Raw genomic sequence first — 57,671 nt, forward strand, 5'->3', positions numbered from 1 at the left:
TCAGAATATAGGCGAATGGCGCGTAGTGAAGGCCCAGGACGACCGCACTGGGAAAGAGTCCCTGGCATACCCATTTGGGCGCCAGAATCCCGAACAGCGAAGCCAGAAGTCCATTGGAGGTTCCCACGACTGCATTGCTGTTAAATAAGTTCTGCCATACGACCGCCAGTGTCCACTGAGGCATGATGTATGGGAAAATGAAGATGGAGCTTAAATACTTCTTGAATTTTAAATTGGTCCTCGTGACAAGGAATGCGAACACGCCGCCATAGAGAATCGAGATAAGACAGGTCAATACCGCTAAAAGCAGCGTATTCCATAACGGTTTCCACAGATTCGTTCTGGCCAGCCGGCTGGTAAATAAGTCAACATAGTTGACAATTGTATAGCCAGATGCCTTTCCCGTTAAATGGGCATCGATGGTTCCCGGATGGATCATGAGCGTATCCTTCACAATTGCCACGATTGGTGCAACCGTTGTAAAAGTCAGCACAATGCCGAACAACAGAAGGATGACATTCTGCGGTTTGGAAAAGTATGTCTTGATCTTATTAAGCACGATGACCTTATTGTTTGACTTACGATTAACTGTCTGGTCCATAACTAACTCCTTATAAAATGGGCTGCCGCATTAAGAACAGCCTTAATGCGGCACACCCGTTATCTCATTGCTGCGGTGACCCGCTTAAGCTTCTGCGAGTGATCGTTTACTGAGCAGAATCGCTGTATTTTGTCAGCAGCTCAATCCAGCTTCCTACTGTAAAGGATACGTCCGCACAGTATTCCGGATCTTCCAGAACCAGTTCGCCGTCAGTGGTCCACCACTCATATCCTCTGTCGTTCTTGCTGTCGAATTCATTCTCGCCCTTGTCATTGTAGCCGCCCTTGCTGTGGCCGTAGATCTTTTCTGTCTCTTCCATAACCTTCGGGTTAGAGGAGTAACCTCCCATATCTTTGCCCCATGCGGAGAATCCGTCTGCCGTGTTGGTCATATAGGCGATGAATGCACAGGAGGTCCACGGAAGCGGGCTGTTATTGGTCAGGAATAAGTAATGGCAGTAGCCGTAGCCGCCGATGCCCTTGTAGCCATCCTGGTAGGCTGCAACTTTAATATTGTTGACGGATACTTCCGAAGATTCCTCAACGGAACGAAGCTTTGAATATACGAGAAGTCCGCACTGGTCTGTAGCAGTCTTGGATACCAGGGTGTTGCAGATCGGGCCGTCATCGGTCTGCTCATTGTAATTTTCTACCCAGAGCTTGATCCATGCCAGGGCGTAGGCGCCATTTTCACCGAGTCCCAAATCTTCGGCATCGGTTGCCATCTCATCGACCACTGGCTTGAAATACGCCTGTTTGCTGCTGTCTAATGCATCATATGCCTCTTTTAACCATCCGGCGTACTTATCTTCTGTCAGCATGTATAAGAAGTTCTTTCCTACAACCTCTGAATCAATGTCCATGTATAACGGGTGAACGCCTTCTGCCACGAAATCCCAGCAGTTATTGAATTCCGCATTTCCGGTGGAATTGTACATGAATACCTTGTTCAGTGTCTGTAATGGAAGGAATCCTGTGTAAGCGTCTGCTGTAGTGCCGTTGGCATCTGCCCATTCCTTCGGAATAAAGGTCTTTAAAATACCGGTCTGAACCATCTTGGATTCGATCTGGTTGCCATCCTGGATCAGAGTCATGGCGAATGTTCCGGAAGACTTCAAAGAGTCAGCCGACAGCTGTTCGAAGATTTTATTATTCTTCGGCTGCTGCCACTCATATTCCATGGTATAGGAAGGATCGATGGACTGTAAGTATTCGATGAACAGCGGTAAAGCGGTCTTTCCACGGCTGGAGTTGCCAACTCCGTAGAAGGTCTTTCCGTTGGACTCTTCGATTGCCTTCTTTGCCAGCTCTTCCATGCTCATGGACTCGGCTTCTTTAATGATCTTTTCCACTTCCGAAAGATTTGCGTCGTCCACTTTCGGTTCCTCTGCCTTTGCGTCGGTCTCGGGGGCCTTTGTCTCCTCCCCCTTCGCGGCCTCTGTCTGAGCCGCTGGTGCTGCGGTCGTTGGATCCGCCGCCTTAGAACCGCATCCGGCAAGTGTTGCCGCCAACATGGTACTGATTAGAACTGCTGATAAAATTTGTTTTTTCACTTCTTACTCCTCCTTCTTATTTCCTGCCTTTTCGATGCTGCAGCATCATCTGATGTAATTATTATATCTGGTCTCTTCGTCATTTTGAACTGGACAATACTGTTATTCCTTTGTGTATTCTGATATTTTTGTATGTCTTTCCTGCTATCCCATCAAAATTATTATATATATTGTACACTACATAGACATAACAGCTTAATACGGCTGTGTATAGTGGCGGTTTTTACCGGTTTTAACTGTTTTTGTACTGCACTTTTATTTATACCGTTTATTATTTATGCCGTTTGAGAAAAGGACATACCTGTAAACATCGTTGGGTTTAAAGGTTATTATGCGCTAATGCGGTTACGCTTAAATACTGCCATACTTTTCGAAATCCCCCGCTTATGCTATACTTGATACAATACAGAAACAATCTCCCCAACATTTATTTCCAATCATTATATCCACATGAAAAGGAGCCGTCATCCCATGAAACATTATATCATTGTAAAATTTTCTGAAACCGTCAAAGAGAAAGAAGCCCTGTATCCCGAAATAGAAGTCCTGTTTAAAAAGGCAGAAAAAATAGAAGGTATACACCAGGTATCCTTCTATCCAGACTGTAGACAACTAGCCTCCTAATAGGAGGCGGTTGTCTTTTTTCTTTCACTCAGGATTTCGATGTAGTATAATAGTACTATACGAAAGTGAGGTTTTTTCTTATGATGGGGAAAAAAGATTATTCAGAACGTTCTCAGGTACAGATTGCAAGCCTGGATGACCTCGTCCCTTCCGGTCATCTGGTTCGAAAGCTGGAGGAAGCCATTGATTTAAGCTTTATTTATGACGAGGTTAAAGATCTCTACAAACCTTATGGCAGGGAAAGCATTGATCCCGTTGTATTAATGAAAATCGTGATCCTCCAATACGTGTTTGGCATCCCTTCCATGCGCAAAACAATCAAAGAGATTGAAGTGAATCTTGCTTACCGCTGGTATCTGGGATACGGCCTGTATGAGGATATCCCTCATTTCTCTACCTTTGGGAAGAACTATACCAGACGCTTTAAGGATACGGATCTTTTTCAAAAGATATTCTCCCGGATTCTAATGGAGGTGGATGCCTGTGGTTTCCTGGATACGGAAAGTCTTTTTATTGATGGTACCCACATCAAAGCCAGTGCAAACCCTCATAAATATCAGAATGAAACCATGGAAAAAGAAGCCCGATGTTACGAAAAGGAGCTGCAGGAGGAAATAGAGAAGGACAGGCTGGAACACGGGAAAAAGCCATTGAAAGAAAAAGAGTCCACGCCAGAGACCATAAACAAAAAGGTCAGCACTACCGATCCCGACAGTGGCTGGTTCCACAAAGGGGAACACAAGCAGGTGTTTGCTTATGCAGCCAATACCTGCTGTGATAAAAATAATTATGTCATAGATTTTGAAGTGACAGCAGGGAATGTCCACGACAGCGTATCCTTTTGGGAACTGTACCGGAAAGTAAGCGAACGGGTAAAATATCCTAAATACTATGTAATGGATGCAGGCTATAAGATACCAGCAATCGCAAGAACGCTAATCGAGGAAGGAAAGGTTCCGGTTATGCCCTATAAACGTCCAATGACAAAGAAAGGGTATTTTCGAAAAAGCGATTATGTATATGATGAATACTTTGACTGTTATTTATGCCCGAATAATCAGATCCTAAAATACAGCACAACAAACCGTGATGGATACCGAGAATACAAAAGCGATGGAAAAAAGTGTAAGGATTGTCCGTACCAAAACCAATGTACAGGAAGCAAAGACCATGTAAAGGTGGTAAGCCGCCATGTATGGGAGGGGTACATGGAAAAGGTGGAGGAAATCCGTCATCAGACAGGGATGAAAGAAATCTATCAGAAACGGAAAGAAACCATCGAACGAGTCTTTGCAGACGGAAAAGAAAAACATGGAATGAGATATACACAGTACAGAGGATTGGCAAAAGTGACAATGGAGCTGACCCTTTTATTTGCATGTATGAATCTAAAGAAACTGGCAATCTGGAAATGGAGAAAGGGCGGGCTAAGGAAACCCTGTTCTTTTGTCTGTATATTCGAACCAATATATCTCTATATAAAATTCAAAATGGTTCCGGGTGCATCGCACCAGGAACCATTTTGTCTACAGTCTGAATAGAAGGTATACACCAGGTATCCTTCTATCCTTCCGTGATTGATCTGCCTAACCGATACGATTTCATGATTTTAATAGAGCTGGAGCGCGAGGCGCTTGCTGTTTTCGACGCTTCCGATATTCACCGTGACTGGAAAGCAAAGTACGGCAGCTTACTCACTGCCAAGACGATCTTTGACTGCTGCTAAAGCTCCGAATGGCCTTAAGAATAGCCTTAAGAATTCGCAGCCTGGTATTCGGAGGGGGTGACGCCCGCTATTTTCTTAAACGTGCTGGAGAAATAAGTGATATCGCGGTAGCCGACCATCTCTCCCACCTCATACACCTTATAGCGGCAGTTGGTCAGAAGCTTCATCGCCTCCCTGATTCTGCACCGGGTTATATAGGCCATAACCGTGTAATCCGTCTCTTTCTTGAACAGATGGCTTAAGTGTCCTTCGCTGATTCCAAGAGATTCGGCGATCGTTCCCACACTTAAGTCACTGTCATTGTAATGCTCGGTTATGTAGGCGATTGCCTCTTTGATATACCGGCTCTTATCACCCGTCTTGATTCCGGGAGAAAGAATCTTTGACTCCTCCTGACGTTCCTTTTCTTCCCGTTCTTTTACCAGCTTATCGCGCACCCTGCTGACTGCGTACTCCAGTTCGCCATCCTCAAACGGTTTCAGTAAATAATCGAAAGCCAGCAGCTTTAACGCGTTTCTGGCGTATTCGAATTCGCTGTAGGCGGTCAGAAAGATGACAGAGACATGGTTTCCCTCCTCCCGAAGGACTCTTAGCATCTCGATCCCATCCATCTTCGGCATCCGGATATCGGAGATGATCAGATCCGGGTTGTATTTGCGGCACGCCTCCAGGCCCTCGAGGCCATTGGCCGCCTCTCCGGCCACCATGCAGTCTAAGGACGCCCAGTCCGTCTCCATGACAATTCCTTTTCTCACAAATACCTCATCATCAATTACCAATACCTTAAGCATCTCATAACTCCTCTCCCTGTCTGACCGGAATCATGATGGTCACCTTCGTGCCTCCTTCTTCCGGCCTGCAGACCGACAGCCCATACTCTGCACCGTAGTGCAGCCGGATAATCGTATCCACATTGTAAAAACCGATATGTCCCAGCCGGAGCAGATCTTCCTCTCCGCCCTCTGACGGTACGCCCGCTCCTGCTGTCCGATTATTTAAATGGTTCAGTACCTCGTCGCTGATTCCGCAGCCATCATCCATCACCTCTATAAAGAGCCGCTCCTCCTTCGAAAACGCCCTGACGAGGATATGGCCTTCCTCACAGTCTCTCAGCCCGTGTATCATGGCGTTTTCCACAATTGGCTGAACGACCAGTTTCGGAACCACACAGTCCGCAAGCTCCTGCGGAAGCTCGTAATCGAAACAGAATTTCCCCTGAAAACGGATCTTTTGTATCTCCGCGTAGCAGTCAACAAGCTCCAGTTCCTCCTTAAGAGTGATAAACTGGGCGTTGGATATGCTGGTCCGCAGAATCTTCGCCAGCTTTGCCGCCAGGGTGGCGATCTCCGGGATGTGGTTCGCCTTGGCGACCCATTTCATCGTATCCAGTGTATTGTACAGGAAATGGGGATTCAGCTGGGCCTGCATCATTGCGATCTGTACTTCGTTCAGCTTCTTCTGCTGGCTGACCTGCATTTCCATATAGGTCTTCAACTCCGACGCCATGGTGTTGAAGCTGCCGGACAGCTGGCCAAACTCATCATTCCTCGTGGAAATGACCCTCGCGTCGAGATTTCCGTTCTGCACCTCGTGCATGGCCTCATTCAGGCTCTGGATCGGACGCGACAGATGGTTGCTCATTTTAGCAGCCACCGCCACACAAAGCATCAGACTGGCGGCCGTCATGACGATCAGTACGCTGTACATGGATTTCGTCGTGTCAGCCGTAAATACCTTCGGCCGCAGAAAGACGCTGTAGAGTCCCGTCCCGCCGATCTCAGAAATATAGATGCTGTTATTATGAAATGGCTCATCAACTGCCGCGCCCGCCATCAGGCGGTGCCTCAGAACCGTCCCGATCTCCTCACGGACCGCGGTTCCCGTACTGTAGACCGTTTCCCAGAAGCTGTTTAAGATACAGACGCCATCCTGGCTGCCGTAAGTTCCGCCCAGGATCTTTTCAAAATTGGAGCCATTGATACTCACAAGAACATACCCCACGCTGCTGTCTTCGGAATCCAGGATGGGACGGGCGGCCCGCAGAAGAATATTGGACGATCCTGAATATTCCTTCTCACGCCGTACGGTCATCTCGTCCGGGTGGGCCTCCGCCACCTTTAAGATTCCCCAGTAAACCGGAAGCTGGGTGTGAAACATGCCTGCGCCGGTAGAGTAGAGGCAGACGCCTTCTTCTGAGTAGAGATCAAACTGAGCCATCTCCCGCAGGCTGGCAGTCTCCTCGTACAGCTTCGCATAGACCGCGCTTCTGCCCCGGTTGCCGGATTCCCTGATGGAAGCTGCAATCTCCGGCTCTTCACTCAGATGCAGCGTAACCTCGTCGATGGTCTGAAACAGGGTGGTCAGCTTTTCTTCCATGACAGCCGCCTGTTCCATATCTTTTTTCTGGTAGTCGCGTTCCAGTTTCACTTTGAACATCTGAATCAGGAAGATACAGCTGAGGACCAGAGGAAGCAGCGCGACGGCCACAAAGCTTACGAGAAGTTCCCGTTTAAACGATTTTTTGATAAAGTTCCACATGGCGATTCCTCTCTACCGGATCAGTTCCGACCACAGCGCCAGGATCTCATCCTGATGCGCGCTGGCCCATTCGAGATCAAAATCCATGATCTTCATGTCTTCACCGGCCGTTTTCATCTGTAAATCCTTCCTCACTGTCCTGCGGCAGAACTGGTCCATAATCAGATTCTGGACATCGTCGCTGACCGTAAAATCAATGAACAGCTTCGCATTGTCCTCATGGGGAGCCCCCTTGACCAGGGCACAGCCATCCGGCACGGTGCTGGTGCCTTCCTCCGGATAAATCATGGTGATATCCGCCCCTTTGGCTATCCGCTTTTTTGCTGTCTCCTCCAGTGTGATCCCGACGAGATGAATTCCCGTACTGACCTCATCCACGACCTCCCCGGAACCGGCTGAGACCTTTCCATCCAGCGCGGATACAAAGTCCTCCATCAGCTTCCGCTCGTCCATGTCAAGCACCTGAATCATGGTAGCGAGAGCCGTATAGCTGGTACCCGATTTTCCAGGCGCCGCAAATGCGATTTTCCCCCGCCACTCGTCATCTAAAAAGTCCTTCCAGCTGTGAGGCGCCGCCTCCGCACTTACCAGCTTGTTGTTGTAGATAAACACGATAGGAAGCTCCGTAAACGCGGTCCAGCTGTCATCCGGAGACAAATACCTGTCGTCCAGTTTATCGCTCAGCTTGCACCGGTACGGCTCAAAATACTCCCGGTAAGCCTCATAGCTTTCCACTCCGCCTCCGAACATGATGTCACACGTCTGCTGTCCCGATTCCTGGCCGATGGCCTCTAAAAGCTCGGTGGAACCGCCGTCCCTCACCTCGACCCATATGCCGGTCCGCTCTTCGAACTCCCTGATAATAGGGCCGTATACTTCCTCTTTATGGGAGGTGTATACGATCAGCTTTTTGTCTTCGCTGACTCCGTAACCATCCGCCTGCCGTCTGGCCTCGGTTCCTGCCGCGGCCGCGGGACCGGTTTCTTCTGTTTTGCTGCATCCATATAAAACGGCGGACAGCAGGATCAACAGGGCCATACATATCATGGTCCTGACAGCCTGCTTCCGCCGAATTTGTTTTTCCGATCTGATAAACTCGTTCATAAGTCCCTCCCCCTGGAGCATCACTTTTTCCATTATACCATCTTAGGGAGAGATTTCCAATATGGACTCATACTCTTATTTAACTGACTTTATTCTATCATGTTCTATCCAGGCTGTCGATATCCTGGCAGTATACAGGCGCGGGCGATCGACTGAGAGGCGGATTTACGAGATCCACGCCCCGTCGCTCCCCACATAATACCCATCCGGCGTCGTAGTATTTGCGAGCATCGCTCCGCTGTCGCTTAAGTAGTACCATTTGGCGTTCCACTGGACCCAGCCGGTTACCATATAGCCGGTCTCATTAAAATAGTACCAGACGTTGTCGATGTACTGCCAGTTGCTCACAGTATAGCTCCGGTCTGCGTTGCAGTACCACCAGCCGATGTCATCCTTTAACCAGGCCCCGCTACCGGCCGTAGCCCCCGGACCGCTGGCGCCCGAGCTGCTGCCTGAGCTGCTTCCATCGGAGTTGTCATCGGAGCTGCTGTTGGAACTGATTTCAGCGGCTTCTGCGGAGGTCACATACCAGGACTCCGACTCCTTCCAGCTTCCCTTGTTTGAAGAATTGTAGACTCCGCGCACCTGGAAGGTGTAATATCCGCCTTTCGTTATGTAGCTGCCGAAGTGGTAGCTGGTTTTGGTCGTGGTAATGACGGAGGTGACGGCGGTGCTTCCCCTGTAAAGGCGGATCTCATACTTTTTAGCTTCCTCATTTTCATTCCAGTAGGCGGTCCCATCCTCCGCATCCCAGTCCAGGCCGTCTACATCCAGATCGTACTCGCTCTCTCCTTCCAGTACCTCCAGGGTGATCGAGACGACGAGAGTGCTGCTGGTACGGCTCACCGAAGTGACCGTGCCGTCATTTCCGGTTAAGTTGACGTCTCCCTTCGAAAAACCGGAGGCAAAGTAGTAATCATCGGCCGCCTCCAGAGTTACCTTGATCTTCGGCTTGTCTCCGTCCTCCCACTCGTCGGAAGGTTCATTCTTTATCTCCACCTCTTCCACATAATACTTGCTGGAAATTGTGGAGACCGACACATCTGCTCCGCTGCTTCCGACTTCAATATCCGAGGCGATCCGAAGGGATACGCCGCTTATCTTCGTACTCGTGGCCGCCATGGCTGTAAATGGACTGGTCATCAGTACTGCCGCCAGGAAAAAAGCTGTCACTCTTTGCACAATACGCATATAGGTTCCTCCTCTTTCTGTTCTGTAATAAAAGTACCACAGAAAGCTGAAATATACCTGAAAGAGACAGAAAAGGTACTGGCTGTATTTAACCGCAGACTACAGAAAGCAGTTCCTTCCCCAGAACTTCATACGTATAATTGCCGTTTCCGCCATTTACAGAGAGAGAGATTCTGTTTCCTTCTCTCCGTGCGCAGGCCGTCATCACGGTTTTTCCGGACAGGTCCGTCACAGCCGATGCAGCCTCCATACCAGCCTCCGGCAGATATAGAAGAAATTTCACCCCTTCTGCGTAGTCGTAATCAGGCTTTTCGCTGTTTGCGCCCACTGCGATCACACTTCCGGGACGGACCATAAGCGGCAGGGAGAAGTAATCGTGGGTCTCCTTCTGCCAGCATCCGCCTGTCACGGTTTGACCGGTCAGCAGGTTTACCCAGGTTCCTTCCGGCAGATAGTATTCCACCTTCCCGGATTCCTTAAAGACCGGAGCCACTAACAGAGAATCGCCCAGCATATACTGTTTATCCAGCGTCTCGCAGGCGCGGTCGCCCGGAAATTCCACGAACATCGGCCGCATCATCGGAATGCCTTCCTTGTGAGCCTTTACCGCCTGAAGGTAAAGATACGGCATCAGTGCACATTTCAGCTTAACGAATTTCCGAAGCACACGGCACGCCTCCTCGTCGAAGAGCCACGGAACCCGGTAGGAGGAGGACCCGTGAAGGCGGCTGTGGGAACTCAGGAGGCCAAACTGGCACCATCTTTTGTAGATGTCGGCCGGCGCCGTATTCTCGAAGCCGCTGATATCGTGGCTCCAGAAGCCGAATCCCGCGCATGCCAGAGAGAGGCCGCTGCGGATAGTCTCCGCCATGGAAGAATACGCCGCGGAACAGTCGCCGCCCCAGTGTGCGGGAAACTGCTGGCCGCCCACCGTCGCGGACCGTGCAAATACTACTGCTTCCCCGGTTCCGCGCTCCCGTTCCAGAAGTTCAAAGACCGCCCGATTATAAAGGTATGTGTAATAATTATGCATCTTCACCGGATCGGAGCCGTCAAAATATGCAATATCCTTTACTGGAATCCGCTCACCGAAATCTGTTTTGAAGCAGTCTACACCCATGTCCAGAAGCGTCTTCAGCTTTGCCTGATACCATTCCACTGCGCCGGGATTTGTGAAATCCACCAGTCCCATTCCGGCCTGCCACATATCCGTCTGCCACACGTCCCCGTTTGTCTTTTTCATCAGGTATCCCAGCCTCATCCCTTCCTCGAATAGCGGGGACTTCTGTCCGATATAGGGATTGATCCACACACAGATTTTCAAGCCTCTGTCGTGATAGCGCCGCAGCATGCCTTCCGGATCCGGAAATGTCTTCGGGTCCCAGGTAAAATTGCACCACTCATACGCCTCCATCCAGTAACAGTCAAAGTGAAAGACGTGCAGGGGAATGTCCCGGTCCGCCATACCGTCAATAAATCCGGAGGTCGTCGTCTCGTCGTAATTGGTTGTGAAGGAGGTGGTGAGCCACAGGCCGAAGGACCAGGCCGGCGGCAGAGCCGGCCGGCCGGTCAGCTCCGTATATTTGGAAATGGTCCCTTTGGGCGTGGAGCCGTTGATCACACAGTAATCCAGGCGTTCACCTTCTACGGAGAACTGTATACGCTCCACCTTCTCGCTGGCAATCTCATAGGCGGCATCCCCTTCGTTTTCTAAAAGCACGCCATATCCTTTGTTGGTAATGTAAAACGGAATGTTTTTATATGTAATCTCACTGGCCGTTCCGCCGTCTTCATTCCACATCTCAACAGACTGTCCATTTTTTATGAATGGGGTGTAGCGTTCTCCCAGCCCGTAGACATACTCGTCCACGTCGAGGGCCAGCTGTTCCACCATGTAGCATTTTCCGGTCTCCCGGTTTGTCATGTGAGCCATATTCCGAAATCCGGTACTTGTCAGTTCCCTGTCGCCATCCAGAAAATGGATCCCCCAGGAATTGGGCCTCTTGTCGATTACCGCGGTCGTTCGTCCGCTTCTGTAACGGATCTCCTCATCGGTCTCCTCGACTACGGTGTGAGGCGATGTCCCGTAAATCCTGGCAAAGGGACCGCGGCAGACCGTTCCGTCGAAATGGCGGACCGACACCCGGATGACATCCTCCATCGGGCTGGTCAGCCGGATCGTCAGCATGCCCAGATTCAGACAGTCGCCGCGGTCTGCTATGTGTTTTCCCGGCGCATAGACGATCAGTTCGTTATCGTTCCGTCTGCTGTCCGCATACTCCACCGCATAAAGCGGTGTAATCTCCTTTTTTATACACCAGTACCCTTCTGTAAACTTCATCGTGTCCCTCCTGAAACGGCGTCCCGTTTTCTCTTTCATTTTCTTTTATTATAAGTAATTATAAGCACCGAATATAAATACGGGAAGGTTGAAAATTTACCCACCCCAAAAGGGAAAAATATGCATTATTTTTGCCAATTATTGAAAAAAATACTTTCAAACTGAGCCGCCTTATACTAGAATAGACTGAAGAGAAACCACCCGGACTCAAAAGCGGTTTCTTCCTGTCCCTGGCGGACTGAATTATGAAACTATGGATGAGTCTACATTTGTAACAGTTCAGACATTTTACAAGGAGGACATTATTATGTCACAGAGAACGGATATTCACAAAGTGCTAATTATCGGTTCCGGCCCGATCATCATCGGTCAGGCATGCGAGTTTGACTACTCCGGTACTCAGGCCTGCAAAGCGCTTCGGAAACTGGGATACGAAATTGTACTGGTTAATTCCAACCCGGCTACGATTATGACAGACCCGGAGACAGCGGATGTAACTTACATCGAGCCATTGAATGTGGAACGCTTAGAGCAGATTATTGCAAAGGAACGGCCCGATGCCCTGCTTCCCAATCTCGGCGGCCAGTCTGGCTTAAACCTTTGTTCCGAGCTTAATAAAGCAGGAATTCTGGAAAAATATAACGTAGAGGTTATCGGTGTACAGGTGGATGCCATCGAACGCGGCGAGGACCGTGTCGAATTCAAGAAGGCCATGAATGAACTCGGGATCGAGATGGCGCGCAGCGAGGTGGCTTACAGTGTGGACGAGGCGCTGAAGATCGCGGACCAGCTGGGCTACCCGGTTGTTCTGCGCCCGGCTTATACCATGGGAGGCGCCGGCGGCGGTCTCGTATACAACAGGGATGAGCTTCAGACTGTCTGCGCCAGAGGCTTACAGGCCAGCCTGGTAGGCCAGGTTCTGGTAGAGGAATCCATTCTCGGATGGGAGGAACTGGAGCTGGAGATCGTCCGCGACAGGGAAGGACGTATGATCACCGTCTGCTTTATTGAAAATATAGATCCGTTAGGCGTTCATACGGGAGATTCCTTCTGTTCCGCCCCCATGCTGACCATCTCTGAAGAATGCCAGAAGCGCCTTCAGGAACAGGCCTACCGAATTGTGGAATCGGTGCAGGTGATCGGCGGCACCAACGTACAGTTTGCCCATGATCCTGTTTCTGACCGCATTATTGTCATTGAAATCAATCCGCGTACCTCCCGCTCCTCCGCGCTGGCTTCCAAGGCCACCGGCTTCCCCATCGCCCTTGTGTCCGCCATGCTGGCTACCGGCCTGACCTTAAAGGACATTCCGTGCGGAAAGTACGGCACCCTGGATCAATACGTGCCGGATGGCGATTATGTGGTGATCAAGTTTGCCCGCTGGGCATTTGAAAAGTTTAAAGGCGTGGAGGACAAGCTGGGAACCCAGATGCGTGCCGTCGGCGAGGTTATGAGTGTCGGCAAGACCTATAAGGAAGCCTTCCAGAAGGCGATCCGCAGCCTGGAGACGGGACGTTTCGGTCTGGGCCATGCGAAGGATTTCGATACGTACACGAAAGAACAGCTACTCCACATGCTGATTACCCCTTCCAGCGAACGCCATTTCATCATGTATGAGGCACTGAGAAAAGGCGCTTCTGTGGAAGAAATCCATGAGATTACCAAGGTTAAGGCCTGGTTTATCGAGCAGATGAAGGATCTGGTTGAGGAGGAGGAAGCACTCCTCGCGTGCAGAGGCGGACTCCCGTCTGACGAGATGCTCACCACTGCTAAAAAAGACGGTTTCTCCGACAAATACTTAAGCCAGCTGCTCCAGATTCCGGAGGAAACCATTCGCAGCCGCCGTATCGCCATCGGTGTGGAGGAAGCGTGGGAAGGCATTCACGTAAGCGGTACTGAGGACAGCGCTTACTACTACTCCACCTATAACGCGCCGGATCAGAACCCGGTCAGCACAGCCAGGCCGAAGATCATGATCCTGGGCGGCGGTCCCAACCGGATCGGCCAGGGCATAGAATTCGATTACTGCTGTGTACACGCCTCTCTCGCTCTTAAGAAGTTGGGCTTTGAGACCATCATCGTCAACTGTAATCCGGAGACCGTATCCACCGATTACGATACCTCGGACAAGCTGTATTTCGAGCCGCTGACGCTGGAGGACGTGCTGAGTATTTATAAGAAGGAACAGCCGGCAGGCGTGATCGCCCAGTTCGGCGGCCAGACACCGTTAAATCTTGCGGCGGATTTGGAAAAGAACGGCGTGAAGATTTTGGGAACACCGCCTTCTGTCATCGATCTCGCCGAGGACCGCGATTTATTCCGGGCCATGATGGAGAAACTGGAGATTCCGATGCCTGAGTCCGGTATGGCAGTGAGCGTGGAAGAAGCGCTGGCAATCGCGGCAAAGATTGGCTATCCGGTGATGGTTCGTCCTTCCTACGTACTGGGTGGACGCGGCATGGAGGTCGTCTACGACGACGAGAGCATGACCGGTTACATGAAGGCCGCAGTCGGAGTGACTCCTGACCGTCCGATTCTTATCGACCGTTTCTTAAATCACGCGATGGAATGTGAGGCAGACGCCATCAGCGACGGCACCCATGCGTTTGTGCCCGCAGTCATGGAACACATCGAGCTGGCCGGCGTTCACTCCGGTGACTCCGCCTGCATCATTCCGTCCGTACAGATTTCTCCGGAAAATGTGGAGACCATCAAAGAGTACACCCGCAAAATCGCGGAAGAGATGCACGTGGTCGGTCTGATGAATATGCAGTACGCCATTGAAAATGATAAAGTATACGTTCTGGAGGCCAACCCGCGCGCTTCCCGTACCGTACCGCTGGTATCAAAGGTCTGCAACATCCGTATGGTGCCGCTGGCTACCGATATCATCACCTCCGAACTGACTGGACGTCCGTCCCCTGTGCCGACGTTAAAGGAACAGACAATTCCGAACTACGGCGTAAAAGAAGCGGTATTCCCGTTCAATATGTTCCAGGAGGTAGACCCGATCTTAGGGCCGGAGATGCGTTCTACCGGAGAAGTGCTGGGACTCTCTCACTCTTACGGCGAAGCGTTCTATAAGGCTCAGGAGGCGACACAGAACAAACTGCCGCTGGAAGGAACTGTACTTATTTCCGTCAACCGAAAGGATAAGGCGGAGGTCGTGGACGTTGCGAGAAGCTTCTTTGAGGATGGATTTAAGATCGTGGCAACCGGCAATACCTGCGAACTCATCCAGGCCGCCGGAATCCCGGCGACTCGCGTCAACAAGCTCTACGAAGGACGCCCCAACATCCTGGATATGATCACCAACGGACAGATCCAGTTGATCGTCAACTCCCCGGTTGGAAAAGACAGCATCCATGATGACAGTTATTTGAGAAAGGCCGCCATTAAGGGAAAAGTTCCGTACATGACCACCATAGCCGCCGCCAAAGCAACGGCCAGCGGCATCCGGTATGTGAAGGAACACGGACAGGGAGAGGTTCATTCCCTCCAGTCTCTTCACAGCGAGATCAGGGATAAAGAATAACCTTACTTTTCTAATGTAAAAATCCAAAAGCACCGATAACGGTTGAAATCAATCGTTATCGGTGCTTTTATGTTTCATCGGAAAAATTGTTTAAATTGGAAAACTGTGTGCCTCGCTTTTCCGGTTTCACCATGTCTTCCACTATGGAGGAACCGTCTCTTCTCTGTATATCAGTTTAACGTAGCCTGAATCAGCTTCTCATGGCTGTGAGGCTTCGCCAGTTCCAGAACGCGGTTTAAGTCAAGGCCCATGGCCTCCGTGATTCGGATCCCATACTCTTCATCGGCCCAGTAGCAATGAACGGCATGGCGGTATTTGATATTCTCCGTAACTGGAGCAATATTTCTTGCGGTGTTGCCGATCAGCAGCTCCCGCTTGTCCTCTTTCAGAACTCTCCACAGGTCGCCGCCTGCCCGGAAGCAGTCGTCTGTAGGATCGTCCTGGGGATCGTAGGCATACATCGCCCCGGATAAATCCAGCGGCGGTTCCATGACGTCAGGCTGAGCCGCCCAGTCTCCCATGCTGTTCGGTGAATAGGCGGGAGCGCCGCCGTAATTGCCGTCCGTCCGCATGAGTCCGTCTCTATGGTAATCGTGAACCTCGACCTTGGGACGATTGACCGGAATCTGATTGTAGTTGATGCCAAGACGGTATCTCTGCGCGTCGCCGTAGACAAATAAACGGCCCTGCAGGAACTTATCCGGTGAAAAACCGATTCCGGGAACGACATGGGCCGGTGTAAACGCGGACTGCTCGACTTCTGCGAAATAGTTTTCCGGATTGCGGTTTAACTCCAGCACGCCCACCTTCTGAAGCGGGAATTCCTTATGACGCCAGATCTTTGTGATATCAAACGGATTTTCATAATGATTCCTCGCCTGTTCCTCTGTCATAATCTGGACATACATAGTCCAGCGCGGATATTCACCCTTTACGATCGACTCATACAAATCACGGCCATGGCTCTCCCTGTCTTTTGCAATCAGCGCCCCGGCCTCTTCGTCCGTCAGGTTTTTAATCCCCTGCTGGGTAATAAAATGGAATTTGCACCAGAATCGCTCATTGTCTTTATTGTAAAAACTAAAGGTATGTTCTCCATAGAGATTCATATGACGGAAAGACGCGGGAATTCCGCGGTCAGACATCACAACGGTCGTCTGATGGAACGTCTCCGGCAGCAGCGTCCAGAAATCCCAGTTGTTCTGCGCAGAGCGCATGCCGGTCTGAGGATCGCGCTTTACCGCACGGTTCAAATCCGGGAAATTATGGACATCACGGAGGAAGAAGGTTGGTGTATTATTTCCGACCAGATCCCAGTTTCCTTCTTCTGTATAAAACTTGATCGCCACGCCGCGGATATCGCGCTCTGCGTCAGCCGCGCCCCGTTCCCCCGCTACCGTTGAAAAACGTACAAAAAGATCTGTTTTTGTGCCCTTCTGCAGCACCTTTGCCTTCGTAAAAGCGGAGATATCCTCGGTACATTCAAAGGTCCCATAAGCGCCCCAGCCCTTGGCATGCATACGCCTCTCAGGAATTACTTCTCTGTCAAAATGTGCTAATTTCTCCATAAGCCAGACATCCTGCATCATGACAGGGCCTCTCGGACCCGCAGTCAGCGAATGCTCATTCTCAGCGACAGGTGCTCCTACTTCATTGGTTAGTTTTTTCGCTTTTGTATCCATAAGTACCTCCTTCTTTCATAATTTTATTATATTCCTACATTTCCCAAAAGTCAAAATATATTTGTATACATTGTATATACACACGCCTCCGTATGTGATATATAATTGTCAAATTGCACAATGCCCCTTTATAATTTCAAAATCATCTTCTGACAGGGATAATCAAATACAACGAGTTCCTCCGCATCTGTAAACCCGCAGGAATGGTAACATGCCCGCGCTGCGATTCCCTTTGGATCACCGTCCTGAAACGTAACGACAGAGACCTGATCGCCGGCTTTAAAGCACTCTGCCATCTTTCGAATCAGCCCTTTTGCCACCCCATTTTTCCGATAATCCGGATGGGCCGCCAGAAACGTGAGTTCTTTTCCCGCCTTTGTGAATAGAATCAGACCTGCCGACGTGCCGTTCCTGTCGTCTATGAAAGCCTCGTTCTTACCGATTGCCTCACTGAGTGCCGCCAGAAAATCCTCTTCCTTATATCCGGCGAAATCATCTTTCACCAATTCCATCATAGACAGAATCATTTCTTTATCTTCCTGTAGTACGTATCTTACCATAGTCCCTCCTTCTGCCTGCCAATCCTCTGTATTACTACACAGTAGTTTAACACAGGCGACCGTCAGCGGCAACAGATAATTGAGCCGGGAAGCGCTCAGGATTCCATCGGGACTCCCAAGTGTATGCCAGAAAAAAACAATCGTTCGTGTTCGTGATACAAATACACTTCTTTCAAAAATGTCCGCCCAATACGGAATATTTTTCTTGCTATTTGTCCTGCCGCCCCTTATAATGTAGGTATCAGATACACGGAAACAGTATTTTTCCATAATCAAGCAGTGTAAAGGGGGTAATATCATGCAGGAACAAACCATGTGGGCATTGACGAAAAAGAAACCTGAGGAAGGGCTCTGGATGGAGCGCGTGCCGGTTCCGGCCGTTGGACCGAATGATGTAAAAATCAAGATTCATAAGACGGCCATCTGCGGTACGGACGTACACATCTATCAATGGAATGACTGGGCACAGCACACCATTCCGATCGGCCTGACCGCAGGCCACGAATATGTGGGCGAGATCGTGGAGACAGGCGCGGGCGTAACCGGACATCAGGTGGGGGATCTGGTATCCGGTGAAGGCCATATCACCTGCGGTAAGTGTAGGAACTGTCTGGAAGGCCATAAGGAAAACTGCCGGGATGCAAAAGGAGTCGGTGTAAACCGGAACGGAGCGTTTGCGGAATATCTGGTGATTCCGTCCTCCAACGTGTGGCCCTGTAATCCGAATATTCCGGAGGAGCTCTACTCCATCTTCGATCCGTTCGGCAACGCCACCCATACAGCGCTCTCCTACGACCTTCTGGGCGAGGACGTCCTGATTGCCGGGGCAGGCCCTATCGGTATCATGGCTGCGGCCATCGCAAAATTCTGCGGGGCGCGCCATGTGGTCGTGACGGATTTAAACGATTACCGGCTGGATCTGGCGAAGAAGCTGGGGGCTACAAGAACGGTCAACTTAAGAAAAGAGACGCTGGCCGATGTAATGAAATCCATCGGAATGACGGAAGGCTTTGACGTGGGCATGGAGATGTCCGGAAGTCCTGCCGGTCTTTCTGATATGATCCATAACATGAAGCACGGCGGTAAGATTGCGCTGTTGGGACTCCAGGGACGGGAAACCACGGTTGACTTAGAGACCGTTATATTCAATGGCCTGAATCTTCGCGGTATTTACGGCAGAAAGGTCTGGGATACCTGGTATAAGATGACCACCATGGTTCAGGCCGGTCTGGATATATCGCCGATCATTACTCACCGGTTTGATATACGCGATTACGAAAAGGGATTTGAAGCTATGATTTCCGGACAGTCGGGCAAAGTAATTCTGGACTGGTCCCATATCAATGATTAAAGAAAAAGGAGATTTGAAAATGGCACGCAAAAACGATATTTTAAGTATTTATACGAAAGAAGTGGAAGACATCAGGGAAGCCGGCCTGTTTAAGGGAGAGGCACCGATTGCTTCCGCCCAGGGCGCCCGCGTAAAGCTGGAGGATGGCAGGGAAGTCATCAACATGTGCGCGAACAACTATCTTGGCCTTGGCGACAACCAGAGACTGATCGATGCCGCAAAGAGAACGTACGACAACCGGGGCTACGGCATGGCTTCTGTCCGTTTCATCTGCGGAACCCAGGACATTCATAAGGAACTGGAAGCAAAGATTTCCAATTTTCTTGGAACAGATGATACGATTCTTTACTCCTCTGCTAATGCCAATGGCAGCCTGTTCGAGACGATTCTCACAGAGAACGATGCGGTTATCGGCGACGAGCTGAACCACGCTTCCATCATCGACGGCGTACGGCTCTGCAAGGCCAAACAGTATCGTTACAAAAATAATGACATGGCTGATCTGGAAGAAGCTTCAGAGGCGGACACTGCCGGAGCAAGAATCAAGCTGATCGCCACAGACGGCGTTTTTCTCCATGAATGGAATTATCTGCAACTTAAAGGGTGTCTGTGATCTGGCAGACCAGTACCATGCGCTGGTCATGGTGGATGACAGCCACGCGGTAGGCTTCATCGGAAAGCACGGCCGCGGAACGGCGGAATACAACGGCGTGGAAGGCCGCGTGGATATTATCACTGGTACTCTCGGCAAGGCCCTGGGCGGAGCGTCAGGCGGATACACCTCCGGGCGCAGGGAAATCATCGATCTGCTTCGTCAGAGAAGCCGTCCATACTTATTCTCCAACACTCTGGCCCCTGCGATCGTCGGCGCCAGCTTAGAGCTGTTTGACATGCTGGAGGAAAGCACGGAGCTGCGGGATCATCTTGAGGAAACCACCGCATACTACAGAAAGCAGCTGACGGACAACGGATTCGATATCATTCCGGGAAACCACCCTTGCGTGCCGGTCATGTTGTATGATGAAAAACTGGCTGGAGAATTTGCAAAGAGAATGATGGCAAAGGGTGTCTATGTCGTGGCTTTCTCGTTCCCGGTCGTACCAAAGGGGAAGGCGAGAATCCGCACCCAGGTATGCGCAAGCCATACAAAAGAAGACATTGATTTTATTGTAAAATGCTTCATGGAAGTTCGGGAAGAAATGGGCCTTAAGTAACGCGGATATTCTGTCTGCAGCCGTAAGGATATAAGGAAAAGGAAGTGATTTCGTCAAATCACTTCCTTTTCCTTATATCATGCCCTCATATCATGTAAAATTACAATCCTATTCCCGCAATCCTTTTCCTTCTCTCAAGGAATAGATCCCATAGGAAATGCTTTGAATCAACATGATCAGGCCTAACAGCAGGATCGGCATACTGCCTGTTCCCATGTTTATCTTTCCTATAAATGCAATCACAAGTCCAAACAAAAGTGAATGTCTCGTTATCTGAAATACCTTGTAGCCGCAGCGGTAAATCTGCAGCCGTTCCGCTTCATCACAGCTTTCTTCCCATGTCCTCAAAAAGGAAAAATCCGCAGGATCTCCCTTTTTCAGTGGATTCGTCTTTTTCACCTGTTTAATAACCGCTATTTCCACACAGACCATGGAGATTGTGGATACTAAAAATACGACCACAGACAAAAGCGCAAACGTGTTTCTCTTATCAAATCCTATGCCGAATGCCATAAACTGAATGACCAAATTGACATTGGTAAGAGTCAAAACAGTATTCTGAGCGTTGCCTACCTTTTTCTCCGTTACGCCTTCCTCATCGGAATCCATAAGGGGGGACCACTTTTTCGCCTTGTTCATCAAAACCAGGGAGCAGCCTCCCAGCACCAGCCAGACTATCAGCTGAATCCATAAGGCAGACCGCACCGCTCCCGCATACAGCAGTTCTGCCAGGGATACAGCCCCCCTTTTAGCAAACATGATGGATCCGGCTCCAAGCACTGCTCCGATCGCTGCCCCTGACAAAGTCCACAGCATTAATTTTAAATATGAATTTTTCACTTTCATTTTGTCTCCTCCTCTTCATACGCAAAAATGTCTTCCACTGTCACGGACAGAATCCGTGCCAGCTTAAGCGCCAATGTCACCGAGGGGGAGTAATCGCCCCGCTCAATTAAGCTGATCGTCTGCCTGGATACACCTGCCAGATTCCCCAACTCCGCCTGATTCACGCCGAGCCTTGCCCGGTGTTCCTTCAACCTGTTATATAAAGGCATAGTTCTCCTTTCCACATGACAATTACCATTTGCATTTTGACAACTATTCTTGTCACCTTAGTATAGAATTGACAACTTTCTTTGTCAACATATTTTGACAACAATATTTGTCAGCCAACAACTGCATTTAAGGAACATATCCCGTTATCAATGAATCAGGGACATGCAAAATGGGCTGACGGTTAAATATATTTTTTAACCATCAGCCCATCTCTTTTATCAGATTACCGTTTTATTTATCAGATTACAGGCTTATCCCGTCCGAAAACCTGATCAGTCAGACATGCAATGCCCTGATTAACGCCTCTGAAACCAGGCCTTCATCGTATCCAATACCATTACCAGCTCCGCCTCCTCGATCACATACGGAACCATCGCGTACAGATATCTCAAAAACGGACGGCTGAATACGCCCCGTTCAAATGCGAACTGCTGGTATCCCTCCAATACAGCCGGATCGAAGACCTCCACACAGACGCAGCCACCCATCATGCGCACCTCTTTTATGCGGCTGTCCTCGAAGTCCTCCATCTCTCTCCTGGTAATCGCCGCGATCCGGCTGATTTTCGCCATATAGTCTTCCGACTCGAAAAGTTCAATCGATTTTAGCGCCACACTGCAGGCCAGGGCATTTCCCATAAAAGTAGGGCCATGCATCAGCGCCAGGGAGGGATCATCCCCGTAAAAGCCCTGGTATACCTTGTGGTTCGCAACCGTCACCGCGTGCCCGATATAGCCGCCGGTCAGCGCCTTTCCCAGCACCAGTATATCGGGACATACCAGATCGGCCACAAACCGGTGTCCTGTCCGGCCAAAGCCGGTGGCCACCTCATCGAAGATCAGAAGCACGTCATACTCATCGCACAGCTCTCTGGCCCGCTTTAAGAAAGATATGTCGTACATGAGCATGCCGCCGGCTCCCTGCAGAAGCGGTTCGACGATCAGACAGTTCAGTTCGTCGTGATGGAGGTGAAATGCCTCCTCCAGCGCCGGTATTTCCGTTGGTATATGAATAACATTCTTTTTCTCCCCGAAGGCGAAGTGGTAATCCTCATCGTCCCCTACTTCCATCGCTTTAAAGGTATCGCCGTGGTAAGAATGAGTCAGAGACAGGACTTTCTCCCGTCTGATATTCCGGTTTGTATAGAATTGCAGTGCCATTTTCAGGGCCACCTCCACCGCCACGCTTCCGGAGTCCGAAAAGAAGCAGTAGTCTAAATCTCCCGGCAGCCATTCCTGCAGTTTGGCCGACAGCTTTTCCACCGGTTCATGGGTCAGTCCCCCCAGCATGACATGGGAAAAGCAGTCCGCCTGAGACTTGACCGCCTCGGTCAGCACCGGATGCTTATAACCGTGAATCACGCTCCACCAAGACGATACAGAATCTATCAGTTTCCGGTCCTCCGTATAAAGACAGACCCCCTCCGCGTTGACAATCCTATAAGGAGGTTTCATCGTCTTCATCTGCTGATATGGATACCAGATCATATGGATACCTCCTCTCCCGGCTCATAGAACGACGCCAGCGCCTCTGCCTCCATGGCCAGCTCCGTATCGCCGTCCTTGACACAGGCCAGCACGGTAAGGCCTGTCAGTGATTCACACATGTTCCGATTGTCCTCTTCCATCACATCTCCGGGGTGGAAATGGTTGAAAATAATTCCTTTCACGGGAATATTCCGGGCACGCATGTACCCGGCCGTGAGGACCACATCATTGATTGTGCCGAGCCCCGCGTCTGCGACGATCAGGCAGGCCAGTCCCAGTTCCCGGATCACATCCTCCAGCTGAATCTTTGCTTCGTCGTAACAGAGGGGACAGAGGATGCCGCCGCTGCCCTCCATGGTGACGTATTCATACTTCCGGCCTACGGCTTCGAAGCCCTCTTTCACCACCTGCATCTGCACCGGATTTCCCTCAATCCGCGAGGCAAGGTGAGGAGAAAAGGCATTTTCATAGATGTACGGACACATTTCCTCCAAAGGCTGTCCAATGCCGGAGACTGTCTTTACATACAGCGCATCCCCCGGTATCAGGCTCCCATCTTCCCTGCGTTCATTTCCGCTCATGGCAGCTTTATAGTAGGCGGCGCTGCGTCCGCTCTCATGCAGCTTTTTGACAATCAGACCAGTCACAAACGTTTTTCCGATATCCGTCCCGGTCCCGGTGATAAAGATATTTTTACTCATCGTCCAATTTTACCTCGTATCCAATGTTTTTCAGCAGTTCCATATCCGTCTGTACCGTAATCCCTGCGGTGGTCAGCATATCTCCGCTTATGGCTGCGTTAGCCCCGCTCTTAAAACACATTTTCCCTTTATCCTCCACCAGCCCCCGGCCGCCTGCCAGGCGTATGGAGGCATCCGGGATCAGAAAACGGAATACGGCCGCCGTCCGGCATAATTCTTCGTTGGTGAGAACCGGATTATGTTCATAAGGGGTTCCGGGAATCGGATTCAGCAGATTTACCGGTATCGATTTAACGCCCAGTTCCCTGGCAGTCAGGACCATATCGATGCGATCCTCCATAGTCTCTCCCAGGCCAATAATGCCGCCGGAACAGACGTCAAGTCCGGCTCTTACGGCGGCCTTTAAGGTCTCAATCTTATCGCGGTAGGTGTGCGTGGTGCAGACCTGGGGGAAATAGCGCTCAGACGTCTCCAGATTACAGTGAACCCGTGATGCCCCGGCACGTTTCAGTTTCTCAAACTGCCTTTCTGATAAGAGCCCGAAAGAAACGCATACCAAAATTCCGGTCTGTGCTCTTATTTCGCGTATGCTTTCACAAACTGCATCCACTTCCCGGTCAGAAAGCCTTTTTCCGGAGGTCACAATGGAATAGCGAAGGACGCCCTGTTCCGCGTTATATTTTGCCTGTTCCACAAGCTTTTCCGTTGACAGGAGCTCATATGCCCCGGTGCAGGCGGTTTGGTAATGGACACTCTGGGCGCAGTACTTACAGTCCTCCGAACATCTGCCGCATTTTCCATTGATAATTGTGCACAGGTCAAATGTGCGGCCGCAAAAGCGGGTACGGATTTCATCCGCCGCTTCGGTCAGCTCCTTTAACGGCGCCTCCGCCAGACGCAGCGCTTCTGCCCGATTAATCTGTTCTCCTGCCAATACCCGTTCCTTTAATTCTTCAATCATATTCCCCTCCCCCTCATTTTCCTCATAACAGGCTGAATGCGCTTTACAAGATACGCGGCCAGAACGCACAGACAGAGATCACCCGGAACTGCCAGAATAAAGCAGTACAAAAACAGCGGCCACAGTCCGATCGGCGTATTGATGATGAAATTGCAGATGATATAGTAATAAATCATCCCCACGCCGTAAACGATGAACAGGCCGGTGAAATTTGCGGTCAGCAGCTTTTTAATCGTCAGTGGATACTGCTTTTCAACCATTTTTCCAGTTACATAGCTTGCCAGACAGAAACCGATGATATAACCGAAGCTGGGTTTTAAAAGGTACCAGAACCCGCCCCCTTCCGCAAAAATCGGAAGCCCGGCCAAGCCTAAGATCATATAGAGGGCTACACTGAGCGCTCCGCCCTTTCCGCCTAACAGCAGCCCCGCCAGCATGGTAAACAAAAACTGAAGCGTAAACGGCACCACGGGCACCGGAATTTTGATAAACGCTCCGGCGGCAATCAGCGTTGTAAACATGGCGGTATATGTAAGGTTTATTGCCGAGGTATATTGTAGTTTCTTTTCTGCTCTTTCTGCCATAGTTCCTCCTGTTGCTTTTTTTGATTGTAAACCATAATAAATACTAAGTTTACAATTGTAACAAGATAAATATTACCAATAAATAGTGCAAATGTCAACTTATATAATTATCAAGTTTACATTTATATTATTATTGAGCTTACTACTGTGCCATCAGCAAAAAGCAAAGGTTCACAGGAATAATATTTCTCTTCCTGCCAATATAACCGTATTTAAACAAATAATTTAAAGAAAGAATCTCAGAAAACTCCACGCAAAATTCAAAGAGCCATGATATACTGGCTTACAGGAGGAGTAACCTATGAAACGAATTTTAGTTATTGAAGACGAACCCGATATTCAGGAAATGCTTTGTGCATATCTGCGTGACGCCGGTTACAGCGTGTCTGCGGCCAGTGACGGAATCCAGGCGATGGACTGTTTCCACCGGGAAAGCTGGGATTTGATCCTGCTGGACTTAATGCTTCCCAAGATCGACGGCTACGGCGTATGCGAGCTCATCCGCAGGGAATCTGATGTGCCGGTCATCATGGTGACGGCTCTGGATACAGAGGAAAACCAGATCCGCGGATTTGATCTGCAGATCGATGACTACGTGACAAAACCATTTTCCATGCCCATACTTTTGAGAAAAATTGCCGCAGTCCTGCGCCGGACCGGGTCTGAAACAGAAAGTCGTCAGCTCTTCTACCGCGACATCGTCATGGACTTAGACGCGTACCGGGTAACCGTAGATGGAGCATTGCTCGATCTGACCACCCGGGAATTTGAACTTTTAAAAGAGCTTTTACAGAATCAGGGGCGCGTCCTGACCCGTTCTGTGCTGTTGGGACAACTATGGAATTACGACTTTATCGGTGATGAGCGCATCGTGGACAGCCATATCAAAAATCTGCGAAAGAAGCTGAACCGTGACTATATTGAAACGGTAAGGGGGGTGGGATACCGTGTTGAAAAGATTCATTGATATCCGGACAAGTCTGACTGCGCGTATTTTCTTAATGACGATCGTGATTCTGCTCATATCCAGCAGTGTAACCTATCTCTTTCTCGCATGGGCGACGCCGATATCCTATCGCTCCATCATTGCCGATAATTTAAACGAAAAGGTGGACCGGCTGATCAGTGATTTGGCGGAAACGACCTTTGAGGAAAGTGGTCCGCTGATCTCCCGTTTTGAGAAGGAGAACAACGCGGAGATTCGGATTACGGCCGGGGACGGAGAAACGTCCCTTCTGCCCGGCAATGCACCGGAGGAGGAGGCTGTGGATTCAGTCATCATAGAAGACGATGGCTCTTCCGTATCCACATGCCGTTCCACTGCTACCGCAGTCGTCTCCGATTCCTCGGAAGTCGAATATACGAGTACAGACTGGGATGCGGCCGTAACGTTCAAGGGAAGCGGCAAGCCGTATGATTTAAGCGTCGTTATCCGCGTTTCCGCTGTCAATGAGACCTCCGAGGCCATGCGGCGCGTGCTGCCCTGTCTTATTCTGATCATGTTTGTCATCTCCCTGCTGGGGGCTCTTTTTTACTCCCGCTGCATCACCCGGCCCATTGTCAGGCTCAGCGGTATCTCCCGAAAGCTGGCGTCCCTCGATTTCGACTGGAAATGTCCGGAGACACGAAAAGATGAAATCGGTATGCTTGGCAGAAATTTAAACGAACTCTCCGACCATCTCAGAGACGCATTGTCGGAGCTCCGGGACGCGAACGCTTCTCTTCAGCAGGATATCGAACGCGAACGCGAGATGGAACGCCGCCGGTCTGCCTTTTTTGCCGCCGCTTCCCATGAATTGAAAACACCGATTACCGTCCTGAAAGGACAGCTTTCCGGTATGCTGGCCGGGGTGGACATCTATCAGGACCGGGATAAATATTTGGCCCGGTCTCTCGCTGTAACCGGCCGCATGGAGAAGCTGATTCAGGAAATGCTGACGATTTTCCGTATGGAACAGGACGACTCCACTGTCCGCAGCGATCCGGTCAGCTTGACGGAACTGATTCAGGAACAGCTCGATCTGGCCGAGGATTTCGCCCAGCTGAAAGAACAGCAGATATCCGTCTCTTTACCACCAAAAGCCGTGATCCAGGGAGACCGGGTCCTGTTAAGCTGCGCCATATCCAACCTGCTGACCAATGCCTTGAAATACTCACCGGATGCGGCTCTTATTTCAGTCACTCTCTCCGAAAGGGACACGGGGCTTATTCTGGACATAGAGAACAGTGGAGTCCACATCCCACCGGAATCACTCCCCCGCCTCTTTGAACCCTTTTACCGGATAGAGGCATCCCGCAGCCGTGAAACCGGAGGCAGCGGTCTCGGGCTCTATCTTGCCAGGATGATTCTGGACCGTCATAAGGCCGTGTGCACGGTCATGAATACCGGAATCGGAGTCCGGGTGGCGGTGAGTTTCAGTTATCAAAAAAACGACAGTCTCCATGAAAACTACACATAAAATCCACCTCACCTCCAAATGGATCATTTATAATCAATGGGAATAAACGCAGGAGGAAAAACAATATGCGGATCACTATTGAACATGTAAACATGATCTATCCAACAGGAAAGCAGGCGCTTCACGATATCAGCCTGACGATGGAGAGTCCAAGCCTCATCGGCCTTCTCGGCCCCAACGGCGCTGGAAAATCAACGCTGATGAAGCTGCTGGTCGCAGGGCTTCTGCCGTCCTCAGGAGATATAACCGTTGACGGCGAGCCCCTGGTGAAATGCGAACGGGCTTTAAAGGCAAAACTCGGCTGCCTGCCCCAGCATTTCGGACTTTACGATGAGCTTACGGTCTGGCAGTTTCTGGACTATATGGCTGCTCTCAAGGGCTGTCCTGACAGCAGAGTCGCTATTGACGAGGCGCTCGCTGCCACCGGCTTAAAGGAACTGCGCAAAACCCGTATACGGACTCTGTCCGGCGGACAGCGCCAGCGGGTAGGAATCGCACAGGCTCTGTTGGGAATGCCTGAATTCCTGATATTCGATGAGCCTACCGTAGGCTTGGATCCCGAGGAACGTATTCGTTTTCGGAACTTATTTTCAGAAACGGCGCAGAACAAACTGGTGCTGTTGTCCACTCATATCATCGACGATGTACAGTCTGTGTGCAACCGTCTCATCATCATCAACCACGGCCGTATCCTTTTCACAGGTACTCCCGAGGAGCTGATCCGCCAGGCTTCCGGGCATGTAGGCGTGTTTCTTGAAGATGCCAGTATACGCAGAGATTCCGGCCTTCACATCACATCCCGTATCAATACGGCAAGGGGAGTGCTCTGCCGCGGCGTGGCAAAGACTCTTCCACCGGAGGCCGAGGCGGCAGAACCCACACTGGAGGACGCCTATCTCTACCTCATCACGAAGGAGGGGCAATAATATGAATGCATCCTCACTCTTTCGTGTGGAATTCGGCCGTCTCATGCGGAACCGTCTGGCCTGGCTGGCCGCCGCACTGACCGCGCTGGCCCCCATTGCCGGCTATTCCTTTTATCATCCAACCTTCGGAGATTCCATGGGCGCGCTCTATCTGGCGAATCCAATGCTGACCGGCGGAATGGCAGGGACGCTTCTCTTCGCCCTGCTGATCCTTGCAGCCCTGGATCAGCCCGCCCGCAGCGGTACTGCAGCACTCATAGAGACGATTATCCCGCCTGTGAAGACGCACGCCATACGGCTGCTGGCTGTGTTGAGTCTGGCTGTTCTGACGTCCCTGGCTGTCGGGATTCTCTACCTTCCGTACACCATGTGGAAATTAAATATCGTGTTCTCCTTCTCAGATTACTGGCTGGCCGTCCTCTTATTTCTGCTGTCAGGTCCTGTCATGGGGACTCTGGCTGCCGCCATGGCGATCCAGATAACCGGACGGCTGGATGTGAGCGTTCTTGCCCTGCTGGCCGCTGTCATCTTTTCGCGCAGCCGCTGGTGCAGCCAGTACTTTCTCGCTCACTGGAATATTCCTCTGGTTTCCACCCTGTCCGACGCCTTCGGGAGCGCTGTCGTATGGCGCACCGCGTTCTACAGCCGTCTGGTCTGGCTGTGCCTGCTGGGCGGCGGCTGGCTTCTCTCTCTTCTGTGCGTCCGGCAGTACGGAAAAGGGGCGGCCGGTTCCATGATTCACAGAATCAAAAGACCGGTACTCCCCATTTCTTCCATACTGCTTCTGCTTCTGGGCGCTGTCTTATGGAACAGACAGCCCTTTATAGACCACTGTCCCGAGGACTGGATTTCCATGGAGACAGCCGATCGGTTTCATGAACATCTGACCACAGAGAGTACCTCCCTGAACGTGACCATCGACAGCTTCCTGATGGGGACTCTATCGGGGGAGGCCTCCTGGCAGATTCGCAACAATTCCGGCAGTCCACAGGAGCTTTACTTCAATTTAAACAGTGGCTATCGTGTCCGTTCCATCACTGCAAATGGGGAGCCGCTTCCTTTTGAGGATCTGAAAAATGACTATATCGCTTCCAGAGAGCTGCGGTGTACGCTGCCCGCGGATGAGGAAATCAGCCTTGTGATTACATACGGAGGCATGCCCCGCATCTGGAATGCACAGGAACGGGAGCTGTCCGGAAACTACATCAGCAGCAGAGGCATTTATCTTGCAAGCCACCATCTCGCTCCCACGGTAGCAGGCTGCGCCCCCGTGGAGGATGGAGATACGCCTGTCACCTTAACCATCACGCTGCCGACTGCCATGACTCCCGTCTCTACCGGTTCTCCAAAGCAGCTTTCCGATAACCGTGACGGGACTGTCAGCTGGGTTATTACCGATCAGGGAACCGATCGGATACAGCTGTTTGCCGGAGACTATGTCTATAAAGAACTGGCCACAGGCAGCGGAATGCCTATCCAGTTTTACTACAGCAAAAGATACCAGTCACGCCTGGAAAACGGAGCCCTGGAGCTGATGGAACAGGCCATCGCCTACTGCACCAGCCACTATGGTCCCCGTTCCTTTACCAAAGACAAACCGTTTAAGATCGTCCAGCTGACTGCATTTCAATTCGGCGGTTTTGCTAACCGCAGCATCAGCGGCATGGGGGAAACGTACTTCAGCGACGAAAATCTCAACAATCCGGCCAAAGGACCGGCCAGCGCCGAGGTTCTGGCCCATGAAATCATCCACCAGTGGTGGGGCTTAGGCGCAACGCTGTACGATCCGGAGGACGAGGACTGGAATGACGAGGGAATCACCGTCTATACCACCTACCGTCTTATGAGTGAAATTATGGGAGAAGACTATGCCCGGGAAAACTATACAGACAAATGGAAGGCTGTCATGGAGGACCAGCACGCATCCTTTTATCAGCGCCATCCGGAATACTTAGACCGCCTTCCCAAACGCTACTCAAATGAGATTCTGGCCTCCAGAAGCGGTTCCAACTGGTATGACGGCAACGCCCTGATGATCTACCGCGCCGCCGAGAAGACAGGTCCGCAGAAAATTGATGAAATCTGGTCTGAACTCTACACCAGGCAGGCCTCCGGATTGTCCGATATGATCACGCTGACGGATTTTTTAGATGCCTGTGGCTTAAAGAAAGGGGAGGTGGAACGTGAATAAGATATTCCGATATGAGCTGCGCCGTATGGTGTTCAGCAAATTTTACCTCGGCTTAAGCGCCGTAACCATCTGGTATGGATGGCAGATATTAAATACCACAACGATTCTGGGCACAGCCCATACCGCACCCTTTTCCCCCTGGAGTTTTGGCAGCTATCTGTCACAGCTTCTTCCCCTGCTCTGCGTGGCCCTGCTGTTCCTTGTGTGGAACCAGTGCAGCAATACGGCTCGCCGCACGGCTGTGCTGACAACCACGGCTGCGCAGAATCCGGGTGTCTACCAGCTCGTAAAATGCGGTGCTGCGGCCGCTGCCTGGCTTTTGCTGGTTCTTCTTCTGGCAGCCCTGGGAATCGGATTCCTGCTGGCCTTATTCGGCGGGGATGTCCCTGTCGGTGAGTACGTGGTGCCAGCGCTGGCGGCGGTCCTGCCTCCGATGATTCTTCTGCTGGGAATCGGTATGCTGGCGGGACAAATTCACGCCTCCCTGCTTTTTCCAATGATGGCTCTGGTATTCGGAACAGGCTTTCTCCCGCTTCCCGACAGCCTCGATCTCTACAGCGGCGCTCTTTTCTCACAGTACCCACTGACACTGGAATACCTGGATCCCGCGTTTTCCATGCCGCTCTCGTCCGTAGCAGGAAAATGTGCCATGGTTCTCATTGGCGCTGCGGCATTTATTTACACGCAAAGGCCGGAACTGTTTCATATTCATAAACGGAATGTTCCATGGTCGGCTTGAAACGGTGATAAAATTTATCAATCAAATCTAAAGTCCACAGGGCATAACGCCTCACCTTCTATTTCAACAATATCATCGAGGGGAATTACCGTTCCATCCAGCAAAATCAGTACTTCCCTGTAACGATCCACTTTCCTGACACGGCCATGGACAGTGACGTAGGAACCGCCGGCTTTTCGCTCGTCTGCAACGAAAAAGATGACCGTTACGGCTGGCTGTTCCTTTATTTTTTCTATCAACAGCAGCAGTTTATCATTCAGAATCTCCTTGCTGTTTTCATCAAGTTCAATCTTCTGGTCAGTCAGCCGCGCCGTTTCCTGAATGGCCGCATCATGGCCGGTCAGGGCCGCAAACGGAGAAAACTGCGCCGCGCGGTCAGATACCGCCATGCTGGGATGTATAGTGGAAACATGATGGGGCAAATGAATGATGTCGTCATAGCGATCTGGTCGATCCGTCTCTCTCTGCATAGATGCCTCCTGTAAAATTACGCCTTATGACCGCCGATCTGGTGGTTGCGTTCGATTGTCATGGCCCCCTCTTCGAGGTTCATACCTTTTAAGAGGGCATTTTTCCCGAATTTCTTCTTAATATCCAGGACAGCCTTCTGAAGCTGTCTTTCCCGTTCCAGCTCCTGCTCTTCCCGCTCCCTCTGCTTTTGAAGAGCCTCGTAATCGGTAAACAGGTCCATCTGTTCAAAGCTCTCCTGCCTTGAAATACTGCCTTCCTCCACCACATGATTCACGGTAATGTAAATCCTGCGGACCAGCAGATCCTGATCGACGATCCTGTCGTACAGATCCATGGCGGCGTCCATGATCAGTTTTGTGGAAGAAGTCTGCCGTTTTAGATTCACCGTTCCATGTGCGTGTTTCGGAACCCTGCGGCCGTAGTGGTCTGTGGTGACGGCTCCCTTATACTTTTTACTGATCTCAGGCCTCGTCAGATTCTCAATATCGTAGCCCACAGTCAGCACCAACTGATCTGTTACAAGGCCCTTATCCACCAAATCCAGCACCAGCAGATCTGTCATCTCCTGGACGATCAGTCTCGCCTTCGCATAGTCGTAGGGACACTGCAGCACCTGGCCGGCGCCGGTGCTGTTCGTCTCCGGTTTATAAGCCTTCACGTCTGCCATCGTACAGGGCTCCCAGCCCCACGCATGGTCTATGAGAAGCTCTGCGTTGATGCCGAACAGCCTGTAGAGCAGCTCCTCATTATGGTAATCCGTCGGCTTCCCCAGGGAGCATCTGGCGATGTCCCCCATGGTATACAAACCGGCGGCCTCCAGCTTCTTTGCATACCCACGCCCTACCCGCCAAAAATCCATAAGCGGTCTGTGTGTCCATAATATGCGGCGGTAGGAATCCTCATCCAGTTCCGCGATTCTGACCCCATTCTCATCCGGCGCGATGTGTTTGGCTACGATGTCCATGGCGACTTTCCCTAAGTACAGGTTCGTCCCTATGCCTGCCGTGGCCGTAATACCGGTCTCCTTTAACACATCCATGATCATCCTTCTGACAAGCTCCCGGGCCGTAAGCCTGTAGGTACGCAGATAGTCGGTCACATCCACGAACACTTCATCGATGGAATACACGTGGATATCTTCCGGTGCAATGTAGCGCAGATAAATATTATAAATCCTTGTACTGTATTCCATATACAGCGCCATACGGGGCGGCGCCGCGATATAGTCGATGGAAAGGGCCGGATCCGCCTTTAAATCCCGGTCATTCACAGAGGCCCCGGAAAAACGGAATCCAGGAGCCCCTTGTCTCCGTCCCGCGTTCGCCTCTTTCACCTTCTGAATCACCTCAAACAATCTGGCACGCCCCGGAATGCCATAGGACTTGAGCGCCGGGGAAACCGCGAGACAGATCGTCTTGCTGGTCCGGCTTGTATCTGCCACGACAAGGTTGGTAGCCAGCGGATCAAGCCCGCGTTCGATGCATTCCACGGAGGCGTAAAACGACTTTAAGTCGATGGCCGCATAGATTCGATTTTCAGATGTTTTCATAGCTGGATGCCTCCAATGCAAACGTATGTTCTTATTAAGAATAGAATACCACAATTGCTGAAAAATATCCAGTGAAATGATAGTTGGGAAAAAATAGTACTGATGAAACGGATTGGGAAAATACTTCTATAAAGATATGATTATTTATTACCAGCCGAAGGCAGATCCCCCGGCTGGTGAAGCTTCCATACAAACACTACTCGCCTCCAATAGATGCATAGCTGGTGAGTCTATTCTTATTATGGGACTTTGAATAGTATAACGCCTTATCCGCATACTTAATGACAGTCTGCGGCTCTGTGCTGTCTCCAGGAAAAACAGCGCTTCCTATGCTGCATCCCACCTGGATCTTGTGATTCTCACAGTAGAACGGCTGATTAATCGCCTTGATAATGCGCTGTGCGGTCTGTTCAACGTTGGATGCGGTCATATCAACGGGCGCAATCAGGGCAATTAAGAATTCATCGCCGCCGATTCTGGCAATAATCTCATTACTGCGTACTGCTGCAGTAAGCCGTCTGGAAATCTCGATCAGTAATTTATCGCCGATGCCGTGGCCAAATTGGTCATTGACCGTTTTGAATCCATCCAAATCCATATAAAGGATTGCAAGAGATTGGGCCGACTGGTCCAGCGTACCGCTGCACTGATTGATATAGGTTTCAAAAGCCAGTCTGTTTTTCAAACCGGTGAGCGGGTCGGTGGTCGCGATGGTCTTCATTTCACATAACGCGGCATCGGTGACGTTTAAATCGCTGAACAGGTCAGAAAGGGCCGATTCCAGCTTCTCCAGCTCATAGATTCCATTGCAGTCAGGCATCGGAACCTTATGTCCCGCTTTTAAAAGCGTAGCCACCTCGGAAAGCTCATTTAAGGGTTCAGTAAGCTTTCTCGATATCGCTCCACAGAGAATCATAAACAGGAACAGGAGAAATACACCGCTGACAGCCAGCCAAAGCAGAAGCTGCACGATATTTTGATAAGCGATATTTACCGGCTGGCGAACGACCACCGTCCAGCCGAGACCGCTATAGTCGTCATAACCGGCAGAGGTACTGAAACCAGTCAGATACTTCTGCTTGTCCGGCCATGTGATGGACGCCCAATGGCGTTCGCTGCTCCTGATAACGGGGCCCATTGTCTGTTCCAGAGATTCACCGATGAGTTCATTCGGCCCCAGCAAAACGTCGTAATCCTTACTGAGTACAAGCACTTCCATTCTTTTGCTGTCACTGAAGGTATCGGCAGTCATTGCAACCCGTTCCTGTGCCCAGTTCCAGTTCAAGTGAGCGGCCAGGACACCTTTGAAATTCCCCTCTTTATCATAGAGAGGAGAACTGATATCGACAAAGCGAAGCGGCTCTCCCGAAGGATTGGGGAGCAGCTCCGAAAGCAGCAGAGCTTCATGGACATCGCCTATAAAATCCCCTTTCGCTCCTTCTATAAATACGGGCCTGGCGGAAATGTCCGAATCTAACAGAACATCACCGCTGGACGCTTTGACAATGCCGTTCGCATCAGTAACCCCTACCCAGGAAAAGGACGGAAAGGAATCCTGAAGCTGTTTTATCAGAGTGGAATCGGTTCTGTAATTTTCATCGGAGACAAGTGAGCTGGCGGCCTTCAGCATATCGAGCTGGTGATAATGATTCCACATAAACTGATCGAGCTGCGCGGAGATCTGACCGGCCATATCGGTTAAGTTCTCCCCTGTTTCTGTCTGCAGCTTATAACCAGAGTACCGTCCGATCATCACCGACAGCGTAACAATAATACAAACAATGAATATCGTAAAATACTTGTTTATTTTCGTCTGCAGCTTTTCTGATTTCATAAAGTCCTCATTTCCCATTGTGCGATATTCCGTTTATTGGTTGTTACAGCAGTACACCGTTTTTTATATCGATCTTACTCATAGTTTACCACTCCCCTGCGCGTATGTCATCAACAATCACATCGCATCAGCCACAAATACATCACGCCCTCTACAAACAAAAACCCCCGGAGGAAATCCTCCGGAGGTCTTCATTGTACTTCATGTTCATGTCATAGAGATTGTTGAAAATTAGTCTTCAACGCTGATGATTTCTTTCTTGTTATAAGAACCGCAAGCCTTGCAAACTCTGTGAGGCATCATAAGTTCGCCGCACTTGCTGCACTTAACTAAGTTCGGAGCACTCATCTTCCAGTTTGCTCTACGTTTGTCTCTTCTAGCTTTAGAAGATTTGTTCTTTGGACAGATAGACATGGTTACACCTCCTTAAACTGTTTAAAAATATCCTGGATGACCGCCATTCTGGGGTCCAAAGACCTTGTATCGCAGTCGCAAGTCTCATGGTTGAGATTTGTTCCACATCTATTACAAATCCCCTTACAGTCTTCACTGCAGAGAACCTTCATAGGCAGATTCAGTATGAGTTCATCACAAACCAACTGGTCCACATCCAGATTATAACCACTTAAATATGGTTGTTCATCGAGATCTTCTACACGCTCTTCCTCGGATTCATTCAAATCCAGAGTGCGGATAATATCAAATTCCAACGGTACTTCCACAGGATCGAGGCAGCGGTCACACGGAACTTTCAGAGTAAGCTTTGCCTTCCCCTCAACTTCCAGCTTCCGGTCACCCAGATTCATAATTCGCAGAACCACCTTATCCTTGGAGGCCACCTCATAATCGCCGTTAGGGCAATGATAGGTGTCCATTTCAATATCGGGTGTATAAGTTTTCTCTTTCCCTTCCAGGGTAAACAACTCTGACAAATTAATAAGCATATTAATCTCCATTAATACGCACCTATGCTATTATACACAGGCGCGCATCATTTGTCAATAAAATATTTCCAATATTAAACAACCAGTTATTTCACAAGGGCTAATGTTTCTCTGGCGATGGACAGCTCCTCGTTAGTCGGGATCACACATACTTTTACCTTGGATTCCGGAGTGGAGATGGTCACTCTCTTGCCTCTTGCCTTGTTGATCTCAGGATCGATCTCGATGCCGAGATATCCTAAATATTCGCACACAGCGCCTCTGATCGGCTTATCGTTTTCACCGACACCAGCGGTAAATACGATGGCGTCAACGCCGTTCATCGCAGCTACATATGCGCCGATGTATTTAGCAACACGGTAGATGAATGCCTGGATCGCAACGTCTGCCTTATGGTTTCCTTCGTTCTGTGCCTTCTGAACATCTCTGAAATCGCTGGATACGCCGCCGGACATTCCGAGAATACCGGATTTCTTATTCAGGATATTGAGGACTTCATTGACATCCTTGCCCTCTTTGTTGCAGATAAACTGAACAACAGCCGGATCGATATCACCGCTTCTGGTACCCATGATCAGGCCCTCTAACGGAGTTAATCCCATGCTGGTATCAACGCACTTGCCGCCGATGGAGGCAGATACGCTGGCGCCGTTTCCTAAATGGCAGACAATAACTTTTGCTGTCTCAGGGTCTAATTCACAGTACTTGATCGCTTCTTTGGATACGTAGCTGTGGCTTGTCCCGTGGAAGCCATAACGGCGAATGCTGTACTTCTCATAATATTCGTAAGGAATCGCATATAAGCTTGCCTTCTCCGGCATCTTCATACCAAATGCAGTATCGAATACGGCTACGTTCGGTGTTCCCGGCATCGCTTCCTCACACGCTTCAATTCCCATTAAGTTTGCAGGATTGTGAAGAGGTCCTAAATCGAAGCAGTCGCGGATTACTTTCTTTACATCCTCATTAACAACGATGGAGTCGCTGTAGACAGTCCCTGCGTGCAGTACGCGGTGTCCGACTGCAGAGATTTCGCTGGTATCCTTGATCACGCCGTATTCCGGATCTACCAGAGCGTCCATGACCATCTTGATCGCTACCGTGTGATTCGGCATCTCTTTTTTAACTTCCAGCTCTTCCTTGCCTGCTGCCTTGTGGGATAAATTGGAGCCTTCGATACCGATTCTTTCACACAATCCTTTTGCTAAAACCTCTTCGTTCTCCATATCGATTAACTGATATTTTAAGGAAGAACTTCCACAGTTGATAACTAAAATCTTCATTTTACAGTATTTCTCCTTTTATTATTTTACGATTTCGCCGTACTGTTCTCTGCCACAGGCAGCGGCATTGGATTCATCCGTGTCAATATGCATAGCCAGCGCATAGCTGTCACTTACACGAACTACTACGTCGCCGAATACAAGGCTTCTGCCGTCTGTATCAACCTTAACGGATACAATGTCGCCGTTCTTAACGCCCAGTGCCTCGGCATCTGCGTTGGTTGCATGAATATGACGCTTTGCAGCAATTACGCCCTCTGCGATCTCAATCTCTCCGCATGGTCCGACGATCTTACATGCTCCGCTTCCAGCGATGTCTCCGGATTCCCTGATCGGTGCAGCTACGCCAATCGCACGGGCATCCGTTAAAGAAAGCTCTACCTGCGTTGCCTTTCTAACCGGTCCTAAGATGGATACGCCGGCTAATTCTTTTTTGGAACCTACAATGGTAACTCTCTCTTCGCATGCATACTGTCCTGGCTGGGATAAATCTTTCTTTCTTGTGAGTTCATATCCCTTACCAAATAAAATCTCAAGATGTTCCTGAGTTAAATGTACATGACGCGCTGAAGTTTCTACCAAGAATTTCATACCTATATTCTCTCCTGTTCTTTTTAATAATATGAATGAATATTACAATTCTGCTTCTATTCTATGTGCTTTGATTAAAATTTTCAAGTGCTGTCTCGAAATAATTTGCATTTTTTATGAAACAATTGCATAATAGAGTGGAAAACAGCAAAAAAAGGACGTAATTTATGACGAAAAATGAAAATGCTTACATCGTCGGCATTATAGCGGAATACAATCCGCTCCACAAGGGACATGCCTGGCACATACAAAAAGCCAAAGAACTGGCCGGCGCTAAATACTGTGTCGCCGTCATGAGCGGTGACTTTGTTCAGAGGGGCGCCCCGGCGATTTTCGACAAATACACAAGAACAGCCATGGCCCTGGAAGCCGGCGCCGATCTGGTACTGGAGATGCCGTCCATCTTCGCCGCCAGCAGTGCGGAAGATTTCGCGGCCTGCGGGATCGCGCTCCTGGACCGCCTGGGCGTTGTCGGTTCCGTCTGTTTTGGAAGCGAATGCGGCAATATGGAAGAAATTTCCCGTGCTGCTTCTATTTTAGCCTCAGAACCGGACCTTTATACGGCGGCACTGAAGGAACAGCTTAAAAAAGGCTTCTCCTGGCCCCAGGCGCGGGCGCACGCACTCTCTTTAACCGGCGACTTCGATAAAGAGCTCCTGGATTCTCCCAACAACATCTTGGGAATCGAATATGCAAAGGCTCTCATAAGACGAAAAAGCCCGATCCGGCCCATCACGGTTCTGCGTCAGGGAAGCGGATATCACGACACCGGATTTTCCGATGTCTTCTGCTCCGCCTCCGCAATTCGAAAAGAGCTGGAAGCAAACGCATCAAACGGCGGCGAGGGACTTCCCGCATCCGTTCTCCAGGGTATGCCTTCATTTGCCGGACGCTTCCTGGAACAGGCTTATCCAGTCTTTTTAAATGATTTCTCGACGCTGCTTAATACGGCGCTGCTGCGTATGACGGCGGCATCGGATCCCTTTGAGCAGTATCTCGATGTCTCGGACGATCTGGCGGCCAGAATCAGAAAGGAGCTTCTCTCCTTCTCTTCTTTTGAAGACCGGATAGGCGCGCTGAAGACCCGGCAGTACACCTATACCAGAATCAGCCGCGCCCTGCTTCATCTTCTGCTTGGCATCACGGATCAGGAGATTATGGCCGGCCGCGCCGCAGATTACGCGCCTTACGCCCGTGTCCTCGGCTTTAACCGCGGTGCTTCCGCGGTCCTTTCAGACATCAAAAAAAGAGGGACCATCCCTCTCATCACGAAAACGGCCGACGCCGGCGATCTTCTGGAAGGAACGGCGTGGGAGATGTTTCAGAAGGATCTGTTCTGTTCTCACCTCTACCAGGCCGTCGTTTCCGGAAAATATCATACTCGCTTGAAAAATGAATATACGCATTCGGTCGTCATGAAGTCATGACGGCCGGATGAAACTCTCTATTTTATCTTTATAGAGCAGAAATCTGGATTTCGGAACCACAATTCCCTGACGCCACATCTCCATCAGCTCATCAAACACGACAAATTTCGCATCTACTACTTCCTCCGCCTGAAGCTTTAAATCCTCCAGATTCACATTCTGGCGGGTAATATACGTATCCACGAAACGCTCCTTTAAACAGATGGAATGGATCAGATGAAGCTCGTCCTTTGATGCGTGGATTCCAACCTCCTCTGAGAGCTCACGGAGCGCCCCTTCCACGCTGTTCTCACCCGTCAGCACAGATCCTCCGGTACACTCCCACAAAAGGCCGTACGGCTTATCCGGGTGCCTTCTGGTGAGCAGTATCTCCGATCTCTGGTTCACGGTCCAGACATCGGCTATAATATGGTACTCCCCAGGTCCCAGCGGCACGCCCCGCTCATGTGTCTTACCGGTCATTTTCCTGTTCTCGTCGTAAACATCCCACAATTCCATAGGTTTTTCCTCCTAGAAATTAGCGCCGTTCCAGCCCCAGTGTTCCACTTCCTCGTATTTGATATAAATCTTATCCTGAGGAATCCCCAGCACCTCCTCATAGATCTGACACAGTCTGGCCGTAAGCTTATCGTAAGCTTCATCCGTCGTTCCGCCGAAAATCTTCACCTCCACATAGGCCAGTTTCGTATGATTCTGCCCCTTGAAATAAAGAGAATAATTGTCCTCAAAGCCAACCATCAGCCAGCTTTCTGATTTACCCGGAATCAGGGATATTGCCTGTCCCAGCTTACCTTTCAGCGTTTCCTTCTCGCTGTCCGTAAGCGGCACACTTACCTTGGAATTAATAAATGGCATAATTTTACTCCTTCCTATAATTTTCTCTATCATACCACAGTCAAAGAGAAAATGCCATTCTGATTTCCGTAATTCCAGCCTGGTTTTTGTTCCAATGTCCTATGATTCTATTGTTACCCAGCGGTTTTCTGCATTGCTTCGAATGCACGCGTCAACCACTCTCATGATCTGGCGCCCCTCTTCAAAACCGGCGTGCACAAACGGCTGCTCCGGCTTCTTTATATGCCCGTAAAACGATGTGATGCCATTGCAGAATGCATCGGCCCAGCCAACAGAGTGGCCAGCCGGAAGAGCAATCCACGGTGCCGCATAGCTCCCGACATTCTGAACTGACGCATAGAGATCCTCATTTCCGTTTTCACGTTCCCCTATGAACAGATGATCCGCCCGCTCCTGCTGCCAGGTGAGAGAAGCTACTGTTCCATTGACCGTAAGGGCCAATCCGTTTTTCTTTCCGGCTGATACCTGTGAGATTAAAAAAAGGCCCTGGATTCCGTCTTCAAACTCTGCCATGACGAAGGCTGCGTCTTCAGAAGGCACGGCTATTTCCGTATACTGTCTTCCGTTCCGTCCCGGTTTTTCAAAAGTACCGGCAGCTTCTTCCGTTTTTTTCCTGACCGGATACAGATGAATCAGATTTGCATATACGGATTTAATCCGCCTGCCCAGCACATATTGAGCGGTATCAAAGCAATGGGAACCAATATCGGCTACTGCGCGGCTCTCTCCTCCGGTTTCCGGATTCATCCGCCAGTCATAATCCGTATCGAACAGCAGCCAATCCTGTAAATACTCCCCATATACCATGAAAGCCTTCCCAATGGCCTGTCTGCCGACACGGTCCTTCATCTCGTGAACCATCACATTGTTACGATAATTAAAATTGACGCCTGTACACACGTGCTTTTCCTTTGCCAGTCTGATCAGTTCCGTCGCTTCTTCCACCGTCATTGTCAGCGGTTTTTCGCAGTATATGTGTTTACCAGCTTCCAGAGCTGCCCTGTTAATCTCGAAATGCATATTGGTTGGTGTGCAGTTGTGTATGGATACAAGCTCCGGGTTCTTCATCATTTCACGGTAATCGCTGTAAAACTCAGGGATGCCCAGATTCTGTGCGATTTCTCTGCCCGCTTTTTCATTTGTATCACAGAGTGCCAGGACCGTAAGGCCCGGAATTCTCCGCACTGCCTCGATATGCTGTTTTCCGATAAATCCGGCTCCTATAATTCCAACCTTTATCTGCTCCATTCTTCCCTTCCTCCGTATACAAATTGACTAATATACCGTTTACTTAACAGAATCGCTTCTTCGATGGATTCCTTTGATCCCTCAAACGACTTGTCTTCAATTTCAAGACAGAGACTTCCGTCGTAGCGGATATCCGTCAGAGCCGACAGGAAACGTCCCCATTCCACATCTCCGAGTCCCGGAAGTTTCGGTGTCATATAGGAAAGAGGCGCCGCCAGTATGCCGTTGTCATCCAGGCGGTCTTTCCATATTTTTATATCCTTGATATGTACATGAAACAGTTTATCCCGAAACTCGTATATTGGTTTTAAATAATCCATCTGCTGCCACACCAGATGGGACGGGTCATAATTTAAGCCGAAGCAGGGACTGTCAATCCGCCGGAACATTTCCCTCCAGACTGCCGGTGATACCGCCAGATTCTGTCCGCCCGGCCATTCATCCTCTGTAAATAACATGGGGCAGTTTTCTATTCCGATTTTTACGCCGCAGTCTTCGGCCAGCCGGATGATCGGACGCCATACCTCTTCGAACAGGGCTAAATTTTCAGACAGGGACTTGGAAGGATTTCGTCCAATAAAGGTCGTAACCATTAAAATGCCCAGCCTGGCCGAAGCCTCGATCACCTTTTCCAGATGGGCGACGGCGATCTTTGCTTCTTCCCTGTTCTCCGCCAGCGGATTGGGATAATAAGCCAGAGAAGAGAGTCTTACCTTTTTCTCCCTGCAGTACTCTCTGACTGCGTTAATATTCTGCTCCTCCAGCTTATCCACGTCAATATGCGTTACCCCAGCATACCGTCTGGAGACATTCCCTTTCGGCCAGCATGCCAGTTCTACGCAGGAGAACCCATGTTCAGAAGCAAAATCAATAACCTCCTCAAACGTATAATCTGCTAATATCGCACTGACAAATCCCAGCTTCATCTTTTTTCCTCCCCTTCTTCTGAGAGCCAAAGCCCCATTCGCTCATGGTGTTGTTTCTGGCTCTCGCGGCAGTCGCCGGCTGGACACTCCTGCATGTCCGCGGGACTCGCTGCCTGCGGAAATAAATCCGGCCTTAAATGAGTCATATCCGTAGGATTTTTCTCTACTCTTACAATCGGATTCGGACAGTATACATTATAAGTCTCTCTTGAATTCATCTTGATAAATGTTCCCGGGTCATTAAGCGCCTCTTCCTCTTCCTTTGTGGGGCGCGGCGGTCTTGTATAGACGTATGCAATATGGGGATACAGACTGTCTCCCGGTGTTTTTCCAAAGACGCTCTGTTTCGCATGAAAGTAGAGCGCGGTGTAGCCTCCGGCATCTGCATGAGCAAGCCCCCTTGGCAAGATCACTAAATCCCCCGCTTTAAACTCATAGTATTCCCTCTCACAGGTTTCATCCCCTTCACCGATCGTGACACTGCCGGAACCCGCCAGAATAAACTTGTACTCTTCGATGTCCGGATGGGAATGGGAGTCAAACGGCCTGTCCCTGTCAGAATCCGCTGATTTTTCAGCGAGATTGCAGATGGCAATATCATCGGTCCATGTGAGGGGATAGCTGGACTGTTTAAGCCCTGCATTGGCATTGTAGACCGGGGGAGCATCCACTCGTTTTAATACCCTGGCCCCCAGGACAGATGCATTTTTTTCCGCTTCTTTGCGGTTATTCATCACAGAAGTCTGCGGATCCACCGGGGTAATTTCCCGGTACAGCCGGTTTACTGCCTCCGGCTCCGTCTGGTCCCTATGGATTTCCTCTGCTTCCAGGATTCTTCCTAAGGATCTTTCCATCGTCTTTGTCTGGTTGTAACACGTATATGTACCTGGTGTCTTTAAATGTGCCGTCTCCCCCTCTTCCGGCCTCTCCGGCCGGTCAAGCGTTACGACCGGATGCGGAAAACGCACGGTACCGGCCATACTTCCATAAACGCTTGTCCTGGCATGAAAACAGATGGCTTTCCATTCTCCTTCCATGCGGTAAGACACTTCACGCGGAACAATGACGAGTTCAAGCTCACCGAATTCAAAACGCTCCTCCGCCGCACCCATGGCATTTCCCAGAATCAGGGTTCCGCGGCCTTCCAGTATATAGTAATAAACCGTAACATCCGGATGCATCCGGACCGCCCATGGCCGACAGTTATCCGTCACTCCCTCTTTTTCCATGTAGGAAAAGATACCCAGGTCATTCACTTCGCTCAGAGGATAATTCCATTCTCTGCAGGCAGTCTCGTTGTCATAAACAGAGACGGCCGCTCCTCCTCTGATGATTCTTGCCCCGGGAACCAGCGGGTTTTTGGCCGATTCCCGCATGTCCCCTGCAAATTCTTTCCGGTCTTCTTCCTGTCTCGCAGGACTCATATCAATCTTATACATCGTTTCATTTCCCTTTCTTTCATTCCGCTCCGAGTGTGTATGAAAATTGCTTTCCGCCGTGCTCAGGCCTTTACGCCGCCTGCCATAATTCCATCCATAATATTTTCTTCGAAGATCATAACAAAGATAATGATGGGCGCCAGAATCACACCTCCCATGGCACTTAATAAATCCCATGGCACATCATAAGCATTGGCCCTTGGCAGGGTTGAGATACCGATAGTCAGTACTTTGATCTTCTGTGAGAAAAACAGAGGGATAAAAAACTCATTCAGACAGCTGATAAAATTTATAATACATACAGTTGCCACAGCCGGCCTCATAAGCGGCAGAGTCACAAACATAAGCTTCTGCATATGATTTGCCCCGTCGATCTCAGCCGCTTCCTCGATATCAATGGGAATGCTTCCCAAATAATTTCGAAGGATCAATATGGTAAACGGAATCAGGGAGCTGGTATAGAGCAGAATCAGCCCCGGATACGTATCTACCAGTTTTAAACTCCTCAGATAGTCATAAAGCGGTCTTGCCGTCACGATCCCAGGGATCAGAGCTGAAAACACGATCAGTCCGTAAGCCATGGACAGTCCCTTGGAAGGATAACGCTCAAAGGCATACGAAGCGAGTATACAGATGGCCGTTGACAGAATCAGGGTTACCCCCGTTATGATCAGAGTGTTCTTGATTTGAGGGAAGATACCCACGGTATGGATTAGTGTCTGGTAGCTCTTTAACGTGACATGACGGGGAATCCATTGGATGGGATTGGTAAAAAGCTCCATTGACGGTTTGACGGAAGAAATAAAAATCCAGTAAAGCGGTATCAGTATAATCGCCGCTGTCAATACCGTCAAACTCCATTGAAATACTTTAAAAACTTTCTTTTTCAAATGTTGTCCCATTTCTATCCCCCTAATCCGATATTTTCTTGATTGCAAACAGATTGATTCCGGTCAATACCAGCATGATAAGAAACAGTACCACAGCGATTGCCGATGCATATCCCAGATTCAGATTATTAAACGCTTCAATCAAAATCCGATAAGACAGTACAGAGGTTCCATCATACGGTCCGCCTGAAGTCATGGCATAAACCAGTTCGAAGCTTGTAATACGCCACATTGTAAAAAATATGGATATGGTCATCACTGTTTTCAGAATACTCGGAATCGTGATATAGAAAAAACTTTTGACTGCTCCGGCCCCGTCTATTTTGGCCGCTTCATAGATGTCTGCAGAGACGAATTGCAGGGAGGCCAGCACGAGGATCGCGAAGAAAGGGATATCTTTCCATAAGTCAACGATAATCACTGCAAGCCTTGCCGCATCCACGTGGATCAGCCAGTCATAATGAAATCCCGAAACCAGCCGTCCAATCAAGTCATTCACGAATCCGTACGTTCCATTGAATCCCCATCTGGCGGCGCGCCCCGCTACGATCATCGGCATAGCCCAGGGAATCAGCACAATCGTTCTCAGAAACTTTTTTCCTTTGAATTTCATATTCAGCATCATGGCAAGAATCACGCCGAGCACGATATGAAATGTCATGGAAATAATGGTAAACAGAATAGTAAACTGCATGGAAGAGGCAATTTTTTCATCTGACAGCAGCTTTGCATAATTTTTCAGGCCGGCAAACGCTCCAGTTCCTCCTCCAATAATATGTAAATCACGAAAACTGTTAATAAATGTCATAAGGACCGGATAAAGGGTCGTAAGACACCGGATTATGATCACTGGAAGAATCATCAGCCATGGAAGCCAGCCATATCTTTTCGTGTAATTGGAAAGTACCCCTATTACACCAAGAGTCCGTTTTACCGGACTCTTTATTTTTTCTGCCTTCAATTCATTACCTCCTCAGAACTATTTTGCCTTATCTGGAAAATACGTTTTTATACATTTCTGCATTCCTGCAATATAATCGTCAAAGCTGAGTTCATCACTTACATATTTTTGGAACAGCGCACCCACATCGTTGATATATTCCATCGAGTTGACCGGAAGCGGACGAGGAACCAGTGTTGTAGTTTTCAGATACGATTTTAGCTGCTCCATTCCCGGTACCGTAAAATCCGGGTCATCCACGACATCGGTCCTTGCAGGAAGTCTGGAAAACGTCCGGCCATACGCCTCCTGTCCCTCCAGGCTTGCAGCCCAGCTTAAGAAAACCTTTGCCGCTTCCTTATTCGGTGATGCAGCGTTCAGCACATACTGCCAGCCATTGGCATAGGTCTTCTCCTGCCCAAGATTCAGCATGGGGGCAATGTAAATGTCATCCTCTCCGTATCTGCCGGCTGCATCATACGTTGGCATAAAGCTGGAGTAATTCAGCATCGATGCGGATGAACCGTCCATAATACGCTGATTCAATTCCGTATACTGATCCGCCAGCTGTGAAAGAGGTGTATACCCCTGATCAACCATCTCTTTCATAAATTTTACGGCTGCCTGCGTGTTTTCATTGGACCAGTCGTACATATCACCGCCGAACAGGTTTACAAACTCACCGATATCGTTCCATACATAGGTCTGTTCCCAGCCGCCCCCGTAACCATACACGCCATCCTTCGATACCGCCTTTAAAAATTTCGTAAACTCTTCGCTCGTCTTTACGGATTCCATTCCGGCTTCCTTTACGTATTTGGAATTCAGCCAGAAACAGAATATTTCCATGAACATGGGAACACCTTTTCCATCACTCATCTCAATGAATGATTCCGGATATACTGCCTTAATCTCCGGAGTGAGCACATCATTAAGCGGTTCCAGATAATTGGTTCCGGATAATGAGAGAATCATCTCCTGATCCACGGAAAGGATATCGACTGTATCATCACCGGAAGAAAGAATCGTCATAACCTTAGCCGTCCGATCGTCTGTATTAGTCGGCATGGCAAGCACTTCAATCTTCAGACCCGTGGAACGCTCCGCCGCATCCACATAATCCTGAAAGTTCTCCTGTGTGGCCGCATCGTCGCAGAAAAGTGTGATTTGCGCCCCAGACGTCTCCCCTTTTGCAGTTGAAGCTTCGGTAACGTGTTCTTCCTTTCCTGTGGTTTCCCCTATTTCATTTGTTTTCCCTGCACACCCTGCAAGAGAACCGGCTGTCATACTTGCACACAGCAGAATGCTCAAGACTCTCTTTTTCATAGTCTGTACCTCCTTGTTTGTTTTTGTTTTGTCAGACAAGCACATTATAGACAAAAAATATGACTGTGGAAATATGTTTTTTTATGCTGATTTTAAGATTTTTTACCTGTTTTCTCCAATATTGTTGTGATTATTGACTTATATTATAGGGCTGGATATAATGAAATCACGTTTTTATTCACAGTTCATAACAGTAAGGATGGTTCCCGATTCCCATGAAAAAAAACATAAAAAGATTTCTGAGTTCGTTCCACTTAAAATTAAACACCGTATATAAGAAACTCGTATGCCTTACTTTGGTATGCAGCCTCGTTCCGCTGCTCTTAACCAGTTCGATCTCTTACTATATGGCTTATTCCATGTCAAAAAACAGGACCATTGATTCCCTCCGCGCTGCCAACCGACAGATCGCCATCAATATTAACAATCGGCTGTCTCAGGTAGAAAGCCTCTCTAACTCGATATCCTTCTATCTGTATCATCTGCAGAAGACTCCGCTCTATCCTCTGTCTGAATACCTGTCCGCCTATTCGCAGAGCAGGAACAGCATCGGCTCCATAAAGAGCACGTTTAAGCTTCTGCAGATAACCGTCTTTCTTCCGGAGGACTGCTTCATCAATCCCACCGGCAATGGAATCAACTTTTTTCCTTTAAACCGGCTGTCTGATTATAACATGACGGAACAGGAGCTTTTTGACGCCGGTTCCCGCTCCTTTTGGCGCACCAATAAAGACTTACAGTTTCCTGCGGCCTTTTCAGCCACCCCAAAAAGTGTCATGACCTGTTGGAACGCATACCGTAATATTTACACAGGATCTTTAAATTATGCCTTTGCCTGCCATTTACGGCTGTCGGAATTCTCGGAATTACTGAGTTCCCCTATCGATACCTCAGACAGCAGAAGCTACGTCATCGATCAGGACAACCGGATCCTGATGCACAGTGATGAAAAGAAAACAGGAAGCCTGCTGGCCGCAGACCAAGTAAATCTGTGGGACGAAACAAAAGATTCCTTTATCGTAGGGGACACCCTTCTCGTTGCACAGCCCCTGGACAATCCTTCCATGATGCTTATCACACAGATCCCGCTCTCCTATGTCCGGCAAAATGGTAATTTTATCCTTACCTTTCTTCTGTTGGCGATATGCTCGATAATAATCTGCACCGTCTGCTTATCAATTGCTGCATCGAAAACATTTACACGCCGATTCCATACACTTTCCCAGGTGATGGAATCCATAAAAGCCAGTGAAAACCGTGATATACTAAAGCTTCTTCGCCCCATGACCACCCGCCTAGCCTGTGACAGGGATGAGCTTGATCAACTGGCCGGCACTTACGAGACCATGGTACTGGAACACGATGAATACTTTAAACAGATACTGGAGATGTCGCTGCAGACAGAAAAGCTGAAGTATCAGCTATTACAGTCCCAGATTAATCCTCATTTTCTTTTTAATACCTTAAACACCATCGTTTCCTGTCAGTCACTCGGAAAAGTGGAATTGGCCAGTCAGACGATTACCAATCTGTCTCAGTTTTACCGGCACCTTTTACATGATCCTGACCATTTAATACCGATCCGCGAAGAGCTTTTGGTAACGGAGTTGTATTTAAAGCTGATCTGTGTATCCAAACCCAATCGAATCACATGGAGCTTTGAGACGGAAGACGGCATTGAACATTTTTTAATCTGCAAATTCATATTTCAGCCTTTTATGGAAAACGCCATCATTCATGCGATTCCTGATTCCAGCAGTTCTCTCCATATTGTAATTTCGATTCAATATGAGGAGGATACCATACTGATCCGGATTTCTGACAATGGAATCGGAATGGATAAAGAACGTTTGGCGGACATCCGGCAAACGCTCCAAAAACATCAGGCTGACTACGACAAAAATTATGGAATCAGCAACGTAAACGTACGTCTCACGCCCTATTTCGCCCCCGGCTGTGATACGATTCAGCTGGAAAGCCATCCTGGCTGCGGCACCTCATTCACCATTCATTTAAAACAGATTTTATAAGGAGGAATTCTGTGTCTAAATACGCTTTGATTATAGACGATAATAAACTGGTAACGGAATCTCTAAAAGAGAATATCGACTGGCATAAGCTTGATGTCGTTGTGACTCACGTTTTTTATGATGCACTGCAGATAGAGGAAGTCGTCGCATCGGAGACGGTGGACATCATTATTTCCGATATTCGAATGCCTGGTCTGTCAGGCCTGGAAATGGCTAAAGAAGTGTTGAAACAGAACCCGGCCATAAAGATAATCTTAATCAGTGCCTATGAAGATTTTCAGTATGTCCAGGAAGCAATACGACTGGGGGCCTACGATTTTATAGAAAAACCCATCGATCTGGCTTATTTGAGCAGTATCATAGCAAAAGCAGCGGCTCAAATCGATCTGGATCTTCAGACAAAGCGTCAGCTGGAAGCCAGTAAACCAGCTATGGTTGAAAAATTCTTCTACGATGTGCTGCACCATGCGCCGGCGGAGGCAAAGTATAATTACGGAGACTATCCCATTTTTCTGTCGCTTACAATTGAATCCCATTTTCATTTATGTATCGTGATTAAAAATACAAATGCCAACCAGTTAAAAAATGCGTTAGGCCTTCAGCGCTACCATATGGATCTGCTGTCTCTTGAAAATGACATCGGTCTGCAATTTGCAGATTTTCCTCTCGCATACCTCCTGCACAAAGGAAACTCTCTGGTTCTGGTTATAGGAAAAGGCGGAGCATCGGCCGTACAGCTTCTGACGGCTGCCGAGGAACGGCTCTCCCCCATCCTGGAATGCGCTTCACTGTTCAAGCTGGCAGTCGGCATTGGTAATACGGTTGCCTCCTTCTGGGATATCCGGGAATCTTACGAAAACGCAAAACTGGCGCTGGAATACCGTTTCTTTTTTCCAGAGGAGACAATACTCCGCTATCAGGATCTGCCCCCTGAAAATTCCACTCCTGATCTGAATCTGGAATCAAAATGCAAATATATTATAAACCTGATCTGCAAAAATGATGTTCCCCGTTTGGAGCAGTATCTGGACTCTCTCTATGAAGAGTACTTAAAGCTGCACATATCCAGAGACAGTCTGTTCTTTATTATCTCCGATATGGCTGGTAAAGTGCTGAATTTTCTCTATAAAATGGGAGTGGATCTTGCCTCTCTCGACGAAGATTTAATGAAATACTGGGGTAATCTAAAGCGTTTTTCTACCGGACAGGAGGTCTTTCAATGGTTCTTCAGGCTTTGTGCCATGGCTGGAAGCCTGCTTGACACCTCTGTATCCGGTTACCAAAAACGGCTTGCCTCTCTGGTAGAAAACTATATTCAGTTAAATTATGCCAATCCTGATCTTGGACTGAATGAAATAGCTGCCAGCGTAAATGTCAGCCCGACACACTTAAGCGCCGCATTTAAGGAAACCACCGGCAGTAATATTGTGGATTTGATCGGAAGCACCCGAATTATGGCGGCGAAGGAGCTGTTAATGAACACCGAACTCTCCATACGGGAAATCAGTGAAAAAACCGGTTTTTCCAACCAGTATTACTTTAGCGCCTGTTTCAAAAAAATAACCGGTATGGCGCCGACGAGGTTTCGAAATCCCAACCACTGAAAACACTGTTTTTATCCCAAGTCAAATCCCTGCCGTCTAATGAAATAAAGGCCGGAGCAAAAGGCAATGTCTGTCTTTCACTCCGGCCGTCTTTATAATTCCATACCACACAACTATCACACATTATACTCTTCCAGCAGCAGCCCGGCCAGCGTCTGTTCCGTCCCCAAAAACTGCAGGATATCCTCGATCTCTTTCCGGTTGTCCTTGGGCCCGCCCTGTTTCACCGCACGGATCAGAATGTTTTTCGGAGTGTGTTCCATATCGATAAACTCCAGGATCTGGGTTCGGTAGCCCCTGTTTTCCAGGATCTCCGCCCGGAGGGCATCGGTGTATAAGGCTGCCATACGCTCCTTGATCAGCCCGTACTGGAGCACCGGGCGCAGCAGCTCGTTGTCCATCTGTTTATTCAGCTCATGCTGACAGCAGGGAACGGAGAGAATCACGGAGGCATCCCATTTTACCGCCTTTTCCAGGGCGTAATCCGTAGCCGTGTCGCAGGCATGAAGCGTCACAACCATGTCCACATGGTCCACGCCGTCGTAGGAAGCAATATCGCCGTGATAAAACTTCAGCTTGTCGAAGCCATAGGCCACGCTTAGGCGGTTGCAGTGGTCGATCACGTCCTGCTTTAAGTCCAGTCCGATAATGCGCACCTCATAGCCCTTCAGCTCATGGAGATAATAATACATGGCAAATGTCAGGTATGATTTTCCGCATCCAAAATCGATGATTACATTTTCCCTGCTCTTGTCCAGTCTTGGGAGAATGTCCTCGATAAATTCCAGAAAACGGTTGATCTGGCGGAACTTATCGTAGTGGGAACGGACGACCTTACCATCGGCCGTCATGACACCTAAGTCCTCCAGAAATGCAACAGGCTTTCCTTCCTCCAGGATGTAGCGCTTCTGCCGGTTGTGGGAGGCCACGTTCGGAGCCGCTACCATTTTCTGCTGATTTTTCTTAACTTTAATCGAGACAGTCTCTTTCTTTGCCAACCAACACACGGGCCTGTCCTGGACGATTCCACTTCTGCCTGCTTAAAACCGCTCTCCATCAGTCCCAGCAAGTAGGATACGCCTTCTTCTCTCGTCAGATTTCGGTGAAATGCCTGTTTCTCCGTCAGTTCTTCCGCCTGGAAAACCATGCCGCCTTTCAGCATAACCGGGCGTACCCGGACCTTCAGTGCTTTGCACGGGCCTGCACCGTCCTTAAAGGCCGGATTGCTCAGGATTATCCTGAGCAGGCTGTCGTCTAAAAAGTCCTCAAAGATCTTCTTAACCTCTTCTCTTTTTTCCAGAACCATACTGCTCTGCTCCATAAAATATTCCCCTGTCCTCTTAATTCTCCGCCGATACCCAGCTGCTTCTTAAGAGCTCCGGATGCGGCTCCAAATGCGCGTAATCATTAAAACGTTCCACGGTAAAGCGCTTATTGCCCGGGTTATAGGCCACCTCGGTAATGCTGCAGTTTTCCAGTGAATTCCCGAGAAGCCGGTATCTGGCCGGTTCCATGCCTAATAATGCGGAGGTCATGCTTCGGATTACACCGCCGTGAGTAACTACCGCAACCGTCTGATAACCGCTCTCAGCAATCTCACGAAATACCGGCATCACCCGCCGGATCACGTCTCCCGCACACTCTCCGCCCGGATACGGTAAGTCGGCTTCCATCTTTTCCTGTTCCTTCTTAAATGCGGCAAATTTTACCGCAATATCCTCGTCGCACATTCCTTCCATCTCGCCAAAGGAGATCTCGCGCAGCTCCTCCTTTACAATATGTTCCACATTCCAGAAGCGGTTTGCCGTCTCCGCAGTCTGAAACGCCCGCAGCAAATGGCTGGAGTATACAGCTTCAATCTTCTCTCCTGCCAGACGTTCTCCCAAAAGCTCCGCCTGTCGGAAGCCCTCCTCAGCCAAATCCACATTGACGTTGCATAGCTGGCTGCACTGGCGGCCATGACGAATCAGATACAGTCTCATCCGATCTTCCTCCCAATTTCTCTTCTCTGTTAAGTACGGCCCAGATGGTTGTTCATTCATCTGGGCCTTTCTTTATTTAATCCTAATTTTTAAAGCTGTGGATCGGAGCCGGAATTCTGCCTCCGCGGGTCACGAACTTCTCACAGGAATAGGGATTGACCGGCATAACCGGGGCGTAGCCAAGCAGTCCGCCAAATTCCACCGTATCCCCAATGGTCTTTCCGATCACCGGTATAAGTCTGACAGCAGTTGTCTTCTGGTTGATCATACCGATAGCCGCCTCATCCGCAATAATGCCAGCTATGGTCGTCGAAGGCGTGTCGCCTGGGATCGCGATCATATCGAGGCCTACGGAGCAGACACACGTCATCGCTTCCAGCTTTTCGATCGTCAAAGCTCCCATGGAAACCGCATCGATCATCCCCTGATCCTCGCTGACCGGGATAAATGCGCCGCTTAAGCCGCCTACATAGGAGGAAGCCATGACGCCGCCCTTCTTCACCTGATCGTTTAACATGGCGAGAGCCGCCGTCGTTCCCGGAGCGCCTACACGCTCCAGACCGATCTCTTCCAGAATCTCAGCGACACTGTCGCCGACAGCCGGAGTCGGAGCAAGGGACAGATCAATGATACCGAACGGGATATTTAAGCGTCTGGAGGCCTCCTGAGCCACCAGCTGTCCGACTCTCGTGATCTTAAACGCCGTCTTCTTGATCGTCTCGCAGAGGACCTCAAAATCCTTTCCTCTCGCCGTCTCGATGGCGGTCTTTACAACACCAGGTCCGCTGACGCCCACGTTGATAATGGACTCGGCCTCCGTCACGCCGTGGAACGCACCCGCCATAAACGGATTGTCGTCAGGTGCATTACAGAAGACGACCAGTTTGGCGCAGCCCAGAGAATCAGACTCCTTCGTTGCTTCCGCCGTCGCCAGCACGATCTCACCCATCAGCTTCACGGCATCCATGTTGATACCCGTCTTTGTGGAACCCACGTTGACAGAGCTGCACACGCGCTCCGTCAAAGCGCCTGCGGATGGAAACGGATCAGCCTTTCGTCCGCGTCGGTCATACCCTTGCTCACCAGAGCGGAATAACCGCCGATAAAGTTTACGCCAACCTCGTGAGCCGCCCGGTCGAGGGTCTTTGCAATGATCACATAGTCCTCCGGACTCTTGCAGGCCGCCGCGCCAACCATGGCAATCGGGGTGACGGAAATTCTCTTATTTACGATCGGAATACCGAAATCGCGCTCAATCTCTCGGCCGACTGCGACGAGATTTTTAGCTGTAGTGGTGATCTTGTTATAGATCTTCTCATTGACCGCATCTAAATCGCTGTCGCTGCAGTCCAGAAGGCTGATGCCCAGGGTAATCGTTCTGACATCCAGCTTCTCCTGTTCTATCATTTTATTTGTTTCATTTACTTCAAACATATTCAACATATCGGGGGCCCATCCTTTTTCTTATGCTTATTCTTTCATTCCGAAGTGCAGTACTGGCAAAATGCTTCGTAAGTTTCTTCGAAAACGCAGAGTGGTACAGCATTCGCTGCTGTCAGATACGGTGCATCTTGGTAAAAATATCCTCGCGCTGGCATTTTACCTTAACACCGATCTCGTCTCCGATCTGTTCCAGTTCATCGGCAAGCTCTCCAAAAGGTTTTGTGGCGTCGTTCGTGTCGACAATCATCATCATATTAAAGAAATCCTGTACGATGGTCTGTGAGATATCCAGGATATTCACCCGGTTGTTCGCCAGGTATGTGCAAATCTTTGCAATGATCCCTACGGTGTCTTTTCCAACTACTGTGATAATGGTTTTCTTCATGCTGCTTTTCTCCTCTTTTATATAGTGATAATTTCCGACATCCTGTCTCTTCCCGCAACCGCGATCGAAAAATCGGACGCCTTAAATGGATTATCTCCGTCTGTAATCTCCAGCTTTACGGTCTCGTAAGCCAGCTCTTCGTAATTATTTTCCTTGCTTAAATGGCCAAGCAGAATCCGTTTTAAATTATCGTGCAGAATGCAGCACAGAAGGCGTCCGGCGTTCTCATTGGAGAGATGGCCGTGATCCCCTAAAATACGGCGCTTCAGGTAGTAAGGATACGGTCCTGCCTGCAGCATGTTGACATCGTGGTTGGATTCCAGTAAAAGCGCATCGAGTCCCTGCAAATGATCGATTATGTACTGGTCATAGTGCCCCATGTCCGTCGCCACCGCCACCGATTTGTGGTCATGCTGGATCCGGTATGCCACCGGATTTGCCGCGTCGTGATCGATCGAGAAAGGCTTTACCTCCAGATCGCCGACAAAGAAATCCACATCCGGACAGATCGGATGGTACAGCTCTCTGGGATACTCTCCCAGATACTTCTGCTTCGATACCTCTTCCAGCGTTTCCTTTGTCCCATAGAGAGGAACACCGTATTTTCTTGCCAGGACTCCCAGTCCCTTTGTATGGTCAGAATGCTCGTGTGTGATGACGATTCCGTCGAGCTCGCTGCCTTTTAAACCAATTTCATTTAAGCCCTGCTCAATCCTCTTATTGCTGATGCCGGCATCCACCAGAATATGGGAGTTGTCCGAACCAACATAGATGCAGTTTCCGCTGCTTCCGCTCGCTATACTTACCAGTCTCATGTTTCCCGTCCTTTATCTTTCAATAGGGCCTCCAGCCCGGCTTTTACCTCTTCCACGGTCCCGTTGTTATCAATCACCCGGTCCGCCAGTTCCCGGAATTCCTCATCCGAAAGCTGATTCTTCATAATGCTCAGGGAACGCTCTCTGCTGTATCCCCTGTTTTCTTTCAGGCGCCTGATACGATTCTCTTCCGATGTATAAACATACCACATTTCATCGTAGATGTCATTCTGTTCCCTGCCCATAATTGCAGATTCTACCACAATTAAGTCCGCTTGTGAAGAAGAAATTTTATCTTTAATCGTTTTCCATACCATCGGATGGATGATTCCGTTCATCGTCTCAAGCGCATTTTGGTCATGAAAAATGAGTGCGGAAAGCAGCGGACGGTCAATTGTGCCATCCGGTTTCAAGAAGCTGTTCCCCAGGGCACGGATGACCATCTCGTAGCCCTCGTGCCCTGGTTCCATCAGCTCATGCGCCACCTGATCAGCGACTATGATTTCTGCTCCGTACTCTGTTTGCAGGATATCGAGAATCCGGCTCTTCCCGGCGCCGACTCCGCCTGTCAGTCCTATCACTCTCACTTTTTCTCCCTCTCTCCTGTAAGGCCAAATAAACGCCCTGGTCCTATTTGGCATCAAACCAGGAATCTCCGACGTTCGCTTCCACCTCAAGAGAAACTGATAAATCCGCTGCATGCTTCATCTCGTCCACCAAAAGCGCCTTTACCGCTTCCACTTCGTCCTTCTGCGTCTCGATCAGAAGCTCATCGTGAACCTGTAAAACAATGCGCGATTTAAGGCCTTTCGCCTTCAATGCACGATCCACACGTATCATTGCGATCTTCATGATGTCGGCTGCCGTTCCCTGAATCGGGGAGTTCATGGCCACACGCTCCCCGAAGGAGCGCTGCATAAAATTAGTAGATTTCAGTTCCGGCACCGGACGTCTTCTGCCAAACATGCTGACTGCATAGCCGGTCTCTTTGGCGTCCGCTACAAGCCTGTCCAGGAATTCCTTAACGCCCGGATACGTCTCAAAATACTTATTGATATACTCCGTCGCCTCTTTCCTGGATATGCTTAAGCCCTCGCTCAGTCCGAAGGAACTGATACCATACACGATTCCGAAGTTTACCGCCTTGGCATTTCTTCTCTGCAGCGGCGTCACCTCGTCCAGAGGCGTATGGAAGACCTCGGAAGCCGTGATGGCATGAATGTCATCCGCATGGCGGTAGGCTCCAATCAGCCTCTCATCTCCGGACATATGCGCCAGGACACGAAGCTCGATCTGGGAATAGTCAGCGTCGATGAAGACGCAGCCCTCCTCCGGAACAAATATCTTCCGAATTTCACGTCCCAGCTCCATACGAACCGGGATGTTCTGAAGATTCGGCTCCGTACTGCTGATTCTTCCCGTAGCCGTGATGGTCTGGTTAAAAGTCCCGTGAATTCTCTCATCCGGCCCGATATAGACGGCCAGACCTTCCGCATAGGTGGAATTCAGCTTGGTAAGCTGACGGTAGTCGAGAATCATCTGTACCACCGGATAATCGGGAGCCAGTTTGTCCAGCACATCGGCAGCCGTAGAATAACCGGATTTCGTCTTTTTCCCATTGGGCAGCTTCATATGGTCAAACAGAACCTCTCCCAACTGCTTGGGAGAATTGATATTAAAGGTTTCCCCTGTTTCTTCATAAATCTTCTGCTCCAGCGCGACAATCTGCACCTTTAAGCGGTCTCCGTACTCCTTCAGCCGCTCTCTCTCCGCCTTGATTCCCACCTGCTCCATGTGGAAAAGGCTGTAGATCAGCGGCATCTCAATATCGATAAAGAGGCTGTACATTTCGGCCTTTTTAAGCTCCTCGGTCAGACGGTCCGCACTCATAAAGGCGATATAGCCCATGTAGCAGATACACGTAAACGCCTTCTTCTCATCGGTCTCAAGTGCCTTTTTAATCGTCTGTTTTCCTAATAAGTCGACTCTGGACGGCACGGTCATGCCCAGATAATCACGGGCAAGATCATCGTAATCATACGTATCCTTAAGCGGATTTAAGAGGTAACCGGCCACACCAGCGTCAAACAGCGGGCTGTCTGATTCGGCTTTCAAAAATGGAAGCAGCGGCTTTAGCTTAAGCACAGATACCCGTTCGCATGTTCTGCACAAATCCCTGGCCTTTTCCACCAGATATTCCGCCCGCATAAAGCCCTGGGGGACGAAACAGTAGGTGGCTTCCTCTCCTGTGCAGAGCGCCATGGCTGTCAGCTCATGGTCCTCGATCACCAGCTCCAGGCCAATCTTCGCCCCGGCTTTGCAGGCGGCAAAGATGGCTTCCGCTTCTCCAAAATCGGTGACCATCTGAAAATGCGCCTCCGCCGACGGACTCTCTACCGGCGTATCCGAAAAACGGGAAAGGAGTGATTTAAACTCCAGACGCTTCATATACTGGTAAGCGGCCGGTGTATATAAGTTGTCCGCTTTGGCATCGTCATAGGAAAATTCTATTCCGCAGTTTATATTGATCGTTGCCAGCTCCTTGCTCAGCTGTGCAAGACTGTAA

49 protein-coding genes and 3 pseudogenes (1 of these 52 running past the window's edge) are annotated in these 57,671 nt (G+C 49.6%); 14 read left to right on the forward strand and 38 right to left on the reverse strand.

The window, feature by feature from the left end; genetic code table 11:
* Together ACLTD4_RS10520 and ACLTD4_RS10525 are read right to left on the reverse strand one after the other, a co-directional pair.
* Nucleotides 1-601 (reverse strand): annotated as a pseudogene (locus tag ACLTD4_RS10520) (iron ABC transporter permease); the annotation flags it as partial.
* 106 nt (nt 602-707) lie between these two features.
* On the reverse strand, nt 708-2,114 hold the full coding sequence (locus ACLTD4_RS10525; RefSeq protein ID WP_390472330.1) for a hypothetical protein: 1,407 nt from the start codon (nt 2,112-2,114) through the stop codon (nt 708-710).
* Nucleotides 2,115-2,624: 510 nt separating this feature from the next.
* On the opposite strand from ACLTD4_RS10525, the gene ACLTD4_RS10530 reads away from it, so the two are divergent.
* From ACLTD4_RS10530 to ACLTD4_RS10540, 3 genes are all read left to right on the forward strand, one after another.
* Nucleotides 2,625-2,777 carry a hypothetical protein gene (locus ACLTD4_RS10530; RefSeq protein WP_181988562.1) on the forward strand — a complete coding sequence of 51 codons (153 nt, stop codon included), beginning with the start codon at nt 2,625-2,627 and terminating at the stop codon, nt 2,775-2,777.
* 80 nt (nt 2,778-2,857) lie between these two features.
* Nucleotides 2,858-4,318 (forward strand): IS1182 family transposase, encoded by a 1,461-nt coding sequence (locus tag ACLTD4_RS10535; protein WP_412331301.1) that lies wholly within the window; start codon nt 2,858-2,860, stop codon nt 4,316-4,318.
* A gap of 62 nt (nt 4,319-4,380) precedes the next feature.
* Nucleotides 4,381-4,503 carry a hypothetical protein gene (locus ACLTD4_RS10540; RefSeq protein ID WP_270467481.1) on the forward strand — a complete coding sequence of 41 codons (123 nt, stop codon included), beginning with the start codon at nt 4,381-4,383 and terminating at the stop codon, nt 4,501-4,503.
* A gap of 26 nt (nt 4,504-4,529) precedes the next feature.
* Here the strand turns inward: ACLTD4_RS10540 and ACLTD4_RS10545 are convergent, their stop codons facing one another.
* The 5 genes from ACLTD4_RS10545 to yicI all read right to left on the reverse strand — a co-directional run bounded on the left by ACLTD4_RS10545 (nt 4,530) and on the right by yicI (nt 11,677).
* Nucleotides 4,530-5,294 (reverse strand): response regulator transcription factor, encoded by a 765-nt coding sequence (locus tag ACLTD4_RS10545; protein WP_117623490.1) that lies wholly within the window; start codon nt 5,292-5,294, stop codon nt 4,530-4,532.
* A gap of 1 nt (nt 5,295) precedes the next feature.
* A complete protein-coding gene (locus ACLTD4_RS10550; protein WP_117623491.1) occupies nt 5,296-7,041 on the reverse strand; it encodes a histidine kinase in 1,746 nt (581 codons plus the stop codon).
* Between the two features lie 12 nt (nt 7,042-7,053).
* Nucleotides 7,054-8,145, reverse strand: coding sequence for an ABC transporter substrate-binding protein (locus tag ACLTD4_RS10555; protein ID WP_117623492.1), 1,092 nt, complete (start codon nt 8,143-8,145; stop codon nt 7,054-7,056).
* Between the two features lie 165 nt (nt 8,146-8,310).
* Nucleotides 8,311-9,336: a hypothetical protein gene (locus ACLTD4_RS10560; RefSeq protein ID WP_117623493.1), complete on the reverse strand. Its 1,026-nt coding sequence runs from the start codon at nt 9,334-9,336 to the stop codon at nt 8,311-8,313.
* A gap of 88 nt (nt 9,337-9,424) precedes the next feature.
* The gene (gene yicI / locus ACLTD4_RS10565; protein WP_117623494.1) at nt 9,425-11,677 is read right to left on the reverse strand and encodes an alpha-xylosidase; all 2,253 of its coding nucleotides are present in this window, start codon (nt 11,675-11,677) and stop codon (nt 9,425-9,427) included.
* 307 nt (nt 11,678-11,984) lie between these two features.
* On the opposite strand from yicI, the gene carB reads away from it, so the two are divergent.
* The gene (gene carB / locus ACLTD4_RS10570) at nt 11,985-15,212 is read left to right on the forward strand and encodes a carbamoyl-phosphate synthase large subunit (protein ID WP_117623495.1); all 3,228 of its coding nucleotides are present in this window, start codon (nt 11,985-11,987) and stop codon (nt 15,210-15,212) included.
* A 170-nt stretch (nt 15,213-15,382) separates the two neighbouring features.
* Here carB and ACLTD4_RS10575 read toward each other — a convergent pair whose 3' ends face one another.
* Nucleotides 15,383-16,894: a catalase gene (locus ACLTD4_RS10575; protein WP_117623496.1), complete on the reverse strand. Its 1,512-nt coding sequence runs from the start codon at nt 16,892-16,894 to the stop codon at nt 15,383-15,385.
* 128 nt (nt 16,895-17,022) lie between these two features.
* Nucleotides 17,023-17,454, reverse strand: a complete 432-nt coding sequence (locus ACLTD4_RS10580; protein WP_117623497.1) for a GNAT family N-acetyltransferase — start codon at nt 17,452-17,454, stop codon at nt 17,023-17,025.
* A 298-nt stretch (nt 17,455-17,752) separates the two neighbouring features.
* Here ACLTD4_RS10580 and tdh point away from each other — a divergent pair, with 298 nt between their 5' ends.
* Nucleotides 17,753-18,805: an L-threonine 3-dehydrogenase gene (gene tdh, locus ACLTD4_RS10585; protein ID WP_117623498.1), complete on the forward strand. Its 1,053-nt coding sequence runs from the start codon at nt 17,753-17,755 to the stop codon at nt 18,803-18,805.
* A 19-nt stretch (nt 18,806-18,824) separates the two neighbouring features.
* A pseudogene (locus tag ACLTD4_RS10590) lies at nt 18,825-20,019 on the forward strand (glycine C-acetyltransferase).
* Nucleotides 20,020-20,127: 108 nt separating this feature from the next.
* On the opposite strand, the gene ACLTD4_RS10595 reads toward ACLTD4_RS10590, so the two are convergent.
* From ACLTD4_RS10595 to ACLTD4_RS10620, 6 genes are all read right to left on the reverse strand, one after another.
* On the reverse strand, nt 20,128-20,865 hold the full coding sequence (locus tag ACLTD4_RS10595; protein WP_117623500.1) for a DUF3169 family protein: 738 nt from the start codon (nt 20,863-20,865) through the stop codon (nt 20,128-20,130).
* Complete coding sequence (locus ACLTD4_RS10600) at nt 20,862-21,074, reverse strand: helix-turn-helix transcriptional regulator (protein ID WP_025530979.1); 213 nt, start codon at nt 21,072-21,074, stop codon at nt 20,862-20,864. Before ACLTD4_RS10600 ends, ACLTD4_RS10595 begins: the two co-directional genes overlap by 4 nt.
* A gap of 297 nt (nt 21,075-21,371) precedes the next feature.
* Nucleotides 21,372-22,562 (reverse strand): adenosylmethionine--8-amino-7-oxononanoate transaminase, encoded by a 1,191-nt coding sequence (gene bioA / locus ACLTD4_RS10605; RefSeq protein ID WP_117623501.1) that lies wholly within the window; start codon nt 22,560-22,562, stop codon nt 21,372-21,374.
* A complete protein-coding gene (gene bioD, locus ACLTD4_RS10610; RefSeq protein WP_117623502.1) occupies nt 22,559-23,263 on the reverse strand; it encodes a dethiobiotin synthase in 705 nt (234 codons plus the stop codon). Before bioD ends, bioA begins: the two co-directional genes overlap by 4 nt.
* Nucleotides 23,256-24,224, reverse strand: coding sequence for a biotin synthase BioB (bioB, locus tag ACLTD4_RS10615; RefSeq protein WP_117623503.1), 969 nt, complete (start codon nt 24,222-24,224; stop codon nt 23,256-23,258). Before bioB ends, bioD begins: the two co-directional genes overlap by 8 nt.
* Nucleotides 24,221-24,808: a biotin transporter BioY gene (locus ACLTD4_RS10620; protein ID WP_117623504.1), complete on the reverse strand. Its 588-nt coding sequence runs from the start codon at nt 24,806-24,808 to the stop codon at nt 24,221-24,223. Before ACLTD4_RS10620 ends, bioB begins: the two co-directional genes overlap by 4 nt.
* A gap of 301 nt (nt 24,809-25,109) precedes the next feature.
* Here ACLTD4_RS10620 and ACLTD4_RS10625 point away from each other — a divergent pair, with 301 nt between their 5' ends.
* The 5 genes from ACLTD4_RS10625 to ACLTD4_RS10645 all read left to right on the forward strand — a co-directional run bounded on the left by ACLTD4_RS10625 (nt 25,110) and on the right by ACLTD4_RS10645 (nt 31,123).
* On the forward strand, nt 25,110-25,775 hold the full coding sequence (locus tag ACLTD4_RS10625) for a response regulator transcription factor (protein WP_055652659.1): 666 nt from the start codon (nt 25,110-25,112) through the stop codon (nt 25,773-25,775).
* On the forward strand, nt 25,759-27,267 hold the full coding sequence (locus ACLTD4_RS10630; protein ID WP_412331302.1) for a sensor histidine kinase: 1,509 nt from the start codon (nt 25,759-25,761) through the stop codon (nt 27,265-27,267). Before ACLTD4_RS10625 ends, ACLTD4_RS10630 begins: the two co-directional genes overlap by 17 nt.
* A 65-nt stretch (nt 27,268-27,332) precedes the next feature.
* Nucleotides 27,333-28,193, forward strand: a complete 861-nt coding sequence (locus ACLTD4_RS10635) for an ABC transporter ATP-binding protein (protein ID WP_412331303.1) — start codon at nt 27,333-27,335, stop codon at nt 28,191-28,193.
* A 1-nt stretch (nt 28,194) separates the two neighbouring features.
* Nucleotides 28,195-30,384, forward strand: coding sequence for a M1 family aminopeptidase (locus ACLTD4_RS10640; protein WP_412331304.1), 2,190 nt, complete (start codon nt 28,195-28,197; stop codon nt 30,382-30,384).
* The gene (locus tag ACLTD4_RS10645; protein WP_117623507.1) at nt 30,377-31,123 is read left to right on the forward strand and encodes a hypothetical protein; all 747 of its coding nucleotides are present in this window, start codon (nt 30,377-30,379) and stop codon (nt 31,121-31,123) included. The genes ACLTD4_RS10640 and ACLTD4_RS10645 overlap by 8 nt, the downstream gene beginning before the upstream one ends.
* Nucleotides 31,124-31,140: 17 nt before the next feature.
* Here ACLTD4_RS10645 and ACLTD4_RS10650 read toward each other — a convergent pair whose 3' ends face one another.
* The 7 genes from ACLTD4_RS10650 to pduL form a co-directional block, all read right to left on the reverse strand.
* Nucleotides 31,141-31,593 carry a hypothetical protein gene (locus tag ACLTD4_RS10650; RefSeq protein ID WP_117623508.1) on the reverse strand — a complete coding sequence of 151 codons (453 nt, stop codon included), beginning with the start codon at nt 31,591-31,593 and terminating at the stop codon, nt 31,141-31,143.
* 17 nt (nt 31,594-31,610) lie between these two features.
* Nucleotides 31,611-33,143: a DNA methylase gene (locus ACLTD4_RS10655; protein ID WP_117623509.1), complete on the reverse strand. Its 1,533-nt coding sequence runs from the start codon at nt 33,141-33,143 to the stop codon at nt 31,611-31,613.
* Between the two features lie 196 nt (nt 33,144-33,339).
* Nucleotides 33,340-34,977: a diguanylate cyclase domain-containing protein gene (locus tag ACLTD4_RS10660; RefSeq protein ID WP_117623529.1), complete on the reverse strand. Its 1,638-nt coding sequence runs from the start codon at nt 34,975-34,977 to the stop codon at nt 33,340-33,342.
* Nucleotides 34,978-35,208: 231 nt separating this feature from the next.
* Nucleotides 35,209-35,391: a 50S ribosomal protein L32 gene (gene rpmF, locus ACLTD4_RS10665; protein WP_002604249.1), complete on the reverse strand. Its 183-nt coding sequence runs from the start codon at nt 35,389-35,391 to the stop codon at nt 35,209-35,211.
* A gap of 2 nt (nt 35,392-35,393) precedes the next feature.
* The gene (locus ACLTD4_RS10670) at nt 35,394-35,921 is read right to left on the reverse strand and encodes a YceD family protein (RefSeq protein ID WP_025531794.1); all 528 of its coding nucleotides are present in this window, start codon (nt 35,919-35,921) and stop codon (nt 35,394-35,396) included.
* 86 nt (nt 35,922-36,007) lie between these two features.
* A complete protein-coding gene (locus tag ACLTD4_RS10675; RefSeq protein WP_025531792.1) occupies nt 36,008-37,204 on the reverse strand; it encodes an acetate/propionate family kinase in 1,197 nt (398 codons plus the stop codon).
* 21 nt (nt 37,205-37,225) lie between these two features.
* Entirely contained in the window at nt 37,226-37,795 is a 570-nt protein-coding gene (gene pduL / locus ACLTD4_RS10680; protein ID WP_055652651.1) for a phosphate propanoyltransferase, read from the reverse strand.
* A gap of 167 nt (nt 37,796-37,962) precedes the next feature.
* Here pduL and ACLTD4_RS10685 point away from each other — a divergent pair, with 167 nt between their 5' ends.
* A complete protein-coding gene (locus ACLTD4_RS10685; RefSeq protein WP_117623510.1) occupies nt 37,963-39,222 on the forward strand; it encodes a nucleotidyltransferase in 1,260 nt (419 codons plus the stop codon).
* Here the strand turns inward: ACLTD4_RS10685 and ACLTD4_RS10690 are convergent.
* The 8 genes from ACLTD4_RS10690 to ACLTD4_RS10725 all read right to left on the reverse strand — a co-directional run bounded on the left by ACLTD4_RS10690 (nt 39,217) and on the right by ACLTD4_RS10725 (nt 46,846).
* Entirely contained in the window at nt 39,217-39,720 is a 504-nt protein-coding gene (locus tag ACLTD4_RS10690) for an NUDIX hydrolase (protein WP_055652649.1), read from the reverse strand. The two genes, ACLTD4_RS10685 and ACLTD4_RS10690, sit on opposite strands and share 6 nt — an antisense overlap.
* Nucleotides 39,721-39,732: 12 nt before the next feature.
* Nucleotides 39,733-40,077 carry a phenylpyruvate tautomerase MIF-related protein gene (locus ACLTD4_RS10695; protein WP_055652648.1) on the reverse strand — a complete coding sequence of 115 codons (345 nt, stop codon included), beginning with the start codon at nt 40,075-40,077 and terminating at the stop codon, nt 39,733-39,735.
* A gap of 99 nt (nt 40,078-40,176) precedes the next feature.
* Nucleotides 40,177-41,325: a Gfo/Idh/MocA family protein gene (locus tag ACLTD4_RS10700; RefSeq protein WP_055652647.1), complete on the reverse strand. Its 1,149-nt coding sequence runs from the start codon at nt 41,323-41,325 to the stop codon at nt 40,177-40,179.
* Nucleotides 41,313-42,251, reverse strand: a complete 939-nt coding sequence (locus tag ACLTD4_RS10705) for a sugar phosphate isomerase/epimerase family protein (RefSeq protein WP_117623511.1) — start codon at nt 42,249-42,251, stop codon at nt 41,313-41,315. Before ACLTD4_RS10705 ends, ACLTD4_RS10700 begins: the two co-directional genes overlap by 13 nt.
* Nucleotides 42,248-43,690 (reverse strand): cupin domain-containing protein, encoded by a 1,443-nt coding sequence (locus ACLTD4_RS10710; protein WP_181988688.1) that lies wholly within the window; start codon nt 43,688-43,690, stop codon nt 42,248-42,250. The genes ACLTD4_RS10705 and ACLTD4_RS10710 overlap by 4 nt, the downstream gene beginning before the upstream one ends.
* Nucleotides 43,691-43,752: 62 nt before the next feature.
* Nucleotides 43,753-44,592 carry a carbohydrate ABC transporter permease gene (locus tag ACLTD4_RS10715; protein ID WP_117623513.1) on the reverse strand — a complete coding sequence of 280 codons (840 nt, stop codon included), beginning with the start codon at nt 44,590-44,592 and terminating at the stop codon, nt 43,753-43,755.
* Nucleotides 44,593-44,602: 10 nt separating this feature from the next.
* On the reverse strand, nt 44,603-45,541 hold the full coding sequence (locus tag ACLTD4_RS10720; protein WP_333490871.1) for a carbohydrate ABC transporter permease: 939 nt from the start codon (nt 45,539-45,541) through the stop codon (nt 44,603-44,605).
* 18 nt (nt 45,542-45,559) lie between these two features.
* Entirely contained in the window at nt 45,560-46,846 is a 1,287-nt protein-coding gene (locus ACLTD4_RS10725) for an ABC transporter substrate-binding protein (protein ID WP_181988687.1), read from the reverse strand.
* 215 nt (nt 46,847-47,061) lie between these two features.
* On the opposite strand from ACLTD4_RS10725, the gene ACLTD4_RS10730 reads away from it, so the two are divergent.
* Together ACLTD4_RS10730 and ACLTD4_RS10735 are read left to right on the forward strand one after the other, a co-directional pair.
* Complete coding sequence (locus ACLTD4_RS10730; protein WP_117623515.1) at nt 47,062-48,876, forward strand: sensor histidine kinase; 1,815 nt, start codon at nt 47,062-47,064, stop codon at nt 48,874-48,876.
* A gap of 11 nt (nt 48,877-48,887) precedes the next feature.
* Nucleotides 48,888-50,480, forward strand: a complete 1,593-nt coding sequence (locus tag ACLTD4_RS10735; RefSeq protein ID WP_412331305.1) for a response regulator — start codon at nt 48,888-48,890, stop codon at nt 50,478-50,480.
* 116 nt (nt 50,481-50,596) lie between these two features.
* Here ACLTD4_RS10735 and ACLTD4_RS10740 read toward each other — a convergent pair whose 3' ends face one another.
* The 8 genes and pseudogenes from ACLTD4_RS10740 to polA all read right to left on the reverse strand — a co-directional run.
* Entirely contained in the window at nt 50,597-51,478 is an 882-nt protein-coding gene (locus tag ACLTD4_RS10740) for a class I SAM-dependent methyltransferase (protein ID WP_412331306.1), read from the reverse strand.
* Complete coding sequence (locus tag ACLTD4_RS10745) at nt 51,421-51,801, reverse strand: hypothetical protein (protein ID WP_412331307.1); 381 nt, start codon at nt 51,799-51,801, stop codon at nt 51,421-51,423. Before ACLTD4_RS10745 ends, ACLTD4_RS10740 begins: the two co-directional genes overlap by 58 nt.
* A 19-nt stretch (nt 51,802-51,820) precedes the next feature.
* Nucleotides 51,821-52,462, reverse strand: a complete 642-nt coding sequence (locus ACLTD4_RS10750) for a histidine phosphatase family protein (RefSeq protein ID WP_117623517.1) — start codon at nt 52,460-52,462, stop codon at nt 51,821-51,823.
* Between the two features lie 82 nt (nt 52,463-52,544).
* Nucleotides 52,545-53,905: pseudogene (locus ACLTD4_RS10755) on the reverse strand (PFL family protein).
* A 112-nt stretch (nt 53,906-54,017) separates the two neighbouring features.
* Nucleotides 54,018-54,290 (reverse strand): ACT domain-containing protein, encoded by a 273-nt coding sequence (locus ACLTD4_RS10760; RefSeq protein ID WP_002604259.1) that lies wholly within the window; start codon nt 54,288-54,290, stop codon nt 54,018-54,020.
* A gap of 17 nt (nt 54,291-54,307) precedes the next feature.
* On the reverse strand, nt 54,308-55,105 hold the full coding sequence (locus tag ACLTD4_RS10765) for an MBL fold metallo-hydrolase (RefSeq protein WP_002604260.1): 798 nt from the start codon (nt 55,103-55,105) through the stop codon (nt 54,308-54,310).
* Nucleotides 55,102-55,686 carry a dephospho-CoA kinase gene (coaE, locus tag ACLTD4_RS10770; RefSeq protein WP_320988571.1) on the reverse strand — a complete coding sequence of 195 codons (585 nt, stop codon included), beginning with the start codon at nt 55,684-55,686 and terminating at the stop codon, nt 55,102-55,104. Before coaE ends, ACLTD4_RS10765 begins: the two co-directional genes overlap by 4 nt.
* Before the next feature lie 49 nt (nt 55,687-55,735).
* Nucleotides 55,736-57,671, reverse strand: the 3' portion of a protein-coding gene (polA, locus tag ACLTD4_RS10775; RefSeq protein ID WP_117623519.1) for a DNA polymerase I. 707 nt of this gene lie beyond the right edge of the window; 1,936 of the gene's 2,643 nt are visible here — the last part of the coding sequence; its start codon lies off the right edge, out of view; it ends in the stop codon at nt 55,736-55,738.

This window comes from Hungatella sp., from assembly GCF_046966825.1.

Excerpts from the sequence above, each read along its gene's own strand:
- ACLTD4_RS10525 (WP_390472330.1), bottom strand. The coding sequence starts at position 2,114 with ATGTTGGCGGCAACACTTGCCGGATGCGGTTCTAAGGCGGCGGATCCA.
- ACLTD4_RS10530 (WP_181988562.1), top strand. The coding sequence starts at position 2,625 with ATGAAACATTATATCATTGTAAAATTTTCTGAAACCGTCAAAGAGAAA.
- ACLTD4_RS10535 (WP_412331301.1), top strand. The coding sequence starts at position 2,858 with ATGATGGGGAAAAAAGATTATTCAGAACGTTCTCAGGTACAGATTGCA.
- ACLTD4_RS10540 (WP_270467481.1), top strand. The coding sequence starts at position 4,381 with ATGATTTTAATAGAGCTGGAGCGCGAGGCGCTTGCTGTTTTCGACGCT.
- ACLTD4_RS10545 (WP_117623490.1), bottom strand. The coding sequence starts at position 5,294 with ATGCTTAAGGTATTGGTAATTGATGATGAGGTATTTGTGAGAAAAGGA.
- ACLTD4_RS10550 (WP_117623491.1), bottom strand. The coding sequence starts at position 7,041 with ATGTGGAACTTTATCAAAAAATCGTTTAAACGGGAACTTCTCGTAAGC.
- ACLTD4_RS10555 (WP_117623492.1), bottom strand. The coding sequence starts at position 8,145 with ATGAACGAGTTTATCAGATCGGAAAAACAAATTCGGCGGAAGCAGGCT.
- ACLTD4_RS10560 (WP_117623493.1), bottom strand. The coding sequence starts at position 9,336 with ATGCGTATTGTGCAAAGAGTGACAGCTTTTTTCCTGGCGGCAGTACTG.
- yicI (WP_117623494.1), bottom strand. The coding sequence starts at position 11,677 with ATGAAGTTTACAGAAGGGTACTGGTGTATAAAAAAGGAGATTACACCG.
- carB (WP_117623495.1), top strand. The coding sequence starts at position 11,985 with ATGTCACAGAGAACGGATATTCACAAAGTGCTAATTATCGGTTCCGGC.
- ACLTD4_RS10575 (WP_117623496.1), bottom strand. The coding sequence starts at position 16,894 with ATGGATACAAAAGCGAAAAAACTAACCAATGAAGTAGGAGCACCTGTC.
- ACLTD4_RS10580 (WP_117623497.1), bottom strand. The coding sequence starts at position 17,454 with ATGGTAAGATACGTACTACAGGAAGATAAAGAAATGATTCTGTCTATG.
- tdh (WP_117623498.1), top strand. The coding sequence starts at position 17,753 with ATGCAGGAACAAACCATGTGGGCATTGACGAAAAAGAAACCTGAGGAA.
- ACLTD4_RS10595 (WP_117623500.1), bottom strand. The coding sequence starts at position 20,865 with ATGAAAGTGAAAAATTCATATTTAAAATTAATGCTGTGGACTTTGTCA.
- ACLTD4_RS10600 (WP_025530979.1), bottom strand. The coding sequence starts at position 21,074 with ATGCCTTTATATAACAGGTTGAAGGAACACCGGGCAAGGCTCGGCGTG.
- bioA (WP_117623501.1), bottom strand. The coding sequence starts at position 22,562 with ATGATCTGGTATCCATATCAGCAGATGAAGACGATGAAACCTCCTTAT.
- bioD (WP_117623502.1), bottom strand. The coding sequence starts at position 23,263 with ATGAGTAAAAATATCTTTATCACCGGGACCGGGACGGATATCGGAAAA.
- bioB (WP_117623503.1), bottom strand. The coding sequence starts at position 24,224 with ATGATTGAAGAATTAAAGGAACGGGTATTGGCAGGAGAACAGATTAAT.
- ACLTD4_RS10620 (WP_117623504.1), bottom strand. The coding sequence starts at position 24,808 with ATGGCAGAAAGAGCAGAAAAGAAACTACAATATACCTCGGCAATAAAC.
- ACLTD4_RS10625 (WP_055652659.1), top strand. The coding sequence starts at position 25,110 with ATGAAACGAATTTTAGTTATTGAAGACGAACCCGATATTCAGGAAATG.
- ACLTD4_RS10635 (WP_412331303.1), top strand. The coding sequence starts at position 27,333 with ATGCGGATCACTATTGAACATGTAAACATGATCTATCCAACAGGAAAG.
- ACLTD4_RS10640 (WP_412331304.1), top strand. The coding sequence starts at position 28,195 with ATGAATGCATCCTCACTCTTTCGTGTGGAATTCGGCCGTCTCATGCGG.
- ACLTD4_RS10650 (WP_117623508.1), bottom strand. The coding sequence starts at position 31,593 with ATGCAGAGAGAGACGGATCGACCAGATCGCTATGACGACATCATTCAT.
- ACLTD4_RS10655 (WP_117623509.1), bottom strand. The coding sequence starts at position 33,143 with ATGAAAACATCTGAAAATCGAATCTATGCGGCCATCGACTTAAAGTCG.
- ACLTD4_RS10660 (WP_117623529.1), bottom strand. The coding sequence starts at position 34,977 with ATGAAATCAGAAAAGCTGCAGACGAAAATAAACAAGTATTTTACGATA.
- rpmF (WP_002604249.1), bottom strand. The coding sequence starts at position 35,391 with ATGTCTATCTGTCCAAAGAACAAATCTTCTAAAGCTAGAAGAGACAAA.
- ACLTD4_RS10670 (WP_025531794.1), bottom strand. The coding sequence starts at position 35,921 with ATGCTTATTAATTTGTCAGAGTTGTTTACCCTGGAAGGGAAAGAGAAA.
- ACLTD4_RS10675 (WP_025531792.1), bottom strand. The coding sequence starts at position 37,204 with ATGAAGATTTTAGTTATCAACTGTGGAAGTTCTTCCTTAAAATATCAG.
- pduL (WP_055652651.1), bottom strand. The coding sequence starts at position 37,795 with ATGAAATTCTTGGTAGAAACTTCAGCGCGTCATGTACATTTAACTCAG.
- ACLTD4_RS10685 (WP_117623510.1), top strand. The coding sequence starts at position 37,963 with ATGACGAAAAATGAAAATGCTTACATCGTCGGCATTATAGCGGAATAC.
- ACLTD4_RS10690 (WP_055652649.1), bottom strand. The coding sequence starts at position 39,720 with ATGGAATTGTGGGATGTTTACGACGAGAACAGGAAAATGACCGGTAAG.
- ACLTD4_RS10695 (WP_055652648.1), bottom strand. The coding sequence starts at position 40,077 with ATGCCATTTATTAATTCCAAGGTAAGTGTGCCGCTTACGGACAGCGAG.
- ACLTD4_RS10700 (WP_055652647.1), bottom strand. The coding sequence starts at position 41,325 with ATGGAGCAGATAAAGGTTGGAATTATAGGAGCCGGATTTATCGGAAAA.
- ACLTD4_RS10705 (WP_117623511.1), bottom strand. The coding sequence starts at position 42,251 with ATGAAGCTGGGATTTGTCAGTGCGATATTAGCAGATTATACGTTTGAG.
- ACLTD4_RS10710 (WP_181988688.1), bottom strand. The coding sequence starts at position 43,690 with ATGTATAAGATTGATATGAGTCCTGCGAGACAGGAAGAAGACCGGAAA.
- ACLTD4_RS10715 (WP_117623513.1), bottom strand. The coding sequence starts at position 44,592 with ATGGGACAACATTTGAAAAAGAAAGTTTTTAAAGTATTTCAATGGAGT.
- ACLTD4_RS10725 (WP_181988687.1), bottom strand. The coding sequence starts at position 46,846 with ATGAAAAAGAGAGTCTTGAGCATTCTGCTGTGTGCAAGTATGACAGCC.
- ACLTD4_RS10730 (WP_117623515.1), top strand. The coding sequence starts at position 47,062 with ATGAAAAAAAACATAAAAAGATTTCTGAGTTCGTTCCACTTAAAATTA.
- ACLTD4_RS10745 (WP_412331307.1), bottom strand. The coding sequence starts at position 51,801 with ATGGAGCAGAGCAGTATGGTTCTGGAAAAAAGAGAAGAGGTTAAGAAG.
- ACLTD4_RS10750 (WP_117623517.1), bottom strand. The coding sequence starts at position 52,462 with ATGAGACTGTATCTGATTCGTCATGGCCGCCAGTGCAGCCAGCTATGC.
- ACLTD4_RS10760 (WP_002604259.1), bottom strand. The coding sequence starts at position 54,290 with ATGAAGAAAACCATTATCACAGTAGTTGGAAAAGACACCGTAGGGATC.
- ACLTD4_RS10765 (WP_002604260.1), bottom strand. The coding sequence starts at position 55,105 with ATGAGACTGGTAAGTATAGCGAGCGGAAGCAGCGGAAACTGCATCTAT.